Raw genomic sequence first — 56,164 nt, forward strand, 5'->3', positions numbered from 1 at the left:
CTCGGCTTCCGCAACCTCGCGAACTACACAGCCAGGAGCCTGCTCGAGGCCGGAGGTTTCAGACCCTCGCTACACCCTTGATTCCGAAGAGCCGGTAATGGCCCGGCTGGAAGGCATCCCCAGCCGGATCGCGGTGGGATACGCGCCCGGCAGGCTGACAGGTGCCACCGTCACCGTTGCCGGCCAGGGTGACCTTCCCGAATACGAGGTGGACGCACGCGATGCCCATGCCTGGCCCGAACTGTACTTCCAGGGCCTGGGCTGGGTACCGTTCGAGCCCACGCCCTCGCGCGGAGTTGTCCCGTCCTACGCCACGGGAGCGTCGGCCCCGACCGCCCCGGGTAACCTGGACAACGGTCCGGACCTCCTGCCGGGCGCAACGGCCGCACCCACCGCATCGGCCACCGAAACCGCAGAGCCGGTTCCGGGAGTCGATGCAGGCGCCGGCACTTCCGGGCAGCCCGGGCCGGGCCCGTGGCCCGCCGGAGTGGGCGCGGTGCTGGCAATCCTCCTGCTGGCCGCGGCTCCGCGGATGGTCCGGCTGGGCATCCGCGGGCACCGGATCCGCCAGGCGGCTGCAGGCTCGCCCGGGTCCGGCTGGCGGGAACTGGTGGATCTCGGCAGGGACTACGGACTGCCGCCCGAGGCCAGCGAGACGCCGCGGGCATATTCGTCCCGTTTCCGCGGTTCCCTGCTCGCCGGAGCGGACGGCCCGGACCGCCAGGCGTACTCAACCGTCCAGGTTCTCACCGCGGAGTTTGAACGCCACGAGTATGGGCCTCCTGCCGCGCCGGCGGCATCCGGTTCGGTGCAGGCTCCGCAAAAGGCTGTGCCCGAGGACGGCGTGATTGACGAGGTCACGGGCCGCATAGATGCCCTGGCGGCGGCGCTCAGGGCGAACGCCACCCCCGGGCAGCGGCTCCGGGCGGAGTGGCTGCCGCCGTCGGTGACCGCCCGGCTGGGCCGCTGGCTCAGCGCACCGTTCCGGGCGGCCGGACGCGCCGCCGCGTCATTGCTGGGGTTACCGCGCTATCCCGCGTAAGGATCGGCGATGCCGATGTACTGCGTGTACAGGTATTCCTCAATGCCTTCCAGGCCGCCTTCGCGGCCCAGGCCGGACTGCTTGACGCCTCCGAACGGGGCTGCGGCGTTGGAGATCACGCCGGCGTTCAGGCCCAGCATGCCGGTTTCCAGCCGCTCCCCCATGCGGAGGCCCCGGTTCAGGTCCCTGGTGAAGACGTAGGCCACGAGCCCGTACTCGGTGTTGTTGGCCAGGCGGACGGCATCATCTTCGCTCTTGAAGGTGATGATGGGCGCCACGGGACCGAAAATCTCCTCGGACAGGATCCGTGTTCCTTCGCTGACCCCGGAGAGGATGGTGGGCTGGTAGAAGTAGCCCGGGCCTTCCACCGGTCCTCCGCCCAGGACAGCCCTGGCCCCGGACGAGACGGCGTCGGACACCAGCTCGTGCACCTTGTCCCGGCTCTTGGCATCGATCAGCGGGCCAACCTTGGATTCCGGCTCTGTACCGCGGGCAGTGGTCATCTCCTTCATTTTCGCCGCGAACTTCTCGGCGAACTCCGCTGCCACTGACTCGTGCACGATGAACCGGTTCGCAGCCGTGCAGGCCTCGCCCATGTTGCGGAGCTTGGCGAGCATGGCACCGGCCACTGCGGCGTCGAGGTCGGCATCGTCAAACACCAGGAACGGTGCGTTGCCGCCCAGTTCCATGGACGTCCGGAGCACGGTGCCGGAGGCATCGGCCAAGAGGCGCCGCCCCACTTCGGTGGAACCGGTGAAGGACAGCTTCCGGAGGCGGGAATCCCTGATCAGCGGCCCCGTTGTGGCACCGGCGGTGGAGGTGGGGATGACGTTCAGGACGCCCGCAGGCAGGCCGGCCTCCATCATGACGGCGGCGAAGAGCTGCGAGGTCAGCGGTGTGAGGTTGGCGGACTTGAGGACCATGGTGCAGCCTGCCGCGACGGCCGGTGCGATCTTCCGGGTGGCCATGGCCAGCGGGAAATTCCACGGGGTGATGAGCAGGCAGGGTCCCACCGGCTTCTTGGTGACCAGCAGCCGGGACTTGCCATCCGGAGACAGGGAGTAGCGGCCGAAGGCGCGGACGGCTTCTTCTGAGAACCAGCGCAGGAACTCGGCACCGTAAGTGACCTCACCGCGGGCCTCCGCGAGGGGCTTGCCCATTTCCATTGTCATGAGCAGGGCGAAGTCCTCGGCCCGTTCGGTAACCAGCTCAAAGGCCCGGCGCAGGATCTCCCCCCGCTCGCGCGGCGGCACCTTGGCCCACGACTCCTGCGCGGCTGCGGCAGCATCCAGGGCGGCGGCCCCGTCCTCGGCGCCGGCATCGGCAATGCTGAGCAGCACTTTCCCGGTGGCGGGGTCCTCGACATCGAACGTCTTCCCTGACGCCGCGTCGCGCCACTCACCGTTGATCAGGAGGCCGGTAGGGACGGTGGCCAGGAGGCGGCTTTCGCGGTCGGCGGTAACGGCCTGGGATGCGGTGACAGTCACGGTGACTCCCTCGTCAGTATGGTGGCGCCCGCTGTGAAGGAACCGGGACGGTCCGGAGCCGGCGGGCTGATTTACTGCCAGACTACTGCCGCCGCGGAAGCCGGTCTACGCCGCGGCGCACTGCGGACGGCGGCGCCTGCTGTGCAGGTGCACAGTCATCCACTGTGGGCGCTGCCGGCCGCCCGGGTCACCGCGCGGCCAGCACCGCCGCGTACAGCTCCCGCTTGCTGACGCGGGCATCCTCGGCCACCGCAGCCACCGCTTCCTTGAGCCGGATTCCCTGGGCAACCAGTCCGTTGACCGCCGCGACATGGTCTTCGGGCGTGCCCGGCGCCTTGTCCGGCGCGCCGCCGAGGACCACGGCAATCTCGCCGCGCACCTCATTGGTTTCCGCCCACTGCAGCAGATCGGCGAGGGTGCCGCGGAGTACTTCCTCATATGTTTTGGTCAGTTCCCGGCAGACGGCCACGGGCCGCTCGGGGCCGAACCGCTCGCGCAGGGCGCGCAGCATAACTTCGAGCCGGTGCGGCGCCTCAAAAAACACCATGGTGCGCCGCTCGTCCGCCAGGTCCGCCAGGCGGGAAGCGCGCTCCCCCGCCTTCCGGGGCAGGAACCCCTCGAAGCAGAACCGGTCCGTGGGCAATCCGGACAGCGCCAGGGCCGTCAACACGGCGGATGGCCCCGGAACGGCCGTCACCGTCAGTCCCGCCGCGACGGCGCCCTCAACCAGCCGGAAGCCGGGGTCAGAAACGGACGGCATGCCGGCGTCGGTCACCATCACAAGGGTGCTGCCGGAGCGGACCTGTTCCAGCAGTTCGGCCGTCTTCGCTGCCTCGTTGTGTTCGTGGTAGCTGATGACGCGCCCGGCTACGGTGACGCCGAGGCTCTGGACCAGGCGGTGCAGCCGGCGGGTGTCCTCCGCCGCCACGATGTCCGCGGTGCCCAGCAGTTCCACCAGCCTGGCCGACGCGTCACCCGTGTTTCCGATGGGAGTGGCGGCGAGGACAATGCGCCCCGCGGTAGCCGGACCGGTGACGGGGAGGGGGCTGGGGTTAGGATCCACGCCCACCAGCCTACTGCCGCACGCGGCCTGCAGCGCCAAAAGGTAGCATGGGGCTCGTGACGCAGACCTCGACCCGGCCGGCCGGGGCCGGACAAGACTGGCTGAACCGACCCGACGAGGCCTTCACCCCGGAGGCGCTCCGGGCCCGCCTCCTCGGCACCGTGCGGAGCTGGCGGGACTACCCGCCGTCGTTGCGCCTGTGGTTCTTCCTGGTGCCCGTGCTGGCTGCCGCCGTCGGAGGCATCCTGCGCTTCGTCCGGCTGGGCACTCCAGGCACACTGGTCTTCGACGAAACGTACTACGTCAAGGATGCCTACTCCTACCTGGTCAGCGGGTACGAGCGCAGCTGGCCGGACAAGGCCAATGACGCGTTCAATTCCGGCAACCCCGCCGGCCTCCTGGACTCCCCCGAATACGTGGTCCATCCGCCGGTGGGCAAGTGGATGATCGCTGCGGGGATGTGGGTGTTCGGTCCGGACAATGCGTTCGGCTGGCGGTTTGCCGCCGCCCTGACCGGCACACTGTCCATCCTGCTCCTGTCCCTGGTCGCGCTGAAGCTTTTCGGTTCCCTTCCCTTGGCCGGGGCAGCCGGGCTGCTGCTGGCGGTGGACGGCCACCACCTGGTGATGTCCCGGACGGCGCTGCTGGATATCTTCCTGATGTTCTGGATCCTCGCGGCATTCGGCGCCCTGCTGCTGGACCGCGACCAGGGCAGGCGCCTGCTGGCCTCCAGGCTGGCACGCGCCGCTGCCGGCAACGGTGGCCGTCCGCCCGCCATGGCGCTGGCTGCCGGGCCGTTTACCGGCATCCGTTGGTGGCGCATTGTTGCCGGAATCTGCCTGGGCCTGGCCGTTGGGACCAAGTGGTCCGGCCTCTTCTTCCTTGCCGCCTTTGGCATCATGACGGTGCTGTGGGACCTTAACGCACGGCGGGTGGCGGGAATCCACAGCTGGATCAGCGGGGGCATCATCAAGGACGGCCTCCCCGCGTTCCTCTCCATGGTGCCGGTGGCCGCTGCCGTGTACGCCGCAACCTGGACCGGGTGGTTCCGCTCGACGGACGCCTACTTCCGGCGTTGGGCCGAAGGGAACCCGTCGCCGGAATGGGGCTGGCTCCCCGATTCCCTGCGCTCCCTGGCCCACTACCACCTGGAGGCGTACAACTTCCACCAGGCTCTGGGTTCTGACCACCCTTACGAAGCAAGCCCCTGGAGCTGGCTGGTACTGGGCCGGCCGACGTCGTTCTTCTACGAAGACCCGGCGCGCGGGACCCCCGGCTGCGACGTGGACAAGTGCTCCTCAGCCATCCTGTCGGTGGGAAACCCGCTGATCTGGTGGGCGGCAGCCGTGTCCCTGGTGGTACTGCTCTTCTGGTGGGCCGGTCGGCGCGACTGGCGCGCCGGCGCCATCCTCGCCGGCGTGGGCGCCGGGTACCTGCCGTGGTTCATGTACCCCGAACGCACCATGTTCTACTTCTACTCGGTGGCGTTTGAACCATTCCTGGTCCTTGCGCTCGTTTACTGCCTGGGGCTGGTGCTGGGACGGTCCACGGATCCGTTATGGCGCCGCCGGTCCGGGCTCTACGTCGCCGTCGTGTTCCTTGCGGCGGCCATCCTGCTGTCCGCCTTCTTTTACCCCGTCTGGGCCGCAGAGGTAATTCCCTACACGGACTGGAAAGCCCGGATGTGGATGCCGTCCTGGATCTAGGGAAAGATGGCATTAGACCCCCTGAAGGAGCCGCTGCCGCGGCAGCGGAACGGAGACCTGCGTGAGAGAAGCAAGCACTGAACTGCTCGTAGAGCTTGACCCGGACAGCAACGTCACGGATCTGCTCATCGAACAGGAGGCAGCAAACGCCGCGCACCCCCTCTACCGCCGCAACGGGCCCAACGGCTGGATTGATGTTCCGGCCCACAAATTCCGTGAGGAGGTCAGCGCGCTGGCCAAGGGGCTGATTGCGGGCGGGCTAGAAGCCGGGGATGCCGTGGCGGTTATGTCCGGGACGTCGTATGAGTGGACCCTGGTGGATTTCGCCATCTGGTTCGCCGGCGGTGTCACGGTCCCCATCTACGAAACGTCCTCGCCGCATCAGGTGGAATGGATCCTCCGCGACGCCAACGTGCGGCGGGTCTTTGCCGAAGATGCCGCCAAGGCGGAGCTGGTTGCCGGGGTTCTCGCCGGGGCCGAAGGCCTGCAGGACCGGCTCGTCACCGTGGTGCGCATGGAGCACGACGGCGCTGCCCCCAACCTTGCCAGCCTCGCCGCAGCGGGGGCGGGGGTGAGCGACGCCGAGCTGGAGCGGCACAGAAGCCAGGCGGGCCTGGCCGACGTCGCGTCGCTGGTGTACACCTCGGGCACCACCGGCAATCCAAAGGGCTGCGAGATAACGCATGGAAACTTCGCCCTGGTGGCCAAGAACATCGTGGCGTTCCTGCCCGAAATCCTCCAGCAGGAGCAGGCGCGGACACTGATGTTCCTCCCCCTGGCGCACGTCCTGGCCCGCGCTGTGCAGGTGGTGTGCCTGACCGCCGGCGCGACCCTGGGCCACACGCCCGGGGCCGCCCGCCTCCTGGAGGATCTCGGCACGTTCCGTCCCACCTTCCTCCTGGTAGTGCCGCGGATCTTCGAAAAAGTGCGGGCAGCCGCCGGACATAAGGCGGCGCTGGCCGGGAAGTCGCGGCTGTTCAGGGCCGCCTCCGCCACAGCGATCGGGTATTCGCAGGAACAGGACCGGAAAAGCCGGGGCGAGGGGAACGGGCCGGGGCTGCTGTGCCGGGCCCGGCATGCAGTATTTGACCGGCTCCTCTATCCCCGCCTGCGCCAGGCCCTGGGCGGCAGCATCCGTTACACGGTGTCCGGGGCGAGCCACTTGGCCGCCGGGGACGCGCACTTCTTCCGCGGCGCCGGCGTCCCCGTCCTGGAAGGCTATGGCCTTACCGAGACCACGGCACCGTGCACGGTGAACACGCCCTCACGCACCCGCGTCGGCTCGGTCGGCATCCCCATTCCGGGCACGACGGTCCGGGTGGCGCCGGACGGCGAGGTCCTGGTCAAGGGCATCGGAGTCTTCCGGGGCTACCACGGCAACCCTGCCGCCAATGCCGAGGCTTTCGTGGACGGCTTCTTCCGCACGGGAGACCTGGGCGAGCTGGACAGCGACGGCTTCCTGACCATCACCGGCCGGAAGAAGGACCTCCTGGTCACAGCCGGCGGCAAGAACGTCGCCCCGGGGCCGCTGGAGGACGCCATCCGGGCCCACCAACTGGTGGCCCACGCAGTGGTGGCGGGCGATGGCCGGCCCTTCGTTTCAGCCCTGGTCACCCTGGACCCGGAGGGCCTGGCCGACTGGCGTTCCGAACGGGGCCTCCCGCCCCTGCCCGTCGCGGACGCCGTGACGGACCCTGAGGTGCGGGCGGCTGTCCAGGAGGCAGTGGACGGGGCCAACCGCCTGGTTTCCAAAGCCGAGTCCGTCCGCAGCTTCGCGATCCTTGATGCGGAATTCACCGAAGAATCCGGCCACTTGACCCCGTCCCTGAAGCTCAAGCGCGCGGACGTGATCCGTGACTTCGCCGCGGAAATCAGGCGGCTTTACGCCTAGGCTTTACCGGCCTTCGGTTCCTTCATGGCCTTAGGCTCCTTGGACTGCTTCGCGGGCTTCGGCCCCTTGTCCGCCCTGGGTTCCTTGTCCGCCTTGGGTTCGCGGGGCGGCAGGCCACGGCGGCGGCGGGTGGGCCAGGTCAGTACCAGGGTCACGAGGGACGCGATCAGCACCAAGGCGGCAATGACGATCCCGGCGTCCACCCAGAACTGGCCCGGGAACAGCCGGATCAGGGTGTCCCCCAGGCTGAAAGTCCAGCTCCCGTCGGCGAAGAAGACCCGGTGGAACTCGGTGAAGAACTGCTGCCAGCCCAGCACGCCCAACGTGCCCAGGCCCAGGATGGTCACCAGACTGATGATGGAGCCGGCGAAGAGCCCCCGGCGGACGCCGCCGGTGCTGCGCTTCCGCAGGTAGAGGATTGCAATGATGCTCAGCACCACCAGCAGCGCGCCCGCGCCGAACGAGGACAGGATCACCGCCTTGACGTCTGCCATGTGGCTGACTTCGCCGTCTTTGAACAGGCGCTCGCCGCTGCGGTTCACCAGGTCTCCCAGGTAGCGGGGACCTGCCCAGTTGCTCAGGTAGTCCACGGCGTAGGAGCCGTAGGTCATGCGGTCATCGGTGCTGAAGCCATAACCGTCGCCGGGGAATCCGGGGCGGTTGTACTCCACCCAGAGGAACAAGGGGCTGGTGACGGCGCGGACGGCCAGGACCAGGAGGATGACGGGGAAGAACAGTGCCAACAGGACCTGCATCAGCCTCGGAGCGGCCGGCTTGGCGTTGGCGGCACTGTCCCTCTGCGCATAGCGGCGCGCCACCTCGTCCTCGGGCGGGCGGACCTGGAGGGCTGAGGTGGCCAGGGGTTCCTGGAAGACTGCGGTGCTGCCCTGCCCGGGCGCCGCAACAGCGGCCGAAGTGCCGGATGCGGAAGGGCCGACGGCGGCGTCAGCCGCTTTGCGTTCGGCACGGGTTTCCGGCTGGACCGGACCGTCCCCTGCCGCGTCGGGCGCCGAAGCAGCCGCAGCTGTCGGTCCCGGGCCCGCCGCCTGCGCGGCCGCACCCGTTTCCGTGCCGGTCCCGGCCGCACCCGTTTCCTTGCCTGTTCCGGCCGTGCCCGTTTCCGTGCCGCTCCCGGCAGTGCGGGGCGCTGCCGGCGTCATCCAGGAGAACGCCGGCTCGTCGGAGTCCGCCGAGGTGTCCATAACCGGTTCCGGGGCCGGTCCTGCGCTCTTGTCGCGGGCCGGTTTTTCGTCTTTCACAGCAGCGTCACTTCCGTCGGTTTTGGCGCCGGGCGGTGTTCCGCCGTCGCCCGTTTTCTGTTGACGAGCCTATCGTTCGTCGGCGATGCCCTGCGGAGGACCACCCCGGACCGTTTACAACGATATGGCACCGGCCTGGCGAGGGGCCTCCGGTCAGTTGTCGTATTCGCTCCATGGAATATTCCAGTCGCCGTAACCGTCGTCATGGGCGGCGTAGTCGCCCTTGGTGTTGATGATGTTCACAACGTCCCCCGTGCCCATGTTCTCGAAGACCCAGGCAGCGCCGGCGGGCGCGAAGCCAATGCAGCCGTGCGAGACGTTCTTGTTGCCGATGTAGGGGTAGGCCGATTTGAGGGCCTGGTGGATGTAGGCTCCGCTAAGCGTCAGCCGGATGGTGTATTCCACGTCGACGTTGCCGTAGTAGGCGGGGTCGCCCGGCTTCAGGCCGATGCTCGAGGCACGGAAGTGGTCGTACCGTTTCTTCTCCATGAGCACGCCGTATCCGCGGGCGGAGGGGAACCGCTCGTCGCCCATGCTGACCGGGAGGGTCTTGACCGGCTTGTCGTTGATGCTCAACGTGAAGGTGTGGGCGGCTGCGTCCGCAATGGCCACCTTCTTGTCCCCGATGGCGATGTTGACCTTCTTGTTGAAGTTGGCGATCTGACCGCCGCCCAGGTCAACCCCGAACAGCTTCATGTCCATGGTGATTTTCGAATTCGCCGTCCAGAAGTTCTGCGGCCGGTAGCGGACCATGGTGTCGCTGTGCCAGTGGAAAGCACCTTTCTGGCCGGCGCTGCTGGTGATGCTGATGGCCTTCTCCACAGCGTCCCGGTTGGTAACCGGTTCACTGAAGATGATCTGCAGGGGCTGGCCGACGCCCACCTTCATGCCGTCCAGCGGATAGATCGCCGCGTCCGCCTCATGGGAACTGGAGACGGTGCTGAACGACCGCGTGGTGCTCGTCTCGCGCCCGGCAGTGTCCTTGACCACATAGGTGTAGCTGTAGTCCGTGTTGAATGCCAGCGGAGCAGTGGCCTTCCAACCCGTGGCGGCGGCGTCGATGCTGCCGGGCACCGTTTCACCGGAGGTGCTGGTGAGGCTCACCCGCTCGATGGTGCCGTTGTCCACCCGCAGGGACACCGGAGCGGCAGGGTTCACCTGCTTGGCGCCGTCCGCCGGCCTGGCTTCGGCGGCCACCGGTGGAATCACCGGCGTGGCAATTCCGGGCGAAGTCCGCACGGCCGACACTGACTCGGATTCCAGCGACGGACCGGCCAGCCCGGGCGCCACAGCGGCAAACACGCCGCCTGCGGCGGCAAGGAGGCACACCGCGGCGATGACCAGGATCTTTTTCAGGGTTGCCGTGCGTCGGCCGGGCTGGGACTGCATCTTCTGATCCTAGGCGCTGAAAGTAACAACCCGGGTGCACGTGGCACCCGGGTCACTCACTTCTTAGTAACGATAGTGCTCGGGTTTGTAGGGGCCGGCCACGTCGATGTCCAGGTACTCGGCCTGGTCCTTGCTGAGCTCCGTCAGCTCCACGCCAAGGGCATCGAGGTGCAGCCGGGCCACCTTCTCGTCCAGGACCTTGGGCAGGACATAGACCTCGTGGGCGTACTCGTCCTGGTCCTTCTTGGTCCACAGCTCGATCTGGGCGATGGTCTGGTTGGCGAACGAGTTGCTCATGACGAACGACGGGTGCCCGGTGGCGTTGCCCAGGTTCAGGAGGCGGCCTTCGGACAGGACGATGATGGACCGCTCAGCGTCGCTGCCTTCCTCGAACACCCATTCGTGGACCTGGGGCTTGATTTCCACCTTCCTGATGCCGGGGACCCGGGCCAGGCCGGCCATGTCGATCTCGTTGTCGAAGTGTCCGATGTTGCCCACGATGGCCTTATTCTTCATCCCGGCCATGTGTTCGGCCATGATGACGTCCTTGTTTCCCGTGGTGGTGATGAAGATGTCGCCCTGGGCCAGAACCGATTCGAGCCGCGCAACCTGATAGCCGTCCATGGCTGCCTGGAGCGCGCAGATGGGGTCGATCTCGGTGACGATGACACGTGAGCCCTGGCCGCGCAGCGCCTCCGCCGCGCCCTTGCCCACGTCGCCGTAACCGCAGACGACGGCGACCTTGCCGCCCATGAGGACGTCGGTGGCACGGTTGATGCCGTCCGGCAGCGAATGGCGGATGCCGTACTTGTTGTCGAACTTGCTTTTGGTGACGGAATCGTTGACGTTGATGGCCGGGAACAGCAGCTTGCCCTGCTCAGCCAGCTGGTAGAGGCGGTGGACGCCCGTGGTGGTCTCCTCGGTGACGCCCTTGATAGTGGAGGCCGTACGGGTCCACTTCTGCGGATCTGCTGCCAGGGATCGGCGGATCACGTCCAGGAAGATGGCGTATTCCTCGGAATCCTCAGGGCCGGCAGCCGGCACGTTTCCTGCCGCTTCGAACTCCACGCCCTTGTGCACCAGCATGGTGGCGTCGCCGCCGTCGTCCAGGATCATGTTCGGTCCCAGTTCGGGGTTGGAGCCGGCGCCGGGCCAGGTGAGGATCTGCTCGGCAGTCCACCAGTACTCCTCCAGCGTCTCGCCCTTCCAGGCGAACACGGGAACGCCCTGCGGGTCCTCGGGCGTGCCCTTGCCCACCACAACGGCCGCGGCGGCCTCGTCCTGGGTGGAGAAGATGTTGCACGAGGCCCAGCGGACCTCGGCACCCAGTGCAGTGAGGGTTTCGATGAGCACGGCGGTCTGCACCGTCATGTGCAGGGAACCGGCAATCCTGGCGCCCTTGAGCGGCTGGGTTGGACCGAACTCTTCGCGCAGCGACATCAGGCCGGGCATCTCGTGCTCCGCCAGGCGGATCTGGTGCCGTCCGGCCTCCGCCAGGGAGATGTCGGCAACCTTGTAATCAAAAGCCATGGGTGGGTCCTTTGTTCGGCCCGGCGGCAGGGTCCGCCCGGGGTTTTGGACGCCGACGGCGGCGCCCGGTTATGTGCGGGTTGTCTGGCTAGGCGGGTCCCGGCGCCGTGCCGGCGGCGGCGTCGTGCTGGTCCGAGCCCGCGGCGCTGGCAGCAGCCATGAGTTCGGGCGGCAGGAGCAGCGGGATTCCGTCCTCGATCGCGTAGCGCGGCTTCCTGCCTGAAGCGTCCGACGCCGTGGCCACCAGTTCCTCGCCCTCCTGGACCAGGGCGGAGCCCGTCACGGGGCATCGCAGGACGGAGATGAGGGCAGGCGTAATCTTTGGCATTTCTTCGTGCTCCCAGACGGGCGCGCAGGCGCCGGTAGCGGACTGGTGTTCAGATTCCAGCCTACCGTCACATGGGCATCAGGAAGGTTCGCGCAGCACCCTCAGGTGGCCGCGCCGGACGCCGTCCTGGGTGGCGGGGGCATCGATGGCCTCCGGGGCTCCCCGCTGCCCCTGGGGCTCCGGGGCGCGGGCCGGGCGGGCCGCGGCTTCCCGCACCGCGTTGGCGAGGGCCAAAAGGTCATCCGGTCCCGGCTGCTGCGGGGTGGTGGGCATTGCCAGGCGCATCACTTCCCAGCCGCGGGGCACGGTCAGCGAATCTGCATGCTGGGCGCACAAATCGTAACAATGCGGTTCAGCGTAGGTGGCCAACGGCCCCAGGACGGCGGTGGAGTCTGCGTAGACATACGTCAGGGTGGCTACCGCTGACTGGCGGCAGGCAGATCTTGAACACTGACGGATAGCTCCCACGACATCCCAGCGTACTGCCTGCGCGTGACAAAGCCCTGCATTGCCCTCGGAAACGGCCCGGTGTGGCTGCCGCCCGGTATATCGCGCATTGCTGCGGCCGGGTTTACAGTCAATGTATGCAGTCATCGAACCATGAATCACGCTTTACGGTCCGGTTGGCTGACCCGGATGCCGGCACGGATCCGGGAACTGCCGGCCAGGTCCGCAGCTTTGCCCGGCGGAGGCGCAACCGCCACGGCCGCGGCCTGCGCGGCGAAATCATGCTTCCCACCCACCCGGGCTACCGCACGCGGTCCGACCGGTTCGACGACCTGGTCCTCGATTCGGCGCAGCGTCTCCACGACATCTGGGGCCGCACGCTGGACGGCGTCCGGTTTGGAGTGGACGAAATCCCGCCGGACCTGGAACGACTTGCGGCGGACTCGGCCACGGCACCGATGGGCGCATACACGCCCGCGTCAGGCGGCGAAGGGCCCATGATCACGGTCTACCGCCGGGTGGTGGAGCAGGCATGTTCCAGCCTGGAGGAACTCCAGGACCTGGTGCACGACGTTGTGGTCGAATACACCGCCGAGATGCTCGGCGTCGCCCCCGAGACCCTGGACCCGGTATACCGGCGCCGCTACTGAACTGCGCACCTACTGAACTTCGCACCTACTGAACTTCGGGCACTACTGAACTGCGGGCAGTAACTGAACTGCGGGCCCACAAAAAACCCGCCGCCGCCGGCATCACTCAGTAGCCAACTCTCACCGGCACCGTCTCCTGGCCCGCCGCGGCTGGCAACAGGCCCAGAGCAGAAATGTCGTTTCGTCCGTCCGCGCCATAGATCACAACGGATCCGTAGGCGGCATCGCCGGAGGCGGATACCACGTAGCCCACCACGCCTGAGCCGGCCACCTTCTCCGCGACGGTAACGGCCGCCGTCGTGCCGCCGGCAATGTCAGCCGATTCGGGTGCGTGCACCTTGCCGTCCGCCGTGATGGCGGCGTACGTAATGGTGGCCCGGGTGTCCAGCACCCCAAACACCAGTCGGCGGGTACCGCCAGGCGGAACAGGGACCACGTGCTGGCTCCCGAGCCGCAGCCCGGAAGGGGCCCATGCCATATCCGAGGCAGTGCCTGCTTTCAGCCCGCGCCCCATGCGGGCCGTGGCGACGAAGGACACGTCAGAGGACGCCGAAACGGTGTATTGGCCGGCGGGGACGCCTGCGAGCGAGACTTCCGTGACTGCTCCTGCTTTGGCCGTAACCACTCCGCCCGCGGGCAGGGTCTTCTCCCCGTCCCGCCCCAGCAGTTTGACCTCCACTACGGCGTCGGACGGGCCGGGGACGGTCAACTGGAGCACCGGACCCGCATCTTCGTAGCCGGTGTTCTCCATGAGTGATTCAATCCCGGCAGGGTCCTGGATGTCCACGCCGGGCATGACCTGCCGCACCGCGGGCGCTGCACCCGGCGCTATGAAGTCGAGTCCGCCCGGTGTGAGCCCGCGCAGGGTGCTCTGCTGGATCACGGCTGCAACCGGGCCGCCCGTGCTGCGCACATGCACGGCAAGTTGCGCTTCGGCGGGCGCCAGGCCGGCAAGGACCACAGAGCGCGTGGTCTTGGGTGCCACCAGCAGGCCGCGGCTGCCCGGCGCCTGGATACGGCCTGCTTTGCCAAAGAGTTCCAGGCTGACCGTTGCCGGCGTGGAGGAAGCGTTGGTCAGGACCAGCACGGAGGTCCTGCCCACGGTAGTGCTGGCCCCTGCAAGCCATTGGTCGTTCGATGGCCGCAGGCAGTTCGCGGCAGCGGAGCCCTGAAGGTCACCGTCCGTAGCGGAAAACTTCATCGCTCCGGCCGCCGACGCCTGTTGGTTGGCCAGCGGATCAGCGGTCAGGACGCTTGGGCCGGTGACCGGACGGGCTGCCACCACGCCGGCCAGGAGATTCTGGGCCCGTTGCTCCGCCGCCGCTTTGTCCCCGGCCTTGGCCAGTTCCACGGTGGTCCTGCCGTCCAGCCCTGCCAGGCGGCTGGGCGGCAGTACACCGGCAGCGCTCAGCACCGCGCCCGTCACGGAGGTGGCGGCGGTTGCTGATTCCGGACTGAACTGGGGGTCCGTGCCGGCTTGGGTCCCTTCGAGCAGGCGCGCCGGACCCGCGCATACCCCCTGGCTTGCTCCGGCCGGAACGGCTGCTGCAGCGGGGGGAACGGTTCGGCTGGATTCCACCGGCGGAAGGGCCGATCCCGCAACGACCACGGCCCCGGCGCCGGCCAGCACCAGCAGGGCCGAGGCCACGCTTCCGACGACGGCTTTCCGCGCCCGCTTTTCGCCCCCCGACTGCTTTGCGCCGGGTGTCGGAAGGTTCCCCCGGGACGTATCGTCGCCGGCTGCAGGTTTGTGCTCCGCTGCCGCCGGGGATCCGGTGTGCTCATGCATTCTGGTGTTCCTTACGCAGGGAGCCCTCATCACGTGACAGACCGGTCCGGACGCGGCGGGCAGGCATGGGAATGGCCAGCAGCACCGTCAGGCCGATGACAACGGCCTGGCCTACGGCGGACCACGCCGCCCAGGGGTTCTGGTAGCGGATGGTGAGCTGGCCGCCGGACGGCGGCAGCGTGAATGCCTGGGACCAGCCCGACGTCGTGGCGGTCAGCTTTCGCCCGTCCAGCCAGGCACTCCATCCCGGGTCGGCCCGTTCGGCCAGTACCACCAGGCGTCCTTCCGGCCCTGTCTCCACCGGAGCGTCCACGCTCTGCGGGGCGGACGGCACCAGGGCGATGGCGGCGCCTTCAGCATCCACGATCCGTACCCTGTGGGTGATGTCCGCTGGCTGCAGGGCCGGCTGGTTCAGGGGCGTGACCCGCCACAGCCAACCCACGTCCGTCTGGCCCACAGCTGCCAGGCCCGGTACCGCATCCAGCCGGCTGGCCGTCAGCTGAGCGGCGGTGTCCGCGGACCGCAGCACCACGAAACCGGCGCCCAGCTGTTCCAGGTCTTCGCGTGGATCCACGCCCTGCCCTGCCACGAGGGTGGCCACCACGCGGCGGAGGGCGGCAGTGGCGGCGTCGTCTTCGCGGACCGCTTCCGTGCCCGGGGCGCCCATGATGTTCCGGGCTGCGGCGATGGTGGAGAGGCTGTCAAGGCTGGTTCCGGCGCCATTGACCAGGCTGGCCTCGAACCCGCCGTCCTGCCGGGTGCTGATGAGCAGTGTCCGGGTCTGTTCCGGCCCGGTGCCCCTGTCGATGGCCGTAGCGGGCAGCGTCCGGGTGCCGGTGGCTTCCACCAGCGGGGCGGCGCCCAACGGTCCCGGGCCTGTATCAGTCCGCGCGGCGCCCGCCTGCTGGACGGCAGTCTCAGTTGCCGCCTCCGGATCCTGCAGCGCCGCGGCACTGGGCGGACGCAGCAGGCTTTGGGCGGACCATGCCGCCATGCCGGCCAGCGGGCCGGCCACGAGGACCAGCGTGGCCAGCGCCACGGCGGACCTGGCGGCGAGCCGGCGACGGCCCGGCTGGTCAAGGCGATGGGCGCGGGCCAGCAGGTATTCCGCACCGATCAGGGCAGCGCCCAGCAGCGCCAACGTGGTGGCCGAAACGGCCGGGCCGCTGAACGGCGAAACCAGGGCGTCAGCGTTGAGCCCCGTGGCAACGTGGCCGGCCAGCCATCCGCCGGCCAGGAATATAATCCCTGCAACCCACAGAGCGCGGGCCAGGAGCGCCCGCCGGCCGGGAACGAAAAGGCCGGCCATAGCTAAGGCCAGTACGGGCAGTCCCACCAGGAGCGCCAGAATGAGCGCCCAGGGCGGACCGCCCGGCGGGAACAGGGAAAGTCCACGCAGCCCGCCTGCGGAATCGAACGCCAGCGGCTGTCCCAGCACTTGCTGCCAGAGCGGCGCCGCGGCGAAGTCAATGGGCAGGCCGGGGTCGGCCAGGAGGGCGCGCGGCCGGTCAAGCACGGACAGCCCGAACGGAATGAACAGTGCAGCGGCGGGCAGCAGGGCCCACCACAGCGTCCGGCCGCGCCGGCGCAGCACCATGCTGCACAGGGCAATGACCGCCGCGGAGGGCAGAAGCAGCGACGGCGCCGACGCGGTAATCACGGCGAGGACCAGACCGGCGGCGGCCGCGGCCGTCCAGGACGGCGTGCCGTTGACCCCCGGTTTGACCGGAGGCGGCTCGGCCGCGGGCAGCGCGAACCGGCCGTGCCCTGCGACTGATCCGGTGGCCCGGAGGAGCGCCAGGACAAGCAGCGGCAGCAGGATGTGGACAATCAGGGCTCCTGCACGCCCTTGGTTCAGGGCCGCCTGCAGCGCCGGAGCGGCTGCCCAGCAAAGCGCAGCAATCAGGCGAAGCCGGCGTCGGGCGGTAAGGGAGCCCGCGGCAAACCATGCCGTCAAAGCGGACAACGGCGTGCCCAGGAGCAGCAGCCATACGATGGCCGCGTTGGCGTTACCGCCGCCCAGCACTCCCAGGAGCCAGAGCACGTAACCGAACGGGTCTCCGTGGCCAGGTAGCCCGGCCCCCGCCGGGATCCACCAACTCGAGGCGTGCTGCCAAATCTCCCCCAGGCCTGCCGAGACAGGAGTCAGGGCGCCGCCGGAGGCAGCTTCGGCGCGGAAAAGGCCGCCCAGCGCAAGCACGGAGGCCACCGTCCCGATCCCGGCTGCTGCGACGGCCCCGTTTCCCACCCAGCCGCGCCTGGTGGTGGCGAGTGCTGCGAAGTCGTCCGCGGAGTCCCCGCTGGGCTGGAGAGCCAAGGGGTCCTGTTCAAGATCGTCGCCGGCAGTATCCGAGCCGAAGGCTTCCATCAGGGAGCGCCTGTGGCTCCAGACCTCGCGGCGGGGCGTCTGGAGTTTGCGGATCACGGAGCGCCGGATCCGCCGCGTCCTGCGTGCGGCGGCACGTGCCCTGGCGATGGCCCGGGGCCGGCCCAGTGCAGCCCAGGTGGCGAGCATCTGGGCAAATCCGTGCCCGGGATCCTTGACCAGCACGCCGAAGACCAGACGGACCAGACTGCCGACGAAGGCGCCGGCGGCGTGCACCGGAACCATCCAGAGGGGCGCATGCTTGAGCCTCAGGTGGATCTGGGCCTTCCTGGCGGCCGCCGGACTGCCCAGGCCGTGAGGCCGGTGCGCCACGTGGTACATCCGGGCGCTGGGCACCACCACCACGCGGTGTCCTGCGAGGCGGTTGCGCCAGCAGAAGTCCACGTCGTCGCCGCTGCCGGGCAGTGCGGGGTCGAACCCTCCCAGCTGCTCCCAGACGTCACGGCGGACCAGCATGCCCGCGGAGTTCACCGCAAAGGTGTCGCTCCGGCCGTCATACTGGCCCTGGTCCATTTCCTCGGCATCGATGAGCGTCAGCCGTTCCGCCCAGCGGCTGGTGGAGAGCCCGACGTCGATCAGGCGCCGCTCCATGTGCCAGTCCAGCTGCTTGCAGCCGGCAACCGTGACCGAAGGCGCGCGTTCGACGGCGCCCAGCAGTTCCGCGAGGGCGTCAGGATGTGGCGCCGCGTCGTCGTGGAGCAGCCAGATCCATTCGGTGCGTCCCGCAGCGGAGCCGGACCACGGAGCGGAGGCCGAGAGCCCGGCGGAAACCGCCGCCCCCATGCCTCCCTTTGCACGTGAAGTGCTGATGACATTGGGCCGACCGAGCGACTGTTCCAGGAGGACCAGCGAATCATCCGAGGACGCGGCATCAACGCCGATGGCGCGGTCCGCCGGACGCGTCTGGTCCGCCAGGGCCGCCAGGGTTCTGGGGAGATAGTCACTGCCGTTGTGTGCGACCACCACGGCGGTGACGTGTACTTCCTGGTGAATTAGAGTGCTCGCTTCCTCAGCCGCCGGCGTTCACGCTCGGACAGGCCTCCCCAAATACCGAACCGCTCGTCGTTTGCCAGTGCGTATTCCAGGCACTGCGAGCGGACGTTGCATGCGCCGCAGACCTTCTTGGCGTCACGGGTGGAACCTCCCTTTTCGGGAAAGAACGCCTCCGGATCCGTCTGGGCGCACAGCGCGTCCGTCTGCCAGCCAAGTTCGCCTTCATCGTCGAAGTCCTGCTGAAGCGGCAGACCGATCCACACGGGCTGGCCTGCGCCTGCGGCAAGCTCCATGGGCGGATCCAGATTCTCCTCCGGCTCGTCGCCCCCGTCCAGGAAAGCCTCGTGGGCGGCCAGGAACGCGGTGGCCTGGTCCTCCAGGGCCCCTTCCACGTTCTTGTTGAACCGCTCGGCAGCGAGGGGGTCGGCGGGGTCGATATACCAATCCCCCGGCACCCCCCGTGCACGGTATTTCGCGGTGGCCTGACCGGCTACTGCGGCATCTTCCTGGATAAGCTCTGCCTGCCCCATGTGGCGACCCTCCTGTGTTGCGGCGCCTGCCCTTCTGCGTGGACACTCGGTTGTGTGCCGGCAATTAGGCAGCTGCCTTAGATCTCTAATTACACGCGTGTAACTAGGGCGAGTCAAGCCGTCCCGGGATAATAATCAATCCCTCCCCGTTTACGGATGCACGCCACGCCCGGACTTTTTCGGGGCTTCGACCGGCGGGCCGCGGCCGTCAGCGTACGAGACTAAGATCACACCCGCCGGGCGCCCAAATTCCCTGCCTGCGCGCCGTGACCCGCACCCGGGGCGGGTGGCAGGATGGAGCCATGACTATTCCCGCGAGAGACCTCATGGCCCGGCTCCGTTCAGGCAACTCCACCGCCCCGCGGCTGACCTGGTACGGGCCGGACTCCGAGCGGGTGGAGCTCTCCGGACGGGTCCTGGACAACTGGGTTGCCAAGACCGCCAACCTCCTGCAGGACGAACTCGACGCCGAACCGGGGATGCGCCTCCGGCTGGATTTGCCGGCCCATTGGAAGGCCCTGGTATGGGCGCTGGCCGGCTGGCAGGTGGGACTGGAAACCGTCCTGGGCAGCGGGGAGGCTGAGTTCCTGGCCACCAGCCGTCCCGAAGCGGCGGACGGGACGCACGACGCCGTTATCGCCGTCGCGCTTCCCGCGCTGGCCATGCGGTGGCCGGGTGCGCTCGCGGCCGGCTGCCTGGACTATGCCGCGGAAGTGCGCTCCCACGGGGACGTGTTCATGGCGCATTCGGATCCGGACCCGGATTCGCGCGCGCTGGTGGGCGCAGACGGCACCGAGTACCGGCACCGGGACCTGCTGACCGGCTTCGCGGCCGGCCACGAGGACGGCGCCAGGCTCCACGTGGCTGCCGCGGAGGGCCTGGAGCCGGCGCTGGCCAACGCCCTGGGCGCCTGGGAGCGTGACGGTTCAGTGGTGCTTACCCATGCGGATGCGGCACTGACGGAGAAGCTGCTCGCCGCCGAACGCATCCACGGCAGTTAGGCCGGCTCAGCAGGTCAGCGGGTTTCCTCCATGCCGTGCTGCGGTTCGGGGGCCGCCGCGGGTTCGCGGTGCGGATGCAGCTCAATGAGTTCGTGGTCGTGGGAGAACTCCGGCTCGGCATCCAGTTCGTTGTTGAACACCAGGAAGCGGTAAGCGAAGAACCGCACCACTGTTGCCACCAGGATGCCCGCCACGCCGGCGAAGAACAGCATGTTCTTGTCCGTGATGCCCATGCCGTACTTGGCCAGGGCAGTGAAGCCGGTGGAAATGCCAATACCGATGCCGTTAATGAGGACGAACATGAGGAATTCGCGGGCCACGTTGGCCTGCCGGCGGTGCCGGAACGTCCAGAGCCGGTTGGCGATCCAGGAGAAGATGGTGGCCACGGTGGCGCCCACAAAGCGGGCTTTCGCTTCACTGTCCGACATCGGCCCGTGCATGAGGTAATACGTCAGACCGTTATCGATGACGAACGCCACACCGCCGACGGCGCCGAACTTTGCCACCTCGCGCCAAAAAAGCGAGGCAAGGCCCCGGATCCGATCTGCAAGTGCGCTAAACATGACCCTCCATGGCCGTACGAACTAAAGGGCCACTCGGCCAGAGGCCCATTTTAGCCCCCAAAGCGCGGGACGGCCCGGCGGAGCTGCAAACCCCGGAGCACGCAACAGGAAATTCCGGGGCATTGCCGCCCCAAAGGGCGTGAATCCGGCACTCTTGGGTAGGCTGGCCCATGTGACTTTTCCAGTGATAGGTGTGGTTGGCGGCGGACAGCTCGCCCGAATGATGGCCCCGGCAGCTACCGCTCTCGGCTTCGAGCTGCGTGTCCTTGCCGAAGGTGACGATGTTTCCGCGGTCTCCGCAGTGTCTTCCTCGCCCGTGGGCGACTACAAGGACCTGCAGACCCTCCTCGAATTCTCCCAGGGCCTGGACGTCATGACGTTCGACCACGAGCACGTTCCCACCGCGCACCTGCGGGCGCTCCAGGAAGCCGGCGTCAACGTCCAGCCCGGCCCGGATGCCTTGGTCCACGCCCAGGACAAGCTGGTAATGCGTGCAGCGATCGACCGGCTCGAACTTCCCAACCCCGAGTGGGCGTCGGTGGCCGACGTAGCCGCCCTGGTGGCCTTCGGGGAGAGCATCGGCTGGCCGGTTGTACTGAAGACACCCCGCGGCGGCTACGACGGCAAGGGCGTCCGGATCATTTCCTCCGCAGAGGAAGCGGCGGACACCGCAGACTGGTTCGAGGCCATGAGCCCGCTGCTGGCCGAGGCCAAGGTGGAGTTCACCCGCGAACTGTCCGCGCTCGTGGCCCGCACTCCGGACGGCGAAGCCCGCGCCTGGCCCGTGGTCCACACCATCCAGGTGGACGGCGTGTGCGACGAGGTCATCGCCCCCGCCTTGGACATCCCGGTGGAGGTTGCCGCGGCCGCCGAGGACGCCGCCCTGCGCATCGCGGCGGAACTGGGCGTCACCGGCGTGCTGGCCGTGGAGCTCTTTGAAACCCCTGGCACGGGCGCGGGTTTCCTGGTCAACGAGCTCGCCATGCGCCCGCACAACACCGGCCACTGGACGCAGGACGGCTCGGTCACCAGCCAGTTCGAGCAGCACCTCCGCGCGGTCCTGAATCTTCCGCTGGGCGCTACGGACGTCCTGGCGCCGGTCGTCGTCATGAAGAATTTCCTGGGCGGCGACAACCAGGACCTGTTTGCCGCCTACCCGGCCGCCCTGGCCGCCGAGCCCGCGGCCAAGGTGCACTGCTACGGCAAGTCCGTGCGCCCGGGCCGGAAGATCGGCCACGTAAACCTGGCCGGACCGTCGACGGCGGAGGTCGACTCGGTCCGCCGCCGCGCCACCATCGTGGCGGGCATCATCCGGGACGGCAAGATGCCCGCAGAAGAACCGGCAGCCACTTTCGAGGAGAACGCATGAACGCCCAGGCCGCAGGGAACTCCGCAGCCGCCCCGCTGGCAGGACTCGTCATGGGGTCCGACTCCGACTGGCCCGTCATGGAAGCCGCCGCAGAAGCACTGGCTGAGTTCGGCATTCCCTTCGAAGCGGACGTGGTCTCCGCGCACCGGATGCCCACCGAGATGATCCGATACGGCCAGACCGCGCACGAGCGCGGCCTGCGCGTCATTATCGCGGGGGCCGGCGGCGCCGCCCACCTGCCGGGCATGCTGGCCAGCGTCACCCCGCTGCCCGTGATCGGCGTTCCTGTTCCGCTCAAGACCCTGGACGGCATGGACTCCCTGCTGTCCATCGTGCAGATGCCCGCCGGCGTGCCGGTGGCCACCGTGTCGATTGGCGGCGCACGCAACGCGGGCCTCCTGGCCGTGCGGATGCTGGCCGCGGGCACGGATGAGCTCGCCGCGTCACTGCGCTCGGATCTGCAGGAGTTCGCCGCGGACCTCAACGCCGTGGCCAGCCGTAAGGGCGCCAGCCTCCGCCAAAAAGTCAGCGAGGTCTTCGCCGAAGGCAACGGCCTCCGGGGCAGCCATTAGGACCCCGCCCATGTCCAGCAGCAAGGTCCCCCAGTCCGCGTCCGACACCGGCATGACCGATCCGGTCCGGTACCCGGTCAGCGCCTCCCAGCCGATCCGTACCAAGCGCGCCTTCGTCCTTGTCCTCATGACGCTCCTGGTGCCGGGCAGTGCACAGCTGGTAGCCGGCGACCGCCGGCTGGGCCGGGCTGCGCTGCGCGTGACGCTGACCGCCTGGGCAGTGGTTGCGCTGGCCTTGCTCCTTCTGCTGGTCAACCGGTCGCTGCTCATCAACATCCTGAGCAACCCGGCGGCGTCGCTGGCGATCATCGTGCTGCTTGCTGCCCTGGCCGTGGGGTGGACCGCGCTGTTCATCAACACGCTTCGGATCATCCGCCCGGTACTGCTCAGGCCGCCGATGCGCCCCGCCGTCGTGGTTTCCCTCGTCTTTGCCATGGTGCTGGGAAGCGGATCGCTGGGATATGCCGCCTACCTGCTCAACGTCAGCCGGAACGCCATCGGCAGCATCTTCTCGTCCGGCCCGGCCATCGATCCCGTGGACGGCCGCTACAACTTCCTGATGATGGGCGGCGACGCCGGCGAGGACCGCACGGGACGCCGTCCGGACAGCCTCTCAGTGCTCAGCGTTGACGCCGAGACCGGCCGGACCGCCATCATCTCGGTCCCCCGCAACCTGCAGAACGCCCAGTTCGCCGAAGGATCGCCCATGCGGGAAATCTACCCCGAGGGCTACAACTGCGGCGATGAATGCCTGATCAATGCCATCAACACAGAGGTGACCAACGAACACGCCGACCTCTACCCCGGCGTCACGGACCCGGGAGCCCAGGCCACGCTTGAGGCAGTGTCCGGGACACTGGGCCTCACCGTGCAGGCGTACGTCCTCGTGGACATGGAAGGGTTCTCCTCCCTTATCGACGCCATGGGCGGGATCCGGATCAAGGCCGGTGGCTGGGTCCCCATGAGCGGCTACTTTGACGATTACACCCAAACCCACGGCAAACCGCTGGGCTGGATCCCGGCAGGCGAGCAGACACTGACCGGGGAACAGGCACTTTGGTACGGGCGGTCCCGCGAATATGTGGACGACTACGCGCGCATCCAGCGGCAGCAGTGCGTCCAGCAGGCCATGCTGCGCCAATTGGATCCCACCACGCTTCTGGCCAAGTTCGAGGACATCGCCAACGCCGGAACCAAGGTGGTGGAATCCAACATTTCCTCCTCCCAGCTGGGCAGTTTCGTGAACCTTGCCATCAAGGCGAAGGGGCAGGACGTCAAACGCATGACCATTGGGCCGCCGGACTTCGACGCGTCCTTCTCCACGGTGCCCGACTTCGACGAGATCCATCGCCGCGTGGATGAACTGCTGGCCTCAGCGTCTGGCAAAGCCGAACCGGCCGCGGCCCCCGGGGACGGCATCGTGGAGCCCGCGGCCACCGGCGGCCGGCTGCAGGCGGCCGCATTCCGTGCCCCCGCGTGGGCGCCGGCGGACGGGGCTGCCGCCCAGCAGTCTCCCCCGCCGTCGGACTTCACCCCGGTGACCACCACGCCGGCCGGCGAGCCCATCACCGAAGCGATGCTGGAGCAGCTCAAGAGCGAAGGCAATGAAGAAGCCATCCGCCAGCTCGTAGCCACCAACGGCCAGTGCGCGCCGCTGTAGCCGGCCCTTCCAACCTAGCGAACGGAACAGAATTTGTACCAGCTCGAAAACGTCCTCCGGGACTACGCATGGGGTTCGACGACGGCGATCGCCGCCTTGCTGGGACGGCCCGAGTCGGGGCGTCCGGAGGCTGAGCTGTGGATCGGTGCACACTCCGGCTCGCCGTCCGTGGCGCACGTTCCGGAGGACGGCACCGACACCCCCCTGGACGCCCTGATCGGCAGGGACCCAGAGCACTTCCTCGGGGCCGCATCCGTGGCACGCTTCGGGCCGCGGCTGCCGTTCCTGGCCAAGGTCCTGGCCGCCGCGGAGCCGCTGTCCCTCCAAGTACACCCGAGCCTCGAACAGGCACGGGAGGGGTTCGCCAGGGAGAACGACGCAGGCCTGCCCGCTGACGCTGCCAACCGCAACTATCGCGATGACAACCACAAGCCGGAAATGATCTTCGCCCTCACCCCGTTCGAGGCGCTGTGCGGGTTCCGGCCGGCGGCGGATACACGGCGCATCCTTGACCACCTGGTCCAGTGCTTCGGCACCGCCCGGACTCCGGTTCCCGCCGTACTCGCCGGGCTGCTTGAGGACCTGTCCGGAGGCGGTGACAGCGAGGCGCTGCAGCGGGCCTTCAGGCGGCTGATCACCGGCGGGGAAGACGTAGCGGCGGCTACGGACCAGGTGGCCTCGCTGCTGAAATCCGGCGCAGCATTGGCTCCCTACCAGGCCGAACTGGCCACCGTGGTCAGCCTGAACGAAAAGTACCCCGGCGACCCGGGCGTCATGATCTCCCTGCTGCTCAACCGGATTTCACTGGGTCCGGGCGAGGCCGTCTACTTGCCCGCAGGGAACGTCCACGCCTACCTGCACGGGCTGGGCGTGGAGGTCATGGCGTCCTCGGACAACGTCCTGCGCGGCGGCCTGACGCCGAAGTTCGTGGACGTGCCGGAACTGCTGCGGACCATCGACTTCCAGCCCGTCGCCGTCCCGATGCTCGCGGCCGAACGGACCGTCCTGGACCAGGAACTGTTCCGGCCGCCGTTCGAGGAGTTCCAGCTCCAGCGGATAGAGCTCGGCCCCGAGGACGGCCCTGTGCCGTTGGCCCAGTCCGGGGCAGCCGTGGTGATCGTGGTTTCCGGTGCCGTGTACCTGGACTCCCCCAAGGGCGACCTGGAACTCGCCCGTGGCGGCAGCGCCTTCCTGCCGGCCGCCGAGGCGCCCGTCAATGTCCACCTCGCCGCCGGCAGCACCGGGCCCGCGCTGGCCTTCGCTGTCACTACGGGGTTGTGACCGCCGGGCTGTGACGGCCTGCCAGGCTGTGTGACTACCGGGAGGCGGGACGGATCCGGGCGGCCACGGTCTTGAGCAGCTTCCGGGCTGCCTGCAGTCCCTTGCGCGCCAGGGGCATGGCAGTGGAGTACGCCGGGTAGAACGGGGACAGTGGCTTGTCCCAGGTGCCCATCAGCATGTTTTCGTGCTTGGCGAACTGCTTCTTGAAGTCGCTGATGCCGTCGTTGAGGAGCCCGTTGAAGTCGTAGCGCTTGCAGCCGTCTTCCCGCATGGCCTGCAGTGCAGCCCACTTGACTCCGTAGTTCACGCGCTGCTTCTGCCCCTCGGCCGAGACGCCACCATACAGTTCGAACGCTGTTGCCCCGCTCCTGGCGAGCCAGACAAACGCAAGGAGGTTGCCGCCGTCGAACGCTCCAATGATGGGTGATCCGTCACCCATGTTCCGGAAGATGTCCCGGTAGTACTGGTCCTCATGGATGCCGAAACCGGCACGGTCTGCGGTCTCGTGGTAGACGGCGAGGACCTGCTCCAGCTCGGCATCGTCCCGGATCCTGCGGAACTCCACGTCGCTGCGCATGGCCTTGCGGATGTTGGCCCGGGTGGACTTCGACATCTCCGCCATCAGCTCATCGTCCGTGCGGGTCAGGTCCAGGATGAGGGTGCGGGGAATCAGTACGGTGTTGGCCGTCCCGCGGAAGCCGGCCGAAGACACGGCTGCCGCAAAGTCCGAGTCCCTGTCCCAGTCAGGCTCGATGCTCAGGGCCACGGCGCGGTGCCGCACGGCGGCGTGCTCGGCCAGCCGGTCCAGGACTGTCGCTGCGTGCTCGGGCGCGCACATGGGTCCCCGGGGGATGTATGCCAGCGCGCGGAACGGAACGGGCAGCTGGCGGATGAGCAGCTGGGCGGCGCCGATGGTGGCTCCGCCTTCGGTGACCTGGACGCGGTCCACGGACCAGCCATGCATGGCCTTGGTTTCGCCCCAGCCCCACAGCTGCTGCGGGTGCCCTTCGAACTGGTCGACGTGGCCATCCCAGAGGGCGCGGTCAGTACAAGGCACAACAGCAGGATTCATGGCATAAACCCTATACCAACGCTTTAACGCGCCGGTCCCCGGCAGCGCCGCTGCGCTGCCGGGGACCGGTTGCCGTGCCATGGAATCTGGCGAGCGGTCAGTTCTTGCGGGCGTAGCCCTCCCACTTGCTGGCCTGGTGCTCGCCGTCTACGAAGCGGATGGTGCCGGACTTGGAACGCATCACGATGGATTGGGTCAGGACCTTGTCCTTGGAGTAGCGGACACCCTTGAGGAGGTCGCCGTCCGTAATGCCGGTGGCCGCGAAGTAGCAGTTGTCGCTGGAGACCAGGTCGTTGGTGGAGAGCACCCGGTCAAGGTCGTGGCCGGCGTCGATGGCCTTCTGCTTCTCTTCGTCGCTGGTGGGCCAGAGACGGCCCTGGATGACGCCGCCCAGCGACTTGATGGCACAGGCCGCAACGATGCCCTCCGGGGTGCCGCCGATGCCCATCAGGGCGTCCACGCCGGTGCCGGAACGGGCGGCGGCAATGGCGCCGGCCACGTCGCCGTCCATGATGAATTTTGTGCGCGCGCCTGCCTCGCGGATTTCCTCCACCAGCGGGCGGTGGCGGTCACGGTCCAGGATCATGACGTTCAGCTGGTTGACCTTGACGCCCTTGGCTTTGGCAATCAGGTGCAGGTTCTGCTTTACGGGCAGGCGGAGGTCCACCATGTCCGCCGCTTCCGGGCCGGTGACCAGCTTCTCCATGTAGAACACTGCGGAGGGGTCGAACATGGAGCCGCGCTCTGCCACCGCCAGGACGGCAAGAGCGTTATTGATGCCCAGGGCGGTCAGGCGGGTGCCGTCGATCGGGTCAACGGCCACGTCCACCTCGGGGCCGGTGCCGTCGCCCACGCGTTCACCGTTGAACAGCATGGGGGCTTCGTCTTTTTCGCCTTCGCCGATGACCACGACGCCGTTGAAGTGGACCGTCTGCAGGAAGGATCGCATGGCGTCCACGGCTGCGCCGTCGGCGGTGTTTTTGTCACCGAAGCCCACCCAGTGTCCGCCGGCAATGGCTGCGGCCTCGGTGACCCGAACGAGTTCGAGGGCAAGGTTGCGGTCCGGCTCGTCGTTGCCCACAGCAAGGGATGGTGAGATCGTGGAGTACTTCTGGGTCATGGACGCTGGTGACACGTGAACCTCTTCTTCGAGTGGCGATCATTGAACCCGCCCGCCGGTGCAGCAGCGCGGTGATTCCTCTGCTATCGATCATAGTCGGGGGCGACCGCCGCCGGGCCGCGGATGACGCAACCGCGCAATGTGCGGGCTGGTGCGGCCCCCTCCCCGCCCGCGGCCGGCCCCACTGCACTGCCTCCTCCGGCTGTGAACAGGGCGCCCGAATGTGAGTTCGGCGGCGGCATGGGCGACTATGGAAGGGTGAACGATATGCAGGAAAAGGCCCCCACCGGTCCCGACGCCGCCCGCCCGGCACCCCCAGCCAAGCCCGTGATTGCTGCCGCCGCGGCCAAGCGCGCCAACGCCTCCGTGATCGGCATGGGCATTGCCCTGTTGCTGAGCATCGCCGCCTTCCTGCCCATCGTGCTGATGAATCCCGCGCCCAAGTCGGACGGTTACCGCCCTAACGTGGACGTGGCCGCAACAGCCCGGAATGCCGCCGGCGTGGCGGGATTCACACCCGCGGCACCGGATGCGGGCGAAGGCTTCCGGCCGAACTACGCGCGCTGGGAAGCCGGCACCGGCAACGGGGTGCCCACCTGGGAGGTTGGCTTCCTCACCCCGAAGGAATCCTTCATCGGGCTGGTGCAGACCAGCAAGGCGAACCCCACCTGGCTCCTGCAGCAGACCCGCAACGCCCCGGTCACCGGGACCCGGGCCGCAGGCGGCCAGGAATGGGAACTCCGGGACACCGGAAAAGGCGAGAAGTCCATGGTCCTGGACTACCGCGGAACCACCGTCGTCCTTTCGGGTGCCGCCCGCCTGGACGAATTCGCGGTCCTGGCAGACGCCGTCGTGAAATCCATGGACAGCAACGCGGCAGTCACAGTTTCCCCCGCGGCCAGCCCGACGCCGTAAAGTTGGGGCCGTGACAACTTATCTCACCCCTGCTCTGGCCTGGCGCCGCCTGCGCGAAGGCAACGAACGCTTTGTCAGCGGCGAATCCTCGCACCCCAACCAGGACGCGTCCCGCCGCTCGTCGCTCGTGGAAACGCAGAATCCCTTCGCCGTGATCTTCGGCTGCTCGGATTCGAGGCTGGCCGCTGAAATCATCTTCGACGTCGGGCTGGGTGACGTCTTCGTGGTGCGCACCGCCGGCCAGGTGATCGACGACGCCGTCCTCGGCTCCCTGGAGTACAGCGTCGGTGTCCTGAACGTGCCGCTGATCGTGGTCCTGGGACACGACAGCTGCGGTGCCGTGATGGCCACGAAGTCCGCGGTGGAGACCGGAGACATGCCGGCGGGCTTCATTCGCGACCTGGTGGAACGGATCACGCCCTCGGTCCTGACCTCGCTGCGCAACGACGAAACCGAGGTCAATGACATGGTGGTGGAACACGTCAAGCAGACCTCGCACCGGCTGGTGGACAGCTCGCGTGTGATTTCGGACGCAATCGAAACCGGCCGCACCGCCGTGATCGGCCTTTCCTACAGCCTGGCTGACGGCCAGGCGCACCTCGTTTCCGGAATCGGCGAGCTGTAGCCGGTGCTGCGGGCGGCTCCAGGGCCGCCTGCGGCACCCTCTTAACGGTTTTCGATGCGGCCCCGGTGCGTCCTAAGCTAGGCCCATGACTTCCACTGAAGAGTTCCGCATTGAACATGACACGATGGGCGAAGTGCGCGTCCCCGTGAACGCACTGTACCGCGCGCAGACGCAGCGGGCAGTGGAGAACTTCCCGATTTCCGGCAAGACCCTGGAACGCGCCCACATCGAGGCGCTGGCCCGGGTCAAGAAGGCTGCCGCCCTGGCCAACGCTGAACTGGGCGTGCTCGATGGCGAGCTGGCCAAGGCGATTGCAGAGGCAGCCGACGAGGTTGCCGGGGGCAAGTACGACGGCGATTTCCCCATCGATGTTTTCCAGACCGGTTCGGGCACCTCCTCGAACATGAACACGAACGAGGTCCTGGCCGAGCTGGCCACCCGTTCGCTGAAGGCCGCCGGCAGCGACAAGGTGGTCCACCCGAACGACCACGTCAACGCCTCGCAGTCCTCCAACGACGTATTCCCGACTTCCGTCCACGTTGCCGCCACTTCTGCGCTGATCAACGACCTTATCCCCGCCCTGGGCTACCTGGCCGAGTCGCTGGAGCGCAAGGCCGTTGAATTCAAGGACGTGGTCAAGTCCGGCCGGACCCACCTTATGGACGCCACCCCCGTGACACTGGGCCAGGAGTTCGGCGGCTACGCGGCACAGGTCCGCTACGGTATCGAGCGCATCAACGCCTCTCTCCCCCGCGTTGCGGAGGTCCCGCTGGGCGGCACCGCCGTCGGCACGGGAATCAATACCCCGGCGGGCTTCCCCGAGCGCGTCATTGAGCTCCTCGCCACGGACACCGGCCTGCCGCTGACCGAGGCCCGCGACCACTTCGAGGCCCAGGCCAACCGCGACGGCCTGATCGAGGCCTCCAGCCAGCTGCGCAACATCGCGATCTCCTTCATGAAGATCAACAACGACCTCCGCTGGATGGGATCCGGCCCCAACACCGGCCTCGGCGAAATCGCCATCCCGGACCTCCAGCCCGGTTCCTCGATCATGCCCGGCAAGGTCAACCCGGTAATCTGCGAGGCGTCCATCATGGTCTGCGCCCAGGTCATCGGCAATGACACCGCCATCGCCTGGTCGGGCACCAACGGCGCTTTCGAGCTCAACGTCGGCATCCCCGTCATGGCCGCCAACCTGCTCGAGTCCGTCCGCCTGCTGGCCAACACCAGCCGCGTCATGGCAGACAAGATGATCGACGGCATCACCGCAAACGTGGAACGCGCCCGCTTCCTCGCCGAGGCCTCACCGTCCATCGTCACGCCGCTGAACAAGTTCATCGGTTACGAAAACGCGGCCAAGATCGCCAAGACCGCCGTGGCCGAAGGCCTCACCGTTCGCCAGGCGACCGAGAAGCTTGGCTTCGTCGGCGAAGGTGAAGGCAAGGTCTCCGAGGCCGACCTCGACAGGGCCCTGGACGTCACCACCATGACCTCCCCGGCCCACAAGGCCTAGCCTCTCCCTCTCCGGGGAACAAATAAAGTACGACGGCGGCCGCCAACCTTCGGACGAAGGCGGGCGGCCGTCGTCGTCGCTGGAGTTTTTGGGAAGGCGAGGGGTCAGGCGGGGAGAAGCATTGCCGCCGCGGCGCCGGCCAGCATGAACGGCCCGAAGGGAATGTCGGACTTGAGGCTGCCGCGCCGGCTGGCCAGGAGGGCGAGCGACCACAGCCCGCCCAGCAGGAACGCCAGGAAAGTTCCGGCGAACAGATGCGACCAGCCCAGGTAGCCCAGGTACATGCCCAGCACGCCGGCAAGCTTGACATCGCCAAAACCCATACCGGGCGGGTAGACCAGCCGCAGCACGAAGTAGAACAGCCACAAAGCTGCGGCGCCGGCCACCACCCTCGGAGCCGGTGACGACAGCAACCCTCCAGGCTGCGCGCCTGCCGGTCCGGCCAGCAGTGCAGCCGCCAGCAGCAGCACCCCGGCCACGGCATAGGACGGGAACACGATCCTGTCGGGGAGCAGGTGTTCCCGGATGTCGACGACGGTGAGCCGGACGGCCATCACGGCGAAATAGGCGCAGGCAGCAAGCACCAGCCAAAACGCCACAGGGGCGTCCCGCCACAGGCTGCCGAGTTCTCCGATCACCCCTCGGATGCTACTGGAATCCGCACCTCGGCCCCAGCGTCCGCGCTGTAGCTGTGGATATGTTGGGCAGCCGCCCGGATATGACAAGCCCGGCGGCGGTGCATCGGCTAGGCTTCGCGGATGACCGCCCTATCCACCATCTGGCCCCTCTTCGACCTGAAGCTGACCACGCCCCGGCTGGAGCTGCGCCCGGTCCTGGACCAGGACATCCCCGACGCCGTCGCTGCCGCGGCCAGCGGCATCCACGAACCCGGCCTGAACCCGTTCAGTACGCCCTGGACGGCACTGCCGGCCGACCAGCTGGGACCCAACATGGCCCGCTGGTACTGGCGCTGCCGGGCGGAGGCCACGCCGGAACACTGGACGCTGGTCCTGGGCGTCTGGCACGAGGGGGGCTTCATAGGCTGCCAGGACATCGGAGCCCGGGATTTCGCGTCCCTCCGCTCCGTCACGACCGGCTCCTGGCTCAAGCAGTCCGCGCAGGGCCGCGGCCTGGGCAGGGAGATGCGCGCCGCCGTCGTGCTTTACGCCTTCGACTGGCTGGGCGCGGAAGTGGCCGAATCGGAGGCGGCCGCGTGGAATGGCCCCTCCCTGGGCGTCTCGCGTGCCCTCGGCTATGAGCTCAACGGCACATCGCGCAAGGAGTGGGGCGGCGTTGTCGAGAACCTCCAGCACGTCCGGGTCACGCCGGAGACGTTCCGGCGGCCGGACTGGCCGCTGCAGGTCCGGGGACACGATGCAGCGGCCAGCCTGCTGAAGGCCGCCCCGCCTTCCGGCAGTTAGCCTTCCAGAAGTTCTGTCACCAGGGCGGCGATGGGCGAGCGTTCGGACCGGGTGAGTGTCACGTGGCCGAAGAGCGGGTGGCCTTTCAGGGTTTCGACGACGGCGGCGATTCCGTCATGGCGGCCCACCCGGAGGTTGTCGCGCTGGGCGACGTCGTGGGTGAGGACGATCTTGGAGTTCTGGCCCATGCGGCTCATGACCGTGAGGAGGACGTTCTTCTCCAGTGACTGGGCCTCATCAACGATGACGAACGCGTCGTGGAGTGAGCGGCCGCGGATGTGGGTGAGCGGCATGACCTCCAGCATGCCCCGGTCCATGACCTCCTCCACCACTTCCTGGCTGACCAGCGCGCCCAGGGTGTCGAAGACCGCCTGCGCCCAAGGGTTCATCTTTTCGGATTCGGAACCGGGCAGGTAGCCCAGTTCCTGCCCGCCCACGGCGTAGAGGGGCCGGAACACGATGACCTTGCGGTGCTCACGGCGCTCCAGGACCGCTTCCAGGCCGGCGCAGAGTGCCAGGGCCGACTTTCCCGTGCCGGCACGCCCGCCGATGGACACGATACCCACGCTGGGGTCCATCAGCATGTCGATGGCCAGCCGCTGTTCCGCGGAGCGCCCGTGGAGGCCGAAGACGTCGCGGTCGCCCTTGACCAGGCGGACCTGCTTGTCCGCGCCCACCCGGCCCAGGGCCGAGCCCCGGTTGGAGAGGAGGACCAGCCCGGTATTCACGGGCATTTCGGCTGCGGCCGGGATGAAGACGGGTTCGTGGCCGTACAGGGTGGAGATTTCCTCTTCCGTGGCTTCGACTTCGGCCACGCCGGTCCAGCCGGAGTCCTTGACCAGCTCGTTGCGGTATTCGTCCGCGGCCAGGCCCATGGCGGAAGCCTTCACCCGCATGGGCAGGTCCTTGGAGACCACCGTGACGTTCCTGCCTTCATTGGCAAGGTTCTTGGCGACGGCAAGGATGCGGCTGTCGTTGTCCCCGCTGCGGAACCCCAGCGGAAGCACCTCCGCGGAAATGTGGTTCAGCTCCACCATGAGGGAACCGCCGTCCCCGATGGGAATGGGCTGGTTGAGGCCGCCGTGCTTGACGCGCAGGTCATCGAGGAGCCGAAGGGCCTTGCGGGCGAAGAATCCGAGTTCGGGGTCGTGCCGTTTGGCTTCGAGCTCAGTGATGACCACCACGGGGACGATGACTTCGTGTTCCGCGAAGCGCAGCAGGGCGTGGGGGTCGGACAGCAGAACGGAGGTATCGATCACGAACGTATGGATGACGGAGTCCCCTCCGGAAACGGCAAAACCGGCCGCAGCGTCTGGTGCTGCGCCGGATTCAGAAATGGCTCGCGTGGCGCGAGAGGTAGCTTTTCCTGCCTGGTCGGAAAGGACCGTGGACAGCGTTTCAGAAGTAGCCACATCGACTCCAGCCCCGGGCCCCAGCCCGGAATTGTTATTGGTGAGGCGGCTCGGCCACGAGGCCGGATCCGGCCTCCCATACAACCGGTGCGATGATTCGCTCCATGTACTGGCCTCCCCGATCAGCCGGCGGTTTTGCCTGCTGATGGGTATAACGTAAATCCATCCTCCGGAATTTCCGCATACATCCGACGGCGATTCTTCTGGCCGGCGCGTGAACGCGGGATGAACCCGGATCCGCCAGGGACTGGTCCGTCAGGAACCGAAGCGGCGCTGCCGCCCGGCGTAGTCCCGCAGGGCCCGCAGGAAGTCCACCTTCCGGAACGCAGGCCACAATGCTTCACAGAAGTAGAACTCGCTGTAGGCGCTTTGCCACATCAGGAAGCCGGAAAGCCGCTGCTCTCCGGAGGTGCGGATCACCAGGTCCGGATCCGGCTGGCCGCGCGTGTAAAGGAAACGCGAGATGTCCTCGACGGAGAGGCTGTCCGCCAGTTCAGAGATGTCCGCGCCGCGCGCCACTGCGTCGTGCAGCAGTTCCCGGACGGCGTCCACAATTTCCCGCCGCCCTCCGTAGCCCACGGCGACGTTCACCTGGATCTTCTCGTTGACCGGCGTCCGGGCCGTCAGTTTGTTCAGCCGCTCGGCCAGGTAGCCGGGAAGCAGCTCCGGAGCCCCCATGGCATGCACGGAAAGGTCCGCGTCCTCGTCCAGCCGGTCCAGGGTGTTGGCAATGATGCCCATGAGCAGGTCCAGTTCCTCGCTGGAGCGGTTCATGTTGTCCGTGGACAGCATGTAGAGCGTGACCACCTTGACGCCCAGCTCCTGGCACCAGCCGAGGAATTCGTGGATCTTGTCCGCGCCGGCCTGGTGGCCCTGGCTGGTGGGGGCATTAAACTGCTTGGCCCAGCGGCGGTTGCCGTCCACCATGACGCCGATGTGCCGGGGAATGCGGTCCCGCGGCAGGTCCCTGAGGAGCCGCCGCTCGTAGAAGCCGTAGAGGAACCCGGGCAACTCCACGCGTCCACTCACCTGACTTCCTTGCTGACGGTACTTTGCACATCCTAGGCTACCGTCCGCGGCGGCAGCCGCCGTCCATCGGCCCCGGGCCGACGGATGTAACACTTGTTACCAGTGAGTAACCTACCCGATCGTAGGTTACTCTGGGAGCATGACCAGCGACCCCTCGGATGCCCCGGGGCGGGGCCCCGCCCGCGGCGCAACGGACCACCACCGCCAGCCGGAAGCCACCGCCGTGGACGACGCCGCCGTCCGCCTCGCGGAACTGCTGATGATCAAGCCAATGTGGCGCGGCTGGATCCACACCATCGCCGCTCCCCTGGCGCTGGCTGCCGGGATCGTCCTCATTGCACTGGCTCCCACGGCGGACCGCAAGGTGACCTCGGCCATTTACGCCGCGACCGGCGTTCTGCTCTTTGGTGTCAGCGCCGTCTACCATCGCGGCAACTGGTCCCCGAAGGTGAAAATGGTCCTCAAGCGGCTGGACCACACGAACATCATGTTGGTTATCGCCGGCAGCTACACGCCGCTGGCCTGGACGCTGCTGGAGCGTCCGCAGGCCGTGCTGCTTCTCTGGGTTATCTGGGCCGGTGCGGTGCTCGGGGTACTGTTCCGGCTGCTCTGGACGGATGCACCGCGCTGGCTGTACGTCCCCATCTACATCGCACTGGGCTGTGGAGCCCTGGTCTACCTCCCGCAGTTCTTCCAGGCCAGCATCCCGGCCGCGGTCCTGATCTGCGTGGGCGGCGCGCTGTATATTACCGGCGCGGTGTTCTACGCCCTCAAGAAACCGAACTTCAGCTACCACCACTTCGGTTTCCATGAGCTCTTCCACGCGTTCACGGTGTTCGCGTTCACGGCCCACTACATCGCGATCACCATCGCTGTTCTCCGCTGACGACGGCGGACCGGCCTCCCTTTCGCGGCGGCGGCTACTCCGCCGGCCGGGCGGGGCCGGGAGTGTCCCGACCGTCAGCCCCGGGAGCCTGTGGAGCAGCCGGTCCGTCCGTCGTGTCCAGTCCGTCCTGCGCGTCAGCGGCAGCAACATCGGCGGCTGCAGCGGCCTCCATGCGTTCCTGCTCGGCCTGGGCGCGGTAGCGGACCCGGCGGATGCGGCGGACCATGTCCACGATTAGCAAGGTGGTGGCCACCACGAAGAACGCGGTCATGATGAATCCCCACAGTCCCGGGGTGATCTGGTCCTCTGAAATTCCTTCACGCAGCGTAGGCGTGGGCAGGGGTGTAGGGGTGGTGGCCAGGCCAAGGAGCAGAGAATGCACAGTGAAAACCTTCTGTGGATCGAGGGACGGCAGGAGCAGCACTGCACCGCGGGGCGGCCGTGTTCTACGCCAGATAGAACTTGCCTGCAGTGACTATCTTAGCCCGGCGAACAGGTCCTTTTCCGGGAGTTCGGACGCCACCCGGGACTTGATCAGCGAGTAGTCCTCCCAGGGCCACGCCCGGCGCTGCATCTCCGGCGAGACGGCGAAGAAGAAGCCCAGCGGGTCAACCTGGGTCCGGTGGGCGCGCAGGGCGTCGTCGCGCACTTCGAAGAAATCGCCGCAGTCGATCTGCGTGGTGGTGGGATGCCGGGCCGGCGGGGGCGTGTGCCCTTCTGCGTCAGATTCCAGCCAGGCCGCCAACCGCTCCGCATAGGGCGACTGCAGGCCGGCTTCCTCCAACGCAAAGTGGAGGGCCCGGAAGCGCTCCGGGCTGAAGGCGCGGTCGTAGTAAAGCTTGCTCGGTTCCCAAGGCCCGCCCGCCTCCGGGTAGCGCTCCGGATCCCCGGCCGCGTCGAACGCTTCGACAGCCACGCGGTGGGCCATGATGTGGTCCGGGTGCGGGTAACCGCCGTTCTCGTCATAGCTGAGGATGACGTGCGGTTTGAAGGACCGGACCAGGCGCACCAGGGGCGCGGCAGCCTGGCGCAGCGGCAGTGTGGCGAAGGATCCTGCGGGCAGCGGCGGGAGGGGGTCGCCTTCAGGAAGGCCGGAGTCCACGAACCCCAGCCACTGCTGCCGGATGCCCAGGATTCTGGCCGCCGTCTCCATTTCGAGGCGTCTGGCGCCGGCCATGTCCCGTTTGGGATGGGGTTCGCCCTCCACCGCCGGGTTCTGGATATCCCCGCGTGAACCGTCGGTGCAGGTGGCCACCATGACCTCCACGCCGGCGGCGGCATACATTGCCATCGTGGCAGCGCCCTTGCTGGACTCGTCGTCCGGGTGGGCGTGGACTGCGAGCAGCCGAAACGGTACCGGGGCGGTGCTGGACGCTGTCATGGGAGGACGGCTCCTTAATTCTTCTGCCGCGGCGTGTGGCTGCTGGCTGGTCGGGTCATACTGCGGGGCGGTCCGGACGGGCGCCATCCGCCGGGATGGGCACTAAACTGGACTGGTGACTTCCCCGGACCAGCAGGACCCTTCCGCGCCCGCACACACTAGCCTAGCCAATCGCTACGGTACCCAAAAGCGCAGCCTTCCCCCGCGTACCAAGCGCATCGTTGCCGGTGCAGCCCTTGCCGCCGGCATCGGCTTCATGGCCTGGGTCTCCACGTCCACCGCGGTCTCGGGGGTGACGTTCAAGGACATCGGGTACAGCACTGTGGACGCAACCCTGGCCGAGGTCGATTTCCAGGTCACCCGGGAGCCCGGCACTCCGGTTAAGTGCGCCGTGAAGGCGCTCGATTCCAAATACGCGGTAGTGGGATGGAAGGTGGTGGACGTTCCCGCTGCGGCCGCGGAAGGAGCGCCCGACGGCGGCCGGACAGTTGCGCAGCGGGTTACCGTCCGCACGGAGTCACTTTCCGTCTCCGGCGTGGTGGACGGCTGCTGGGAAGCGGATGAAGACGGCCACAGCATGTGACGTGCACCGCTTGCTTATTGGGTTTCGTCCAAGGGATTGACTACAATGAATCAATACCTTTACCCCGCTGAGCTGGTTGCTGTTCCACAAGTGGCCACCGTGGCGGGGTCTTTTGCATGTAGGACCATTAGAGGAGAAGTCCGTGTCTACCACCAACAGCGCAGCTGCAGCCTGGCTCACCCAGGAAGCTTTTGACCGCCTGAAGGCAGAGCTGGACCACCTTTCCGGCGCCGGCCGCGCGGAGATCGTCCAGAAGATCGAAGCCGCCCGGCAAGAGGGCGACCTCAAGGAAAATGGCGGGTACCACGCAGCCAAGGAAGAGCAGGGCAAGATCGAGGCCCGCATCCGCCAGCTCACGGTCCTGCTCCGCGACGCACACGTCGGCGAGTCCCCCGCCGATGACGGAATCGTGGAGCCCGGCATGATCGTCGTGGCCCGGATTGCCGGTGATGAGGAGACCTTCCTCCTGGGATCGCGCGAAATTGCCGGGGACTCGGACCTGGACGTCTTCAGTGAGAAGTCGCCGCTGGGTGCTGCCATCCTGGGCCACAAGGAAGGCGACACCCTCAGCTACACCGCGCCGAACGGCAAGGACATCAAGGTGGAGATCCTCTCCGCCAAGCCGTACACGGCATAGTCACTGCCAGCACCGACTGGTGCCGGCCGCCCAAAGGGTGGCCGGCACCTGGCGTTTAAGGGCAGCCGCCTCCGGCGTTCAGGCCGCGTTGAAGGCAGGTCATGCCCGTTCCCTTGCGCCGAAGCGCCGGCGCAGGAGCACGGCGGCCACCACGCCGCCCGCGGCGCCGCCCAAATGCGCCTGCCAGGAAATCTGGCCGCCCATGAGGGGCAGCACTCCCAGCAGGATGCCGCCGTACCCCATAAAGAGCACCACTGCCAGCAGGATCTGCCGCCAGCTGCGGTTCAGGAAGCCGCGGACCAGCAGGAAGGCGAACAGGCCAAACACCAGCCCTGAGGAGCCGACCGTGATGCCGCCGGCCCCGATCAGCCAGACTGTGAGTCCGGAGCCCAGCCAGCTGGCGGCCAGTGCGGTAAGGAACACGCGAAGGCCGGAAAGGAACACCAGGAACCCAAACACCACCAGCGGGAGGCTGTTGGAGAGCAGGTGGCTCAGGTTCGCGTGCAGGAGTGGAAAGGTGAAGATGTCCAGCAGCCCGTCCGCACTGCGCGGCCGAAGCCCGAAGGTCCGGTTCAGCGAGCGCAACATCAGCAGATTGAGGACTTCGATGGCGAACAGCAGGGCCACGAAGCCGCCCAGCACCAGCAGCCCGCCCCTGGCACGCCCCGCCAGCACCCGCCGCTGGCTTGGCTGCCCGTTACCTGCCGGCAGGACCATGGCGTGCTAGTGGACCACGATCGGCTGGAAGCCTTCGGCGCGCAAAGCACTGAGGACCTGTTCGCCGTGCTGGTGGCCCTTGGTCTCCAGGTTCACGGTGATGGAGACGTCGCCCATGCTGATGGAACCTCCGACCCGGGTGTGGTCCAACCCGGTGACGTTGGCATCGTTTTCGGCAATGATCCGGGCGATGGTGGCCAGCGAACCGGGCCGGTCATCGAGCATCATCCGCACGGTCATGTACCGGCCGGCAGCCGATAGGCCGCGCTGGATGACTTTGAGCATCAGCATGGGGTCGATATTGCCGCCGGAGAGAACCACAGCGGTGGTTCCGGGGTTTTCGATCTTGCCGTCCATGAGGGCGGCGACACCCACGGCGCCTGCCGGTTCCACCACCATCTTGGCCCGCTCCAGCAGGAAGATCAGGGCGCGCGCCAGGGAATCCTCGCTGACCGTGACAACGTCGTCCACGAGTTCGCGGATGATGCTGAACGGCAGCTGTCCCGGGCGCCCCACGGCGATGCCGTCAGCCATGGTGGAGACCTTTTTCAGCGGCACCAGGGCATCGGCAGCGAGCGACGGCGGGTAGGCGGCTGCGTTTTCCGCCTGGACTCCGATGATCCTGATCTCCCGGCCCAGTTCCTTGGCGCGCGCCTTCACCGCCACGGCAACGCCGGCCAGGAGGCCTCCGCCGCCCACGCCCATCAGGATGGTGTCGACATTGGGTACCTGCTCCAGGATTTCCAGGCCGAGGGTTCCCTGGCCCGCCACCACATCAACGTTATCGAAGGGATGCACGAACACCATTCCCGTCTCGTTGCTGTACCGCTGGGCCTCGGCGAGCGCCTCGTCCACGTTGTGCCCGTGCAGGATGACCTCGGCGCCGTGGCTTCGGGTGGCCGCGAGCTTGGGCAGGGCAACTCCCAGCGGCATGTAGATGCGGGCTTTGATTCCCAACGCTTTTGCCGCCACGGCCACGCCCTGGGCGTGGTTCCCTGCGGAGGCCGCCACCACGCCGCGCTTCTTTTCTTCGGCCGAGAGCCGTGCCATCCGGACATAGGCGCCGCGGACCTTGAAGGAACCGGCGCGCTGCAGGTTCTCGCACTTGAAGAAGACTTCCCCGCCCGCCATCGCTCCCAGCGCGCGGGAAGACTCCACGGGAGTCCGCGCAATAATCCCGTCAAGCAGCTTCTGCGCCGCAAGGACATCGTCCAGGGTGACGGGAAGGGTTTCCAGGATGTTCACGGACTCATTCTCCTCTGGTTCGGCCCCGGCGCCCGCATCCCCAGAGGCTGCGGGCAGCAAGGATTTTCGCTGCTGTGCCGGCTGCCTGTGCGCGTTGTTCGCACCGCGGCGGTCCCCGATGCCGGCAGCGCCCTAAGGGAGGTCCGGCGGTTCAACGTCCTTGACGGTGGCGTTCCCCCCGGCTGCGGCCGGCATTGGCGCTCCGGGCAATGCCGGCACTTGTTCATGTTCCCACGTTCTCGCCGCGATGTAGCGAACCGCCGAGTTTGCTACGGCGAGGACGGGAACCGAGAACAAGGCGCCGGGTATCCCGGCCAGGTATGAACCTGCGGCAACGGAGAGGATCACGGCTACCGGATGGAGGGAGACGGCTTTGCCCATGATGAGCGGCTGCAGGATGTGGCTTTCCAGCTGCTGGACCAGCAGGACAATGCCCAGCATGACGAGTGCATTGACGAGTCCGTTGGCAACCAGCGCCAGCAGCACGGCAATGGCGCCGGTCACCAGGGCGCCGACGATGGGGATAAAGGAACCGATGAACACCAGGACACTCAGCGGGAGTGCCAGCGGCACGCCGATGATGGCTGCGCCTGCCCCGATTCCCACGGCGTCCACGAAGGCAACGAACATCTGGATGCGCGCGTAGCTCACCATGGACGCCCAGCCCTTGCGGCCGGCACCGAATGCCGCAGGCCGTGCCTTCCGGGGCAGCAGACGCACAATGAAGCCCCAAATCCTTTCGCCCTCCAGCAGGAAGAAGATCAGGATAAACAGGGCCAGGATCAGTCCGGCGGCGAAGTGCCCGGCGGTGCTGCCGAAGGAGAGGGCGCCGCTGAGGATGCTGCTGGTGTTGTCCTGAAGGGCCGTGCCGGCTTCCTTGAAGTACTGGTCCATCTGATCGGCGGTGAGGTGGAGTGGGCCCTCTGCGAGCCACTCCTGGATCTGCCTGATGCCGGTCAGGGCCTCGGACCAGAGTTCGCTGAACCCGGTGTACAGTTGGCGGCCGACCAGCGCCAGCGCCCCGCCAATGAGTCCCAGGAAGCCGACGACGGTGATCGCCACAGCCGCCCCGGCGGGCAGGCGGTTCTGCTTAAGCCAGCCGACGACGGGATTCAGCAGGCCCGCCAGCAGGGCAGCCACCATTACCGGAATGATGAGGAAGGTGACATGGCTCAACAGCCACACGAGGCCGCCGCCCACCAGCAGGATCAGGCCCAGGCGCCACGACCATGCGGCGGCGATGCGGATGCCGTAGGGAATGTCCGTCTCCAGGTCGCGGTCCCGCCGCGGAGGTGCCTGCGGTGCCGGCACGGGATGGTCCGGCGCGGGCGTTGCGGGCGTTACCGCATCGTCAGGGGGCGTCATAGCCTAATAATTCCCCAGCGGCCCCGGATTGTGAAACCGTCACGCGGCGCGGTAGTCGATGCCCCATTCCATGGCAAATGATTCGCCGGGCTCCAGCCAGCGGAGGCCCTCACCGGAGTTGAAGGCGTTCGCCGGACCTGTCATCGGTTCGAGGGCCACCGCCCGGCTCCGGCCGGGATAGGTGGGCGTCACGAACACGTGGACGTACCCGCAGGAACGGTCCTGCCAGAGACTGACCGTCCGCCCCTCCGGATCCGCCAGCACATGCCGTGCCCGTCCGTCGCGGAAATCCAGTCCGGTCAGTGCAACATCGATGTCGAGGGCGCCGATGGTCCTGCCGCCGCGGAAATCCACGTCTCCGGACACCGGCTCCTGGCTGCGCGGAATCTTCCGTTCATCCGCCACCAGTTGGGTGTCCGCCTGGACGGTGAGCACCAGGTCTTCGGCCGGAGCATCGCCGATGCGCAGGTAGGGGTGGGCGCCGAGGACGAACGGCGCCGCAGCGCCGCCGCCGTCGTTCAGCAGCGTCTGCCGGACCTCCAGTCCAAGCACTTCATTGATCCCGTAACGGACCTGGTGCCGGACCAGGAACGGGTATCCGTGCTGGGGAAAGATGGCGGCCTCGAGCGTGACGGAGTGTTCGGACTCGTCCACGAGCGTGTAGCCGGTGTTCCGCAGCAGGCCGTGGCTGGCGTTGTTCCGCGAAACTTCGGTGATGTCCAGCTGTTGTTTCTTGCCATCCAGATGCCACAAGCCGCCGTCAATCCGGTTGGCCCACGGTGCCAGGGTGATCCCGGCGGCGCCGGGTGGAATCTCGTGGTCGGCATATGTTTCCGTCAGGAGCGTCCCGCCCCGGCGGAATTCACGCAGCCCGGCGGCAAGCTCGGTCACCACGGCCACGGCATCGCCGCGCCGGAGTTCATACTGGCGGCCGGTCGCATAAGCCCGGACTTCGGGACCGGAAGGAACGGGCGCACTGGAAGACATCGTCATGTGCACCACCGTACCCGGCCCGGGCACCGGCCACGGAGCCGGATGTTAGTTTTTGTTAAAAACTATTCTTTTTTGATAGGGCGTGGGACACTCGATGCATGACCGTGATTACCGCCACCACGCTCTCGGACGGCCGGGAGCTTTTCTACTTTGACGACGCCGGAGCCAAGGGCCCCCGGGGAAGCGCCGACGGCGTGTGGGCCGCCGCAGCGGAGCCCGCCGGTGCGGCCGGAGGAGCCGCGGCCGCTGTGGACCGGCGCGCCCTGCCGCCCCGCGGCGAGCCCGGCGAGGTCCGCTACGACGCGCTCACGGATGAATGGGTCGCCGTCGCGGCGCACCGGCAGACCCGCACGCACCTGCCGCCTGCGGACCAATGCCCCATCTGCCCTACCACCCCCGGGAACGCGTCGGAAATCCCGGCGGCTGACTATGACGTCGTCGTGTTCGAAAACCGCTTCCCATCCCTTGGCCCGGCGCTTGGTCCCGTACCCGGCCACGCCGGGTGGGGAACCGCATTGCCGGCGTACGGCCGGTGCGAGGTGGTGTCCTTCACTCCGGAGCACACCGGCTCCTTTTCCGGGCTGGGCCACACGAGGGCGCGCACCGTGGTTGAAGCCTGGGCGCACCGCACAGCAGCACTAAGCGCGCTCCCCGGGATAAGGCAGGTGTTTCCGTTCGAAAACCGCGGCGCGGACATTGGCGTGACCCTGCACCACCCGCATGGCCAGATCTACGCCTATTCCTACGTGACCCCGCGCGCTGCCGCCATCGGGGCAGCTGCACGCCGCTACTACGAGGCGCAGGACGGACGCGGCACCCTGACCGGCTCCCTCCTGCGCTCTGAGCGCGAGGACGGCAGCCGGATGGTCCTGGAAGGCGAACACTTCAGCGCCTACGTGCCCTTTGCCGCTCGCTGGCCCCTGGAAATCCACCTGGTGCCGCACCGCCAGGTTCCCGACCTGGCCGCCCTGGACGGGAACGAGAAGGACGAACTGGCCCATCTGTACCTGGAACTGCTGCAGCGGGTGGATGCGCTTTACCCCACTCCTACGCCATACATTTCGGCGTGGCACCAGGCCCCGCTGGAGGCGGCGCACCGCAGCTCGGGCTACCTGCACCTGCAGCTCACCTCCCCGCGGAGGGCAGCCGACAAGCTGAAGTACCTGGCCGGTTCTGAAGCGGCCATGGGCGCTTTCATCAACGACACCACCCCCGAGGCTGTTGCCGGGCGCCTCCGCACCGTTACGGTGCAAGGGTCCCCCGCCGCGGCCGCACCAGCGCCCGGGACGGCGATTCCCGGACCAGCAGCACCCGAAGGAGCCCGCCTGTGAACGCCGCCCCTTTCCGCCCCGAAGAACTGGCCGCACGCTTCCAGCGTGAGTATGGCGCGGCGCCGGACGGAATCTGGCAGGCTCCCGGCCGGGTAAACCTGATCGGCGAGCACACCGACTACAACGAAGGCTTCGTCCTGCCGTTCGCCATCGACCGGACCGCGCGGGTTGCCGTAAGGGTCCGCGGGGACTTGCAGGTCCGGCTGCTGTCCACCTATGGGGACCAGGGGCCGGCAAGTGCCAACCTGAACCAGCTGGAACCCGAAAGCGCCAAGGGCTGGACCAAGTACCCCCTCGGGGTGCTCTGGGCGCTGCGCGAAGCAGGCATCACGGTGCCCGGCATCGACCTGCTGCTGGACTCGGACGTCCCGCCGGGGGCCGGCCTCTCCTCCTCCCACGCCATCGAATGCGCCGTGATTTCCGCGCTGAATGACCTCACCAGCGCGGGCCTGACTGCGCAGGACATGGTTCTGGCCACGCAGCGGGCGGAAAACGGCTTCGTGGGCGCACCCACCGGGATCATGGACCAGTCGGCCTCGCTGCGGGGCGCCGAAGGCCATGCCGTTTTCCTCGACTGCCGGGACCAGAACGCTACGCTGGTTCCGTTCGAGACCGGCCCCGCCGGCCTGGTCCTCCTGGTGATTGACACCAAGGTTTCGCATTCCCACGCCGACGGCGGCTACGCGTCCCGGCGCGCGTCATGCCAGCTGGGAGCGGAGGTTCTCGGGGTTGGTGCCCTGCGTGACGTGCAAGTGGGCGACCTCCCCGAAGCGAGCGGACTCCTGGACGAAACCACCTTCCGCCGCGTCCGCCACGTCGTCACCGAGAATGACCGCGTCCTGCAGACGGTGGAGCGGCTTGAGGCGGAAGGCCCGTCAGCCATCGGGCTGCTGCTGGATGCCAGCCACGCCTCCATGCGGGACGACTTCGAGATCTCCTGCCCGGAGCTGGATCTCGCCGTCGAAACCGCCCGGGCCCACGGAGCCATCGGCGCCCGGATGACCGGCGGCGGGTTCGGAGGGGCGGCCATAGCCCTCACGCCGGTGGAGGCAGAGCCAGAGGTACGTTCCGCCGTCGTACGCGCCTTCGCGAGGGCAGGATACAGGGAACCCGGGATCTTCACCGTGTCCCCCGCCCCCGGCGCCCGGCGGATCGCCTAGCCCCGGACGCGGGCAGGGCCCCGCCACACTGGCGGGGCCCTGCTCATGCGTACGTACGACGGCGTTAACCGACCGCCGCCTAATCGTCGCCGCGGAGGATGGCCAGCAGGCGGATGATCTCGACGTAGAGCCAGACGAGCGTCACCGTCAGGCCGAACGCAGCCGTCCAGGAGAAGCGCTGCGGAGCGCCGCTGCGGACGCCGGCTTCAATGCTGGTGAAGTCCATGATCAGGGAGAAGGCGGCCAGGCCGATGGCCAGCAGGCCAATGAAGACGCCAAGCGGGATACCGAAGATCTCTACGCTGGTGCGCAGTCCGAACGGCTCCTGGACAGCCCCGGTGAGCATCATGACCATGTTGACCAGCGCGAATACCGCGTAACCAATGATCGCAATCATAAAGAAGCGCATGGCCTTGGGCGTGGCGCGGACCTTGCCGCTCTTAAACAGCACGAGGGTCACGGCGAACACGGACAGGGTGCCAATGACAGCCTGCAGGCCGACGCCGGGGAACTGCGCGTCGAGGATGCGGGTCAGGCCGCCAAGGAAAAGTCCCTCGAGCGCTGCGTAGGCAAGGATCAGCGCCGGGGACGGTTGCTTCTTGAACGTATTGACCAGGGCCAGGACGAAACCGCCCAGCGCGCCGGCCACCATGAGCAGCGAGGCGAGGCCCATGCCGACCACCATGGTCACAGCCGCGCCGGCGATGACCATGCCCAGGCAGGCGGCGGTCTTGACGATGACATCGTCGAAAGTCATCCGCCCGGTGTCCGCGGGGCCCGCGGCCGGCTGGTTGTACATGTCCCGCAACTGCTGGTCCGTCATGTCCGGCCGGGTGTTCCAGCCCTGCTGCTGTCCGTAGGGAGCCTGGCCATAAGGCTGCTGCCCGTATGGCGCCTGGCCGTAGCTCGGCTGGCCATACGGCGAGTGGCCGTAGGGTGCAGGCGGTGCCTGGGTCGCTCCACGGAAACTCTTTCCGTTGAAGATCGGGTTGCCGCCAAGTGCCATTGCGGAATTCCTCCATTAGGGATGTCAGTGAAACCTTAAGGTTTACGGTACCAATTACCACGCGGGTGTGGTGCGTAAAGTTCCCGGACGCCGCGGGCGCAACCCAACCGTAACCAACCGACTGTTTAGAAATACCGTGGCTCAACATTTGTTTATTTAGACCGGCTACATCAAGGTGTGACTGTGGCTTCACAGTTGTTATCCGATCGCTACCTTCGCTGCGCCAATCGGGGCGTTTCAGCCCGTCAGGCGGCTGTAGCATAAACCCCAACAGGGTGACGCAACTCACAACCGTGGGTGGCGTGTGACCTTTTGGCGCCTGCCAGCCCTGTATCCGTTCGCAATGGCTTGCAATGGTGCAGCCTAGACCGCCCCCAAGTGGAGGTTTTTCAATTTGAGAAGTACACCCCAAGGCCCACCGGCCGCAGGACGCCTCGGTTTGCTCAGATTATGGGGAGCCGTGAGCGCTGCCATTCTGGCCCTCCTTCTGGTGGCAGCGCCGGCCTCCCAGGCCACTTCCCCCTCACCGACACCATCCCCGTCGAACCAAACCTTCCAGAACAACATCAGCGGATTCCTCCGCGATGATGCCCGCGCTCCGCTGGCGGACGTGACCATTACGGCGAAGAGTGGCGACTTCACCGGCACGGCCAAGTCCTCTGCCAACGGCTCGTGGAGCATCGGCGTGCCCGAGCAGGGTACCTACACAGTGGAGTTGGACGAGTCCACGCTCCCCGAAGGAATCAAGCTCGCGGACGGCCAGGAAAACCCGCGTGATGTGACATTCAGCCAGACGTCCAACCTGTCCGTGATCTTTGCCTTCGGCAAGGGCATCGTGGTCCAGGAACAGGACTTCGGCCAGAACCTGCTCAACCGCCTGGTCGCAGGCCTCAGCTTCGGCCTGCTGCTGGCCCTTGCAGCCGTCGGGCTGTCGCTGATCTTCGGCACCACCGGGCTGACCAACTTTGCCCACGGTGAAATGGTCACCCTGGGCGCGGTGCTGGTCTTCGCTTTCAACGCCCTGGGGCTCCCCTTCTGGCTCGCGGTGGTCCTCTCCCTGTTGGGCGGCGCACTCTTCGGCTATGCGCAGGACCGTGGCCTCTGGCGGCCCCTGCGCCGCCGCGGCACCGGTTTGGTTCCCATGATGATCGTGAGCATCGGCCTGGCCCTCGCTGTCCGCTACGTCATCCAGTTCTACTTCGGGGGCGCCACGCAACAGCTCCCGTACGCGCAGAGCCCCGAGGTCCAGATCGGCCCGGTATCCCTCTCCCCGAACAACCTGTGGTCGCTGGTTATCAGTGCCGTGGTGATCGGTCTGCTGGGAATCGTGCTGCTCAAGACCCGCCTGGGCAAGGCCACCCGCGCCGTGGCCGACAACCCGGCACTCGCTGCCGCTTCCGGCATCGATGTGGACGCGGTCATCCGCCTCGTGTGGATCACCGGCGGCATGCTCGCCTCCCTCGGCGGCATCCTCTGGGCCTACTACCGGCCCGGCGTCACTTTCGACATGGGCTCGGCCATCCTGCTGCTGATCTTCGCCGGCGTTACCCTCGGCGGCCTGGGCACCGTGTTTGGCGCCCTGATCGGTTCCATCATCGTGGGTATCTTCGTTGAGCTGACCACCGTGTTCGGCCTCGCAGCAGACCTTAAATACGTGGGAGCACTTTTCATCATGATCGTTGTCCTCTTGTTCCGGCCCCAGGGCATCCTGGGCCGACGCGAGCGCGTGGGTTAGGAGAGAACCATGGACTTTGGATTCATTCTTGCCAGCGCCGCCGGCGAAATTTTCAGCCCCACGACTGCGGCCTACGCGCTTGCCGCACTGGGCCTCGCCGTCCACTTCGGCTACTCCGGCCTGCTGAACTTCGGCCAGGCCGGCTTCATGGCGGTGGGAGCCTACGGGTTCGCCATCTCCACCCTGACCTTCGGCGTCCCGTTCTTCGTGGGACTGCTGATCGCCATAATCGCCGCCGCCGTCTTCGCGCTGCTGCTGGGTATTCCCACCCTGCGCCTGCGGGCGGACTACCTCGCCATCGTCACCATTGCCGCTGCGGAAATAGTCCGGTACATCGTCACCACCAACCAGCTGACGTCCGTGACCGGTTCGGCCAACGGCCTGGCGGCGTTCGAGGGCGGGTTCTACGCAATGAACCCGTTCCCGGACGGCGACTACTTCGGCATGAACAACCGTGACTTCTTCATCCGCGTGGTGGGCTGGGCACTCGTTGCCGTGTGCTGCCTGCTGGTATGGCTGCTGATGCGCAGCCCGTGGGGCCGCGTCCTCAAGGGCATCCGCGAAGACGAAAACGCCGTCCGCTCGCTGGGTAAGAACGTCTACGCCTACAAGATGCAGGCGCTGATCATCGGTGGCGTGCTGGGCGCACTTGCCGGCATGATCTTCACCCTTCCCCGCGGAGCGGTGCAGCCGGCCAACTACGGCACCGAACTGACGTTCTTCCTCTACACCTGCCTGCTCCTTGGCGGGCTGGGCACGGTCCTTGGACCCGTCGTCGGCGCCATGATCTTCTGGGTTGTCCTGTCCCTGACCCAGGGCGTCCTCTATGGCCTGATCGAATCAGGTGCCATCACCTGGCTGAACACCGTCCAGGCCGGGCAGCTGCGCTACATCCTGGTGGGTGTGGCCCTGATGCTGCTGATGATTTTCCGGCCCCAGGGTGTCTTTGGAAACAAGAAGGAGCTGGCGTTCGCATGAGCATGCACAGCGAAGAACCCACATCGGCGTCCGGCGCCCAGCCGGACTACATGACTGACGCACGGCCCATTGCGGCCGGCGAAACCGGTCCGGGATGTAAGAAACGCGATCCCATCGTGGTTGCGGAGAACGTAACCCGCAGCTTTGGCGGCATTAATGCGGTGGACGTCGATTACCTCGAGATCCCCCGCCATAAGATCACCGCGCTGATCGGGCCCAACGGTGCCGGAAAGACCACGCTGTTTAACCTGCTGACAGGCTTCGACACGCCCAACACGGGCAAGTGGCAGTTCGAAGGCAAGAGCCTGGCGGGCGTTTCCCCGTACAAGGTGGCACGGATGGGCATGGTCCGCACGTTCCAGCTCACCAAGGTGATGGGCAAGCTGACGGTCATGGAAAACATGCGCCTGGGTGCCTCGAACCAGCCCGGGGAGAAGCTGTACAAGGCCCTGTTCAAGGGAATCTGGGGCGGCCGGGAGAAGCAGATCACGGAGGAAGCCAACGTCCTGCTGGAGAAGTTCAAGCTGGATGCCAAGAAGGACGACTACGCTGCCTCCCTCTCCGGCGGCCAGCGCAAGCTCCTGGAAATGGCCCGTTCCCTCATGGTCCGGCCCAAGCTGGTCATGCTGGACGAGCCCATGGCCGGCGTGAATCCGGCACTGACCCAGTCCCTGCTGGACCACATCAAGAACCTGAAGGCCGAAGGCATGACGGTGCTGTTCGTGGAGCATGACATGCACATGGTGCGGCACATCGCCGACTGGGTAGTGGTCATGGCGGAAGGCAAGGTGGTGGCAGAGGGCCCGCCTGGCGAGGTCATGAAGAACCCCGCCGTGATCGACGCCTACCTTGGCGCGCACCATGACGTGGACCTTGGCGACACCGAGGGCATCAAGGAACTCGCGGCCGAACTGGTGGCTGACGAGGAATCCATCGTGGGCACGGAGAACGCAGGCATCATCGCCGTGGATGTCGTTGAGGCGGAAACCGACGCAGCACCGGAAGAACGGGGCGCGCAGGACCATCCCCGCGGACGGCACGGAAGCACGGAAACGGGCCGGACAGAGAAGGACAGCCAATGAGCAGCACCAGCGCGGCACCAGCCGCACACCCCGTCAACGACGGCGACTCGGTAGTCAAGGTCACGGACCTCGTGGCCGGCTACCTGCCCGGCGTGAACATCCTCAACGGCTGCAGCATCGAAGCCCGCAAGGGTGAGCTGATCGGCATCATCGGCCCCAACGGCGCCGGCAAGTCTACGCTGCTGAAGGCCATGTTCGGCCTGGTCAAGGTCCACTCCGGCACTGTTGTGGTGCGGGGCCAGGACATCACCGGGCTGAAGGCCAACAAGCTGGTCACCCGCGGTGTCGGTTTCGTTCCGCAGACCAACAACGTCTTTGCCACGCTGTCCATCGAGGAAAACCTGCAGATGGGCATGTTCCAGCGGCCCAAGGACTTCGCCGAGCGCTTCGACTTCGTCACGGGCCTGTTCCCCGAGCTGGGCAAGCGACGCGCGCAGCGCGCCGGATCGCTCTCCGGCGGTGAACGGCAGATGGTTGCCATGGGGCGCGCCCTGATGATGGACCCGGCGGTGCTGCTGCTGGATGAACCCTCCGCAGGCCTCTCCCCCGTCAAGCAGGACGAGACGTTCCTTCGGGTTCACGAGATCAACCGGGCAGGCGTCTCGGTGATCATGGTGGAACAGAACGCCCGCCGCTGCCTGCAGATCTGTGACCGCGCCTACGTCCTGGACCAGGGCAAGGACGCTTACACGGGAACCGGCCGCGAACTCATGAAGGATCCCAAGGTCATCCAGCTGTACCTGGGCACCCTGGCCGACACTGTCGACTAGGAACCGCTCTCCAAGGGCTCCAGGGCCCGCAGAAGGGGCCGTCACCGCAAGGTGGCGGCCCCTTCTGCATGCCTGCGGTGCAGGCCGGCACGCCAGCAGGGCGGGGAGCCAGGGCAGGCAGCCCGGCCAGCGGCAGGCGATGCCGGCAGGCAATCCTTCGGCAAGGCGGCCTCAATTCAGCAGGCGGCTTGGCGGCGGACAGCAAAAGACCCCCGCCCGGTGTGAACTGGTCACTGGGCGGGGGCCTTTCGGTCGGTCAGGAAGCGGCTTAGAGCTTGCCGAACTCTTCCTTCACTGCGGAGTACGTGTTGTCATCCTGGTACTCGTAGATGCCGATGTACGCCTCCGTGGGGTCACCCGCGTCGGAGAACGTTACGGGGCCGGACTGGCCGTCGTAGTCGATGTCCTTTCCGTCGCGGAGGAGCGTGACACAGCCTGCGTAGGAGGTGCACTTCTCGCCGCCTTCGGAAACTTCCTTGAGCTTGGCGGCGATGTCTACGCCCTTGGTGCTCTTGGCGGCTTCCGAAGCCAGTGCGATCAGGTTGACGGCGTCGTAGGACTCGCCGGCGTAGCTGTAGTCCTTCAGTGCGGGATCGATCGCCAGCAGCTTCTTCTTGAAGTCCTCCTTGGCGAAGGTACCGGGGATGGTGCCCTGCGCGCCCTTCAGGGTGCCTGCCTTGAAGTCCTTGCTGTAATCGGACGTGTTGCCGTCCACCATGAACAGCTGCGTGGGCTTGACGCCCTTGCCGGTGATCAGCGGAACGATGCTCTTGGCCTGGTCGAAGGTGATCAGGGCAATGGCGTCCGGCTTGGCGGCGAGGACCTTGTCCACCTGGCTGCTGAACTGGGTGTCGCCTTCGTTGAAGAGTTCTTCGGCCACAACCTTGCCGCCGGCGGACTCGAAAGCCGACTTGATGTTCTTGGCCAGGCCCGTGCCGTAAGCATCGTTGAGGACGATCAGTCCAACCGTCTGGGCACCACACGTTGCCATGTAGTTGCCCAGGACCTTGCCCTGCAGCACGTCGGACGGGGCAGTACGCCAGTACAGGCCCTTGTCATCCCAAGTGGTGAAGTCCGGAGACGTGTTGGCCGGGGAGAACTGGATGACGCCCGCGCCGGTGATCTGGTTGATGACCGTCTTGGACACACCCGAGGATGCGGCGCCGATGATGGCGCTCACGCCCTGGCCCAGCAGCGCTGAGGTGGACTGGGTGGCGATGTCCGTCTTGGTATCGCCGGAGTCGCGGTGGACCACTTGAATGGGCTTGCCCAGTACGCCGCCGGCCTTGTTGACTTCATCGACACCAAGGTTGACGCCGGCAATTTCGGGCGGGCCCAGGAAGGCCAGGGAGCCCGTGGTGGGCAGCAGTGACCCGATCTTCAAAGGCTTATCGGTGGTGGTGCTGGAGGGCGGAACCGATCCGGGCGCCGGAGCCTGGCTCGCTGCCGCGCCGCCGGTGCCTTCAGGTGCGGGGCAGGCGATGCCGGCCGCAGCTTCGGAGGCGGTCTCGGACGCCGTGGGTGTGGACGAACCGCCGCAAGCCGTTGCCATAAAGGCAACGCCGATGCCAAGCGCTGTCAGCTTGGCAACGCGGGTTCCCGCCTGGGGAAATAATGTCATGAACTAGCTCCTCGATCTAAAGGTGCGAACGGCCTTTGACGCGAAAAATCAGGTATTCCTGATCAGGTTCAAGCTAATGTAATTTCCCGCCGAAAATAAGTGATTGAGGTCACATCCTTATAACAGTCGTTGCCTATGCGGAATTAAAGGCCGGAAGCCGCCCGCTGAACGGACGGCTTCCTCTTCCCGGCGCGCTTTTCCGGGCATTTTTCGCGCTTGTACCCCAGGTGGGACTCGAACCCACAACACGCGGATTTTAAGTCCGATGCCTCTGCCAATTGGGCTACTGGGGCGCCGCAACAATGGTATCCCGTCACAGCCCGCCGACCGGATCAGCCAGGCGGGGGCTCCGGCCTGCGGTTCCTGGACGAGAGTGCGGCCAACTCCTGCAGGGCGCGCGGCGCCTGCGCGACGGGAACCAGCAGGTGGTCGTGGTGGAACCCGGCCAGCACGTTGCAGCTGATCCCCGCCTCCGTAAGCGCCCTGCTGACGGCGGCGGTAAGGCCAACGGCCTCCAGCGCGGAATGGACCTCCAGGGTGATCCAGGCGGCCACGAAGTCGTAGCTGAGCCCTTCCGCGTCCGCGACGGACCGCGGAAGGACCACAGTCAGGCCCTCGGCCTCGCGGACGGCGGCCTCAATGCCGGGCGTCAGGGGCCGGCCGTGGGGCCACAGGACGTACACAAACTCACCATGGCGCTGCATTGGCCGCATGCCTGCCAGCAGGGCCTGCAGGTTCATTTCGCCGCTCATGGGGACAGTCTAGGCCGCAGGACGCGGCAGCGGGCGCTGCGGGAACGCACGACGGCGGCCGTCCCCCGAAAGGGACGGCCGCCGTCGTGCGTCAAAAGGGAGGCGGGCTACTTGGCGTTGGCCGGCGCCGATTCCTTGGCCTCCGGCACGGCTGCAGCCGGAGCGGGGGCCGCCGCCGGCCTGGGAGCCGGGGTGGCAGCGGCCACGAAGGCACCCCGCGGGTTGTCCAGGTCCATCAGCTGCGTAGTGTCGCGGCCGGCGAAGAAGGCGATGATCCAGTTCAGGACCACGCGGAACTTGCGCTCGAACGTGGGCATCGCCATGCCGTGGTAGCCACGGTGGGCCAACCAGGCCAGCGGGCCCTTGAGCCCGATGCGGCCCAGGAGGTTGATGTTGGCGACACCCTTCCATTCGCCGAAGCCGGCCACTGCGCCAAGGTTCTTGTGCTTGTAGTCCTTCATCGGCTTGTCCCAGCGGGATGCCCACAGGTTCTTGGCAAGGCGCTTGGCCTGGCGCAGCGCATGCTGGGCGTTGGGAACGCAGGTGCCGTCCGGGAGGCCCTTGCCCGTGAGGTCGGGAACGGCGGCAATGTCGCCGGCCGCCCAGGCGTTCTCCACGATGCCTTCATCGCCGCCGATGCGCAGGTCCGGAAGGACGCGGACGCGGCCGCGGGGCTCCAGCGGGAAGTCGGTGGAACGGACCATCGGGTTGGCCTGCACGCCGGCAGTCCAGACGAGGGTGTCCGCTTCGAATTCCTGCGCGGGGGTCTTGTCCGGCAGGTTGATGAGCTTGAGGGAGCCCTCGGCGCTGTCCAGGGAGGTGTTCAGCAGCACCTCGATGCCGCGGCTGCGCAGGTGCTCCACCACCCAGTCGGCCTGGGAAGCGGTGACCTCAGGCATGATGCGGCCCATGGCCTCGACCAGTACGAAACGGACTTCATCCTGCTTGATGCGGGGGTTGTTGCGGACCGCGGCGCGGGCCAGGTCCTCCATCTCGGTGATGCACTCGATGCCGGCGAAGCCGCCACCTACCACCACGAAGGTGAGCGCCTTGGCGCGCGCGGCGGCGTCGGTCATGGTGGACGCAACCTCAATGCGCTCCAGCACCTTGTTGCGCAGCGCAACGGCTTCCTCGATGGTCTTCAGGCCAATGCCCTTGTCCGCGAGGCCCTTGATGGGGAAGGTACGGGTGATGGCGCCGGCTGCGAGGACGACGTCGAAGTACGGAACCTCGAAGTGCCCGCCGCCGTCAGCGGGGGCCACGACGGCGGTGCGGTTCGCGTGGTCGATCGAGGTCACGCGGCCCTGGATCAGTTCGGTCTGCTTGAGGTGCTGGCGGTGGGAGACCACGGCGTGGCGGGCCTCGATGTTGCCGCCTGCAACCTCGGGGAGGAAGGGCTGGTAGGTCATGTAGGGCAGTGGATCCACGAGGGTGACGATGCCACCGGCATTCGCGATCTTCTTCTGCAGTTTGAGTGCTACGTACAGGCCGACGTACCCGCCGCCTACGACGAGTACCCTGGGACGGTCCTGGAGCTCTGGGGTGGTTGCCATGCGTCTAACGATACAGCAGTTTGTGAAAATCTTCACTAGCGTGCGTCGCGCCTGGGACAGGGCCGGGACCACCTACGGTTTGCCCGGTGAATCCACCTTCTCCACGGCTCCGGTCAAAGGTTCCTCGCGCGCCAGCGACGGGTCCCTGGCCGCGCGGCGGAGCTGGACGGCCGCTGCCGCGATGATCGCCGCGAACAGCACCGAAAAACCGATTACGACGGCGGCGCCCACGGCCGAGTCCCGCGGCGAGGGTGCCTTGGCGGCAGGCACCGTCGCCTCAGGCAGGGTGGGGACGGCGCTGGGCACTTCGGCGGTGGGCAGCGGGACGGGTGTGGAAAGATTGCCCCGCCGGTGTACCCGGATCCACTCGGCGATGCTTCCCAGCGGGTTGGCAGAAACCTCGGGAACGTCATCCTTCAGTGCCGCGGCCGCGTCCAGCACGCCAAAGCCATAGAGCGGGTCCTTGCCGGCCGGGCCGGCGTCGTCGGCAGTGGAAACGATCCTGTTGATGACCTGCTCCGCGCTCATCTCCGGCCACTTGGACCTGATGAGGGCGGCCACTCCGGCCACCATGGGAGCGGAGCCGGAGGTGCCGGCCCATTCAGCGTAGTCACCGCCCGGGACTCCGCCCACCAAATCCTCCGCCGGAGCAGCCACGCCGATGCTGATCCCCTGTGAGGAGGCGTCCACGCTTGCGACACCCTTGCGGTCCACCCCGGCCACGGTCAGTACGCCCGGAATCGTGGCGGGCGCGCCCACCTGGATGTTTCCGCCCACGCGGTTTCCGGCCGCGGCCACGATGACCACGTCCTTCTGCTCGGCGTAAAGGAACGCTGCATCCCAGCTTTGCGGCCATTGCGGCGTGGTGCTGCCCAGCGAGATATTGATGACGGTGGCACCGTTGTCCACGGCCCAGCGCACGGCCTCCGGGATCTGGTCCTGGTCGCTCTTGCCCGACGGGTTGGGCGACCCCAGCCAGGTGGAGACCGACAGTATCTCGGCTTCAGGAGCAACCCCTGCCATGCCGTCCGGGCCGGTCGCGCCGGTGCTTTTCGGGACAGGGCTGGGCGAGGCATCCTTGGGCTGGTGGCCGCGCCCGGCAAGGATGGTGGCCACCAGCGTGCCGTGTTCCGGCTTGGCCCCGATGCTCTTCTGGCCGTTTGCGTCGCCGGAGCCGGACGCATCGAATCCGCCTGCCACAGCACCTTTGAGATCCGGATGCCTGGCGTCCACGCCGCTGTCGATCACAGCCACCTTCACCCCGGCGCCCTTGGACACATTCCAGGCCTCGGTGATGCCGGATTCCTTGAGCCAGTACTGCTTGTCCCGCCAGTCGTCCGCCTGTGCTGCCGGTGCGTTGATAACACCGGCGGCCACGAAGAGGCCGGACAGCAGCAGCACCGGCAGCGTTGCGGCCGCCTGGCCAAACGCGGCGGTCACGCCCTTGAAAGCTCCCATGGTTCAGCCGATGCTCAGCGCAATGCCGTCGAGAATGTCGTGCTCGCTGGCTGTTGCGGTGGTGATCCGGCCCCCGGTCAGGGCACCAAGCTGTTCCAGGATGCGCCGCCACACCAGTCCCCCGGCGCCGATAACGTCAACCCGGCCCGGATGCATGTAGGGCAGGGCGGCCCTGGCGGCGCGGGGCATCCGCAGCAGCTCCGCGGCAGCTTCCCGTACAGCGGCTATGGGGAGTTCGGCACCGTGGATGGCGTCCGGCGAGTATTCCGCCAGCCGCAGGGCGTGCGCGGTGATGGTGGTAACTGAGCCGGCAACGCCTACGACGGCGGTGGCCTGGTCCAGTGGGACGTCTTCGCGTGCGCGGGCAATGGCGGCGTCCACGTCGGCTTCCGCGGCGGCGATCTGTTCCGCGGTGGGCGGATCGCCGGCCAGGTGCCGCTCGGTCAGCCGCACGCAGCCGATGTCCACGGACTTCGCCGCGGTGACGCCGGCAGCGGTTCCCAGCACGAATTCCGTGCTGCCGCCACCGAGATCCACAACCAGGACCTGATGTCCGTCCAGGATGGGCAGCACGCTGCTGGCCCCGGCGAAGGACAGGGCGGCTTCCTCGGCCCCCGAGATCACCTCGGGCTCCACGCCCAGAAGATCACGGATGCCGTCCACGAAGACCTGCCGGTTGCGGGCGTCACGGCTTGCCGACGTTGCGGTGAAGCGGACTTTCTCCGCGCCGTGATCCTTGATCAGCTGCGCATAGGAGGCGGTGGCGGCGAAAGTACGCTCCAGCGCCTCGGGGGCAAGTTCGCCGGTGGCATCCACGCCCTGGCCCAGCCGGACCACCCGCATCTCGCGGACCACGTCGGTGAGGACT

50 protein-coding genes and 1 tRNA gene (1 of these 51 cut by a window edge) are annotated in these 56,164 nt (G+C 67.3%); 22 read left to right on the plus strand and 29 right to left on the minus strand.

What is annotated here, in order from left to right:
- Nucleotides 1–97 precede the first annotated feature (97 nt).
- Entirely contained in the window at nt 98–1,042 is a 945-nt protein-coding gene (locus tag ACIQCN_RS12705) for a DUF4129 domain-containing transglutaminase family protein (RefSeq protein ID WP_400611250.1), read from the plus strand.
- On the opposite strand, the gene ACIQCN_RS12710 is transcribed toward ACIQCN_RS12705, so the two are convergent.
- Nucleotides 1,030–2,529: an NAD-dependent succinate-semialdehyde dehydrogenase gene (locus ACIQCN_RS12710; protein WP_400605892.1), complete on the minus strand. Its 1,500-nt coding sequence runs from the start codon at nt 2,527–2,529 to the stop codon at nt 1,030–1,032. The two genes, ACIQCN_RS12705 and ACIQCN_RS12710, sit on opposite strands and share 13 nt — an antisense overlap.
- 187 nt (nt 2,530–2,716) lie before the next feature.
- Entirely contained in the window at nt 2,717–3,592 is an 876-nt protein-coding gene (rsmI, locus tag ACIQCN_RS12715; protein WP_400611251.1) for a 16S rRNA (cytidine(1402)-2'-O)-methyltransferase, read from the minus strand.
- 47 nt (nt 3,593–3,639) lie between these two features.
- Here rsmI and ACIQCN_RS12720 point away from each other — a divergent pair, with 47 nt between their 5' ends.
- Both ACIQCN_RS12720 and ACIQCN_RS12725 read left to right on the plus strand, forming a co-directional pair.
- Nucleotides 3,640–5,298 (plus strand): dolichyl-phosphate-mannose--protein mannosyltransferase, encoded by a 1,659-nt coding sequence (locus ACIQCN_RS12720; protein WP_400611252.1) that lies wholly within the window; start codon nt 3,640–3,642, stop codon nt 5,296–5,298.
- Nucleotides 5,299–5,359: 61 nt separating this feature from the next.
- Complete coding sequence (locus tag ACIQCN_RS12725; RefSeq protein ID WP_400611253.1) at nt 5,360–7,189, plus strand: AMP-dependent synthetase/ligase; 1,830 nt, start codon at nt 5,360–5,362, stop codon at nt 7,187–7,189.
- Here ACIQCN_RS12725 and ACIQCN_RS12730 read toward each other — a convergent pair.
- From ACIQCN_RS12730 to ACIQCN_RS12750, 5 genes are all read right to left on the minus strand, one after another.
- A complete protein-coding gene (locus ACIQCN_RS12730) occupies nt 7,186–8,448 on the minus strand; it encodes a TIGR01906 family membrane protein (protein ID WP_400611254.1) in 1,263 nt (420 codons plus the stop codon). The two genes, ACIQCN_RS12725 and ACIQCN_RS12730, sit on opposite strands and share 4 nt — an antisense overlap.
- Nucleotides 8,449–8,601: 153 nt before the next feature.
- A complete protein-coding gene (locus tag ACIQCN_RS12735; protein ID WP_400611255.1) occupies nt 8,602–9,837 on the minus strand; it encodes an Ig-like domain-containing protein in 1,236 nt (411 codons plus the stop codon).
- A gap of 63 nt (nt 9,838–9,900) precedes the next feature.
- The gene (ahcY, locus tag ACIQCN_RS12740; RefSeq protein WP_400605880.1) at nt 9,901–11,367 is read right to left on the minus strand and encodes an adenosylhomocysteinase; all 1,467 of its coding nucleotides are present in this window, start codon (nt 11,365–11,367) and stop codon (nt 9,901–9,903) included.
- Between the two features lie 88 nt (nt 11,368–11,455).
- Nucleotides 11,456–11,695 (minus strand): Trm112 family protein, encoded by a 240-nt coding sequence (locus ACIQCN_RS12745; protein ID WP_400605878.1) that lies wholly within the window; start codon nt 11,693–11,695, stop codon nt 11,456–11,458.
- Nucleotides 11,696–11,773: 78 nt separating this feature from the next.
- Nucleotides 11,774–12,163 (minus strand): DUF3499 domain-containing protein, encoded by a 390-nt coding sequence (locus tag ACIQCN_RS12750; protein ID WP_400605877.1) that lies wholly within the window; start codon nt 12,161–12,163, stop codon nt 11,774–11,776.
- A 116-nt stretch (nt 12,164–12,279) separates the two neighbouring features.
- Here ACIQCN_RS12750 and ACIQCN_RS12755 point away from each other — a divergent pair, with 116 nt between their 5' ends.
- Nucleotides 12,280–12,792, plus strand: a complete 513-nt coding sequence (locus tag ACIQCN_RS12755; protein ID WP_400605875.1) for a metallopeptidase family protein — start codon at nt 12,280–12,282, stop codon at nt 12,790–12,792.
- Nucleotides 12,793–12,898: 106 nt separating this feature from the next.
- On the opposite strand, the gene ACIQCN_RS12760 is transcribed toward ACIQCN_RS12755, so the two are convergent.
- The 3 genes from ACIQCN_RS12760 to ACIQCN_RS12770 are packed head-to-tail and all read right to left on the minus strand — an operon-like array spanning nt 12,899 to nt 18,490.
- Entirely contained in the window at nt 12,899–14,581 is a 1,683-nt protein-coding gene (locus tag ACIQCN_RS12760; protein WP_400611256.1) for a DUF5719 family protein, read from the minus strand.
- Entirely contained in the window at nt 14,574–17,930 is a 3,357-nt protein-coding gene (locus tag ACIQCN_RS12765; protein ID WP_400611307.1) for a glycosyltransferase, read from the minus strand. Before ACIQCN_RS12765 ends, ACIQCN_RS12760 begins: the two co-directional genes overlap by 8 nt.
- 29 nt (nt 17,931–17,959) lie before the next feature.
- Entirely contained in the window at nt 17,960–18,490 is a 531-nt protein-coding gene (locus ACIQCN_RS12770) for a WhiB family transcriptional regulator (protein ID WP_400605871.1), read from the minus strand.
- Between the two features lie 302 nt (nt 18,491–18,792).
- Between ACIQCN_RS12770 and ACIQCN_RS12775 the strand changes: the two genes are divergently transcribed.
- Nucleotides 18,793–19,491 (plus strand): TIGR03089 family protein, encoded by a 699-nt coding sequence (locus ACIQCN_RS12775; RefSeq protein ID WP_400605869.1) that lies wholly within the window; start codon nt 18,793–18,795, stop codon nt 19,489–19,491.
- A gap of 14 nt (nt 19,492–19,505) precedes the next feature.
- On the opposite strand, the gene ACIQCN_RS12780 is transcribed toward ACIQCN_RS12775, so the two are convergent.
- Nucleotides 19,506–20,054 (minus strand): GtrA family protein, encoded by a 549-nt coding sequence (locus tag ACIQCN_RS12780; protein WP_400611257.1) that lies wholly within the window; start codon nt 20,052–20,054, stop codon nt 19,506–19,508.
- A 220-nt stretch (nt 20,055–20,274) separates the two neighbouring features.
- On the opposite strand from ACIQCN_RS12780, the gene ACIQCN_RS12785 reads away from it, so the two are divergent.
- The 4 genes from ACIQCN_RS12785 to manA are packed head-to-tail and all read left to right on the plus strand — an operon-like array spanning nt 20,275 to nt 24,936.
- Nucleotides 20,275–21,423 carry a 5-(carboxyamino)imidazole ribonucleotide synthase gene (locus tag ACIQCN_RS12785; RefSeq protein ID WP_400611308.1) on the plus strand — a complete coding sequence of 383 codons (1,149 nt, stop codon included), beginning with the start codon at nt 20,275–20,277 and terminating at the stop codon, nt 21,421–21,423.
- Nucleotides 21,420–21,995, plus strand: coding sequence for a 5-(carboxyamino)imidazole ribonucleotide mutase (gene purE, locus ACIQCN_RS12790; protein WP_400605865.1), 576 nt, complete (start codon nt 21,420–21,422; stop codon nt 21,993–21,995). Before ACIQCN_RS12785 ends, purE begins: the two co-directional genes overlap by 4 nt.
- A gap of 10 nt (nt 21,996–22,005) precedes the next feature.
- The gene (locus ACIQCN_RS12795) at nt 22,006–23,655 is read left to right on the plus strand and encodes an LCP family protein (protein ID WP_400611258.1); all 1,650 of its coding nucleotides are present in this window, start codon (nt 22,006–22,008) and stop codon (nt 23,653–23,655) included.
- Between the two features lie 33 nt (nt 23,656–23,688).
- Nucleotides 23,689–24,936, plus strand: a complete 1,248-nt coding sequence (gene manA, locus ACIQCN_RS12800; protein ID WP_400611259.1) for a mannose-6-phosphate isomerase, class I — start codon at nt 23,689–23,691, stop codon at nt 24,934–24,936.
- A gap of 34 nt (nt 24,937–24,970) precedes the next feature.
- Here manA and ACIQCN_RS12805 read toward each other — a convergent pair whose 3' ends face one another.
- Nucleotides 24,971–26,008 carry a lipid II:glycine glycyltransferase FemX gene (locus ACIQCN_RS12805; RefSeq protein WP_400605859.1) on the minus strand — a complete coding sequence of 346 codons (1,038 nt, stop codon included), beginning with the start codon at nt 26,006–26,008 and terminating at the stop codon, nt 24,971–24,973.
- Nucleotides 26,009–26,105: 97 nt separating this feature from the next.
- Nucleotides 26,106–27,128, minus strand: coding sequence for a class II fructose-bisphosphatase (glpX, locus tag ACIQCN_RS12810; protein ID WP_400605856.1), 1,023 nt, complete (start codon nt 27,126–27,128; stop codon nt 26,106–26,108).
- A gap of 267 nt (nt 27,129–27,395) precedes the next feature.
- On the opposite strand from glpX, the gene ACIQCN_RS12815 reads away from it, so the two are divergent.
- The 3 genes from ACIQCN_RS12815 to ACIQCN_RS12825 all read left to right on the plus strand — a co-directional run bounded on the left by ACIQCN_RS12815 (nt 27,396) and on the right by ACIQCN_RS12825 (nt 30,181).
- Nucleotides 27,396–28,043 (plus strand): DUF4245 domain-containing protein, encoded by a 648-nt coding sequence (locus tag ACIQCN_RS12815; RefSeq protein ID WP_400611309.1) that lies wholly within the window; start codon nt 27,396–27,398, stop codon nt 28,041–28,043.
- A 10-nt stretch (nt 28,044–28,053) separates the two neighbouring features.
- On the plus strand, nt 28,054–28,668 hold the full coding sequence (locus ACIQCN_RS12820; RefSeq protein ID WP_400611260.1) for a carbonic anhydrase: 615 nt from the start codon (nt 28,054–28,056) through the stop codon (nt 28,666–28,668).
- 85 nt (nt 28,669–28,753) lie between these two features.
- On the plus strand, nt 28,754–30,181 hold the full coding sequence (locus ACIQCN_RS12825) for a class II fumarate hydratase (RefSeq protein ID WP_400611261.1): 1,428 nt from the start codon (nt 28,754–28,756) through the stop codon (nt 30,179–30,181).
- A 104-nt stretch (nt 30,182–30,285) separates the two neighbouring features.
- Here the strand turns inward: ACIQCN_RS12825 and ACIQCN_RS12830 are convergent, their stop codons facing one another.
- Nucleotides 30,286–30,819, minus strand: a complete 534-nt coding sequence (locus tag ACIQCN_RS12830; protein ID WP_400605849.1) for a prepilin peptidase — start codon at nt 30,817–30,819, stop codon at nt 30,286–30,288.
- A gap of 120 nt (nt 30,820–30,939) precedes the next feature.
- Between ACIQCN_RS12830 and ACIQCN_RS12835 the strand changes: the two genes are divergently transcribed.
- On the plus strand, nt 30,940–31,602 hold the full coding sequence (locus ACIQCN_RS12835) for a GNAT family N-acetyltransferase (protein ID WP_400611262.1): 663 nt from the start codon (nt 30,940–30,942) through the stop codon (nt 31,600–31,602).
- Here the strand turns inward: ACIQCN_RS12835 and ACIQCN_RS12840 are convergent.
- Together ACIQCN_RS12840 and ACIQCN_RS12845 are read right to left on the minus strand one after the other, a co-directional pair.
- A complete protein-coding gene (locus ACIQCN_RS12840) occupies nt 31,599–33,014 on the minus strand; it encodes a PhoH family protein (RefSeq protein ID WP_400611263.1) in 1,416 nt (471 codons plus the stop codon). The genes ACIQCN_RS12835 and ACIQCN_RS12840 overlap by 4 nt on opposite strands.
- Before the next feature lie 255 nt (nt 33,015–33,269).
- Nucleotides 33,270–34,031 carry an isoprenyl transferase gene (locus tag ACIQCN_RS12845; protein WP_400606404.1) on the minus strand — a complete coding sequence of 254 codons (762 nt, stop codon included), beginning with the start codon at nt 34,029–34,031 and terminating at the stop codon, nt 33,270–33,272.
- 151 nt (nt 34,032–34,182) lie between these two features.
- On the opposite strand from ACIQCN_RS12845, the gene ACIQCN_RS12850 reads away from it, so the two are divergent.
- Nucleotides 34,183–34,929 (plus strand): hemolysin III family protein, encoded by a 747-nt coding sequence (locus tag ACIQCN_RS12850; protein WP_400605841.1) that lies wholly within the window; start codon nt 34,183–34,185, stop codon nt 34,927–34,929.
- Between the two features lie 34 nt (nt 34,930–34,963).
- Here the strand turns inward: ACIQCN_RS12850 and ACIQCN_RS12855 are convergent, their stop codons facing one another.
- Complete coding sequence (locus tag ACIQCN_RS12855) at nt 34,964–35,311, minus strand: hypothetical protein (RefSeq protein WP_400605839.1); 348 nt, start codon at nt 35,309–35,311, stop codon at nt 34,964–34,966.
- 93 nt (nt 35,312–35,404) lie between these two features.
- A complete protein-coding gene (mca, locus tag ACIQCN_RS12860) occupies nt 35,405–36,310 on the minus strand; it encodes a mycothiol conjugate amidase Mca (RefSeq protein WP_400605836.1) in 906 nt (301 codons plus the stop codon).
- Between the two features lie 115 nt (nt 36,311–36,425).
- Between mca and ACIQCN_RS12865 the strand changes: the two genes are divergently transcribed.
- On the plus strand, nt 36,426–36,893 hold the full coding sequence (locus tag ACIQCN_RS12865) for a DUF4307 domain-containing protein (RefSeq protein WP_400605833.1): 468 nt from the start codon (nt 36,426–36,428) through the stop codon (nt 36,891–36,893).
- Nucleotides 36,894–37,035: 142 nt separating this feature from the next.
- Complete coding sequence (greA, locus tag ACIQCN_RS12870) at nt 37,036–37,530, plus strand: transcription elongation factor GreA (protein WP_377215302.1); 495 nt, start codon at nt 37,036–37,038, stop codon at nt 37,528–37,530.
- Between the two features lie 99 nt (nt 37,531–37,629).
- Here greA and ACIQCN_RS12875 read toward each other — a convergent pair whose 3' ends face one another.
- From ACIQCN_RS12875 to ACIQCN_RS12890, 4 genes are all read right to left on the minus strand, one after another.
- Nucleotides 37,630–38,247, minus strand: a complete 618-nt coding sequence (locus ACIQCN_RS12875) for a rhomboid family intramembrane serine protease (RefSeq protein ID WP_400605830.1) — start codon at nt 38,245–38,247, stop codon at nt 37,630–37,632.
- 6 nt (nt 38,248–38,253) lie between these two features.
- Nucleotides 38,254–39,492 carry a threonine ammonia-lyase gene (gene ilvA, locus ACIQCN_RS12880; RefSeq protein WP_400605828.1) on the minus strand — a complete coding sequence of 413 codons (1,239 nt, stop codon included), beginning with the start codon at nt 39,490–39,492 and terminating at the stop codon, nt 38,254–38,256.
- Between the two features lie 132 nt (nt 39,493–39,624).
- Nucleotides 39,625–40,857 (minus strand): AI-2E family transporter, encoded by a 1,233-nt coding sequence (locus tag ACIQCN_RS12885; RefSeq protein ID WP_400605827.1) that lies wholly within the window; start codon nt 40,855–40,857, stop codon nt 39,625–39,627.
- A 39-nt stretch (nt 40,858–40,896) separates the two neighbouring features.
- A complete protein-coding gene (locus ACIQCN_RS12890; RefSeq protein ID WP_400605825.1) occupies nt 40,897–41,850 on the minus strand; it encodes an aldose 1-epimerase family protein in 954 nt (317 codons plus the stop codon).
- 98 nt (nt 41,851–41,948) lie between these two features.
- Here ACIQCN_RS12890 and galT point away from each other — a divergent pair, with 98 nt between their 5' ends.
- Entirely contained in the window at nt 41,949–43,181 is a 1,233-nt protein-coding gene (gene galT / locus ACIQCN_RS12895; RefSeq protein ID WP_400611264.1) for a galactose-1-phosphate uridylyltransferase, read from the plus strand.
- Nucleotides 43,178–44,341 carry a galactokinase gene (gene galK, locus ACIQCN_RS12900; protein ID WP_400611265.1) on the plus strand — a complete coding sequence of 388 codons (1,164 nt, stop codon included), beginning with the start codon at nt 43,178–43,180 and terminating at the stop codon, nt 44,339–44,341. The genes galT and galK overlap by 4 nt, the downstream gene beginning before the upstream one ends.
- A gap of 79 nt (nt 44,342–44,420) precedes the next feature.
- Here galK and ACIQCN_RS12905 read toward each other — a convergent pair whose 3' ends face one another.
- Nucleotides 44,421–45,347 (minus strand): Bax inhibitor-1/YccA family protein, encoded by a 927-nt coding sequence (locus tag ACIQCN_RS12905; protein WP_400611266.1) that lies wholly within the window; start codon nt 45,345–45,347, stop codon nt 44,421–44,423.
- A 439-nt stretch (nt 45,348–45,786) separates the two neighbouring features.
- Between ACIQCN_RS12905 and ACIQCN_RS12910 the strand changes: the two genes are divergently transcribed.
- Genes ACIQCN_RS12910 through ACIQCN_RS12925 form a run of 4 tightly spaced genes read left to right on the plus strand, consistent with a single transcriptional unit; the run spans nt 45,787 to nt 49,912 of the window.
- Nucleotides 45,787–47,082 carry a branched-chain amino acid ABC transporter permease gene (locus ACIQCN_RS12910; RefSeq protein WP_400611267.1) on the plus strand — a complete coding sequence of 432 codons (1,296 nt, stop codon included), beginning with the start codon at nt 45,787–45,789 and terminating at the stop codon, nt 47,080–47,082.
- Nucleotides 47,083–47,091: 9 nt separating this feature from the next.
- On the plus strand, nt 47,092–48,060 hold the full coding sequence (locus ACIQCN_RS12915) for a branched-chain amino acid ABC transporter permease (RefSeq protein ID WP_400605814.1): 969 nt from the start codon (nt 47,092–47,094) through the stop codon (nt 48,058–48,060).
- Nucleotides 48,057–49,142 carry an ABC transporter ATP-binding protein gene (locus ACIQCN_RS12920; protein WP_400605812.1) on the plus strand — a complete coding sequence of 362 codons (1,086 nt, stop codon included), beginning with the start codon at nt 48,057–48,059 and terminating at the stop codon, nt 49,140–49,142. Before ACIQCN_RS12915 ends, ACIQCN_RS12920 begins: the two co-directional genes overlap by 4 nt.
- Nucleotides 49,139–49,912, plus strand: a complete 774-nt coding sequence (locus tag ACIQCN_RS12925) for an ABC transporter ATP-binding protein (protein ID WP_400605810.1) — start codon at nt 49,139–49,141, stop codon at nt 49,910–49,912. The genes ACIQCN_RS12920 and ACIQCN_RS12925 overlap by 4 nt, the downstream gene beginning before the upstream one ends.
- A gap of 268 nt (nt 49,913–50,180) precedes the next feature.
- Here the strand turns inward: ACIQCN_RS12925 and ACIQCN_RS12930 are convergent, their stop codons facing one another.
- The 6 genes from ACIQCN_RS12930 to ACIQCN_RS12955 form a co-directional block, all read right to left on the minus strand.
- Nucleotides 50,181–51,533, minus strand: a complete 1,353-nt coding sequence (locus ACIQCN_RS12930) for an ABC transporter substrate-binding protein (protein ID WP_400605808.1) — start codon at nt 51,531–51,533, stop codon at nt 50,181–50,183.
- A 219-nt stretch (nt 51,534–51,752) separates the two neighbouring features.
- Nucleotides 51,753–51,826 (minus strand) — tRNA-Leu (locus ACIQCN_RS12935).
- A 39-nt stretch (nt 51,827–51,865) separates the two neighbouring features.
- Nucleotides 51,866–52,285: an ACT domain-containing protein gene (locus ACIQCN_RS12940; RefSeq protein WP_400605806.1), complete on the minus strand. Its 420-nt coding sequence runs from the start codon at nt 52,283–52,285 to the stop codon at nt 51,866–51,868.
- Between the two features lie 107 nt (nt 52,286–52,392).
- Nucleotides 52,393–53,838, minus strand: a complete 1,446-nt coding sequence (locus tag ACIQCN_RS12945) for an NAD(P)/FAD-dependent oxidoreductase (RefSeq protein WP_400611268.1) — start codon at nt 53,836–53,838, stop codon at nt 52,393–52,395.
- 72 nt (nt 53,839–53,910) lie between these two features.
- Nucleotides 53,911–55,296, minus strand: coding sequence for a S8 family serine peptidase (locus ACIQCN_RS12950; protein ID WP_400611269.1), 1,386 nt, complete (start codon nt 55,294–55,296; stop codon nt 53,911–53,913).
- A 3-nt stretch (nt 55,297–55,299) separates the two neighbouring features.
- Nucleotides 55,300–56,164, minus strand: partial view of an exopolyphosphatase gene (locus tag ACIQCN_RS12955; protein ID WP_400611270.1) — the 3' portion only. It continues 83 nt past the right edge of the window; the window shows 865 of its 948 coding nt (coding positions 84–948); the start codon falls outside the window, past its right edge; it ends in the stop codon at nt 55,300–55,302.

The sequence above is a fragment of the Pseudarthrobacter sp. NPDC092424 genome (assembly GCF_044754925.1).
Lineage (GTDB): Bacteria > Actinomycetota > Actinomycetes > Actinomycetales > Micrococcaceae > Arthrobacter.

Bases quoted from the DNA above. Each gene is read 5' to 3' on its own strand.
- ACIQCN_RS12705 (WP_400611250.1), top strand. From the start codon at position 98: ATGGCCCGGCTGGAAGGCATCCCCAGCCGGATCGCGGTGGGATACGCG.
- ACIQCN_RS12720 (WP_400611252.1), top strand. From the start codon at position 3,640: ATGGGGCTCGTGACGCAGACCTCGACCCGGCCGGCCGGGGCCGGACAA.
- ACIQCN_RS12735 (WP_400611255.1), bottom strand. From the start codon at position 9,837: ATGCAGTCCCAGCCCGGCCGACGCACGGCAACCCTGAAAAAGATCCTG.
- ahcY (WP_400605880.1), bottom strand. From the start codon at position 11,367: ATGGCTTTTGATTACAAGGTTGCCGACATCTCCCTGGCGGAGGCCGGA.
- ACIQCN_RS12745 (WP_400605878.1), bottom strand. From the start codon at position 11,695: ATGCCAAAGATTACGCCTGCCCTCATCTCCGTCCTGCGATGCCCCGTG.
- ACIQCN_RS12755 (WP_400605875.1), top strand. From the start codon at position 12,280: ATGCAGTCATCGAACCATGAATCACGCTTTACGGTCCGGTTGGCTGAC.
- ACIQCN_RS12760 (WP_400611256.1), bottom strand. From the start codon at position 14,581: ATGCATGAGCACACCGGATCCCCGGCGGCAGCGGAGCACAAACCTGCA.
- ACIQCN_RS12770 (WP_400605871.1), bottom strand. From the start codon at position 18,490: ATGGGGCAGGCAGAGCTTATCCAGGAAGATGCCGCAGTAGCCGGTCAG.
- ACIQCN_RS12775 (WP_400605869.1), top strand. From the start codon at position 18,793: ATGACTATTCCCGCGAGAGACCTCATGGCCCGGCTCCGTTCAGGCAAC.
- ACIQCN_RS12780 (WP_400611257.1), bottom strand. From the start codon at position 20,054: ATGTTTAGCGCACTTGCAGATCGGATCCGGGGCCTTGCCTCGCTTTTT.
- ACIQCN_RS12785 (WP_400611308.1), top strand. From the start codon at position 20,275: ATGATGGCCCCGGCAGCTACCGCTCTCGGCTTCGAGCTGCGTGTCCTT.
- purE (WP_400605865.1), top strand. From the start codon at position 21,420: ATGAACGCCCAGGCCGCAGGGAACTCCGCAGCCGCCCCGCTGGCAGGA.
- ACIQCN_RS12795 (WP_400611258.1), top strand. From the start codon at position 22,006: ATGTCCAGCAGCAAGGTCCCCCAGTCCGCGTCCGACACCGGCATGACC.
- ACIQCN_RS12805 (WP_400605859.1), bottom strand. From the start codon at position 26,008: ATGAATCCTGCTGTTGTGCCTTGTACTGACCGCGCCCTCTGGGATGGC.
- glpX (WP_400605856.1), bottom strand. From the start codon at position 27,128: ATGACCCAGAAGTACTCCACGATCTCACCATCCCTTGCTGTGGGCAAC.
- ACIQCN_RS12815 (WP_400611309.1), top strand. From the start codon at position 27,396: ATGCAGGAAAAGGCCCCCACCGGTCCCGACGCCGCCCGCCCGGCACCC.
- ACIQCN_RS12825 (WP_400611261.1), top strand. From the start codon at position 28,754: ATGACTTCCACTGAAGAGTTCCGCATTGAACATGACACGATGGGCGAA.
- ACIQCN_RS12835 (WP_400611262.1), top strand. From the start codon at position 30,940: ATGACCGCCCTATCCACCATCTGGCCCCTCTTCGACCTGAAGCTGACC.
- ACIQCN_RS12850 (WP_400605841.1), top strand. From the start codon at position 34,183: ATGACCAGCGACCCCTCGGATGCCCCGGGGCGGGGCCCCGCCCGCGGC.
- mca (WP_400605836.1), bottom strand. From the start codon at position 36,310: ATGACAGCGTCCAGCACCGCCCCGGTACCGTTTCGGCTGCTCGCAGTC.
- ACIQCN_RS12875 (WP_400605830.1), bottom strand. From the start codon at position 38,247: ATGGTCCTGCCGGCAGGTAACGGGCAGCCAAGCCAGCGGCGGGTGCTG.
- ACIQCN_RS12885 (WP_400605827.1), bottom strand. From the start codon at position 40,857: ATGACGCCCCCTGACGATGCGGTAACGCCCGCAACGCCCGCGCCGGAC.
- ACIQCN_RS12890 (WP_400605825.1), bottom strand. From the start codon at position 41,850: ATGACGATGTCTTCCAGTGCGCCCGTTCCTTCCGGTCCCGAAGTCCGG.
- galT (WP_400611264.1), top strand. From the start codon at position 41,949: ATGACCGTGATTACCGCCACCACGCTCTCGGACGGCCGGGAGCTTTTC.
- ACIQCN_RS12905 (WP_400611266.1), bottom strand. From the start codon at position 45,347: ATGGCACTTGGCGGCAACCCGATCTTCAACGGAAAGAGTTTCCGTGGA.
- ACIQCN_RS12915 (WP_400605814.1), top strand. From the start codon at position 47,092: ATGGACTTTGGATTCATTCTTGCCAGCGCCGCCGGCGAAATTTTCAGC.
- ACIQCN_RS12920 (WP_400605812.1), top strand. From the start codon at position 48,057: ATGAGCATGCACAGCGAAGAACCCACATCGGCGTCCGGCGCCCAGCCG.
- ACIQCN_RS12925 (WP_400605810.1), top strand. From the start codon at position 49,139: ATGAGCAGCACCAGCGCGGCACCAGCCGCACACCCCGTCAACGACGGC.
- ACIQCN_RS12930 (WP_400605808.1), bottom strand. From the start codon at position 51,533: ATGACATTATTTCCCCAGGCGGGAACCCGCGTTGCCAAGCTGACAGCG.
- ACIQCN_RS12940 (WP_400605806.1), bottom strand. From the start codon at position 52,285: ATGAGCGGCGAAATGAACCTGCAGGCCCTGCTGGCAGGCATGCGGCCA.
- ACIQCN_RS12945 (WP_400611268.1), bottom strand. From the start codon at position 53,838: ATGGCAACCACCCCAGAGCTCCAGGACCGTCCCAGGGTACTCGTCGTA.
- ACIQCN_RS12950 (WP_400611269.1), bottom strand. From the start codon at position 55,296: ATGGGAGCTTTCAAGGGCGTGACCGCCGCGTTTGGCCAGGCGGCCGCA.